Origin of the sequence: Nocardiopsis akebiae, assembly GCF_018316795.1 — a bacterium.
In the GTDB taxonomy this organism is placed as follows: domain Bacteria; phylum Actinomycetota; class Actinomycetes; order Streptosporangiales; family Streptosporangiaceae; genus Nocardiopsis; species Nocardiopsis dassonvillei.
In genome coordinates this window covers 2,809,151-2,866,821 of the sequence record NZ_CP074132.1, presented here as the reverse complement: position 1 = coordinate 2,866,821, position 57,671 = coordinate 2,809,151, and the positions used below count along the sequence as shown (strand labels likewise).

General features: G+C 67.2%; 37 protein-coding genes and 1 other annotated feature (2 of these 38 running past the window's edge). Of the genes, 23 read left to right on the top strand and 14 right to left on the bottom strand.

Annotated features, from left to right (window positions below; translation table 11 throughout):
• Positions 1-822, top strand: partial view of a helix-turn-helix domain-containing protein gene (locus tag KGD83_RS12290; RefSeq protein WP_212643889.1) — the 3' portion only. Its footprint begins 42 nt before the window's first position; the window shows 822 of its 864 coding nt (coding positions 43-864); the start codon falls outside the window, past its left edge; its stop codon occupies positions 820-822.
• Positions 819-1,064 carry a DUF397 domain-containing protein gene (locus KGD83_RS12285; RefSeq protein WP_212643888.1) on the top strand — a complete coding sequence of 82 codons (246 nt, stop codon included), beginning with the start codon at positions 819-821 and terminating at the stop codon, positions 1,062-1,064. The genes KGD83_RS12290 and KGD83_RS12285 overlap by 4 nt, the downstream gene beginning before the upstream one ends.
• Before the next feature lie 79 nt (positions 1,065-1,143).
• Here the strand turns inward: KGD83_RS12285 and KGD83_RS12280 are convergent, their stop codons facing one another.
• The 5 genes from KGD83_RS12280 to KGD83_RS12260 form a co-directional block, all read right to left on the bottom strand.
• Complete coding sequence (locus KGD83_RS12280; RefSeq protein WP_212643887.1) at positions 1,144-3,567, bottom strand: UvrD-helicase domain-containing protein; 2,424 nt, start codon at positions 3,565-3,567, stop codon at positions 1,144-1,146.
• The gene (locus KGD83_RS12275; RefSeq protein WP_249352300.1) at positions 3,564-10,262 is read right to left on the bottom strand and encodes a DEAD/DEAH box helicase; all 6,699 of its coding nucleotides are present in this window, start codon (positions 10,260-10,262) and stop codon (positions 3,564-3,566) included. The genes KGD83_RS12280 and KGD83_RS12275 overlap by 4 nt, the downstream gene beginning before the upstream one ends.
• A gap of 2 nt (positions 10,263-10,264) precedes the next feature.
• Positions 10,265-15,307: an Eco57I restriction-modification methylase domain-containing protein gene (locus KGD83_RS12270; RefSeq protein ID WP_212643886.1), complete on the bottom strand. Its 5,043-nt coding sequence runs from the start codon at positions 15,305-15,307 to the stop codon at positions 10,265-10,267.
• Between the two features lie 2 nt (positions 15,308-15,309).
• A complete protein-coding gene (locus tag KGD83_RS12265) occupies positions 15,310-18,138 on the bottom strand; it encodes a DEAD/DEAH box helicase (protein WP_249352298.1) in 2,829 nt (942 codons plus the stop codon).
• Positions 18,139-18,258: 120 nt separating this feature from the next.
• On the bottom strand, positions 18,259-19,308 hold the full coding sequence (locus KGD83_RS12260; protein WP_212643884.1) for a serine/threonine-protein kinase: 1,050 nt from the start codon (positions 19,306-19,308) through the stop codon (positions 18,259-18,261).
• Between the two features lie 331 nt (positions 19,309-19,639).
• Between KGD83_RS12260 and KGD83_RS12255 the strand changes: the two genes are divergently transcribed.
• The 7 genes from KGD83_RS12255 to KGD83_RS12225 all read left to right on the top strand — a co-directional run bounded on the left by KGD83_RS12255 (position 19,640) and on the right by KGD83_RS12225 (position 26,181).
• On the top strand, positions 19,640-20,023 hold the full coding sequence (locus KGD83_RS12255; RefSeq protein ID WP_212643883.1) for a restriction system modified-DNA reader domain-containing protein: 384 nt from the start codon (positions 19,640-19,642) through the stop codon (positions 20,021-20,023).
• Positions 20,024-20,114: 91 nt separating this feature from the next.
• Positions 20,115-20,543, top strand: a complete 429-nt coding sequence (locus tag KGD83_RS12250) for a restriction system modified-DNA reader domain-containing protein (RefSeq protein ID WP_212643882.1) — start codon at positions 20,115-20,117, stop codon at positions 20,541-20,543.
• Positions 20,544-20,996: 453 nt separating this feature from the next.
• Positions 20,997-22,283: a hypothetical protein gene (locus KGD83_RS12245; protein ID WP_212643881.1), complete on the top strand. Its 1,287-nt coding sequence runs from the start codon at positions 20,997-20,999 to the stop codon at positions 22,281-22,283.
• On the top strand, positions 22,280-22,852 hold the full coding sequence (locus tag KGD83_RS12240; RefSeq protein WP_212643880.1) for a hypothetical protein: 573 nt from the start codon (positions 22,280-22,282) through the stop codon (positions 22,850-22,852). The genes KGD83_RS12245 and KGD83_RS12240 overlap by 4 nt, the downstream gene beginning before the upstream one ends.
• Entirely contained in the window at positions 22,849-23,583 is a 735-nt protein-coding gene (locus KGD83_RS12235) for a helix-turn-helix domain-containing protein (protein WP_212643879.1), read from the top strand. Before KGD83_RS12240 ends, KGD83_RS12235 begins: the two co-directional genes overlap by 4 nt.
• Before the next feature lie 90 nt (positions 23,584-23,673).
• Positions 23,674-24,908 (top strand): IS3 family transposase gene (locus KGD83_RS12230; RefSeq protein WP_249351898.1). Its coding sequence is split into 2 segments (ribosomal slippage): positions 23,674-23,953 and positions 23,953-24,908, totalling 1,236 coding nucleotides; the frame shifts between segments, so codons are not numbered across the junction.
• Positions 23,952-24,065, top strand: a sequence feature (AL1L pseudoknot). (Overlaps the previous gene by 114 nt.)
• A 274-nt stretch (positions 24,909-25,182) precedes the next feature.
• Positions 25,183-26,181, top strand: a complete 999-nt coding sequence (locus KGD83_RS12225; RefSeq protein ID WP_212643878.1) for a hypothetical protein — start codon at positions 25,183-25,185, stop codon at positions 26,179-26,181.
• Here KGD83_RS12225 and KGD83_RS12220 read toward each other — a convergent pair.
• Genes KGD83_RS12220 through KGD83_RS12210 form a run of 3 tightly spaced genes read right to left on the bottom strand, consistent with a single transcriptional unit; the run spans position 26,155 to position 31,608 of the window.
• A complete protein-coding gene (locus KGD83_RS12220) occupies positions 26,155-27,552 on the bottom strand; it encodes a Wadjet anti-phage system protein JetD domain-containing protein (protein ID WP_212643877.1) in 1,398 nt (465 codons plus the stop codon). The two genes, KGD83_RS12225 and KGD83_RS12220, sit on opposite strands and share 27 nt — an antisense overlap.
• Positions 27,545-29,482, bottom strand: coding sequence for a UvrD-helicase domain-containing protein (locus KGD83_RS12215; protein ID WP_212643876.1), 1,938 nt, complete (start codon positions 29,480-29,482; stop codon positions 27,545-27,547). Before KGD83_RS12215 ends, KGD83_RS12220 begins: the two co-directional genes overlap by 8 nt.
• 5 nt (positions 29,483-29,487) lie before the next feature.
• A complete protein-coding gene (locus KGD83_RS12210; protein ID WP_212643875.1) occupies positions 29,488-31,608 on the bottom strand; it encodes an ATP-dependent nuclease in 2,121 nt (706 codons plus the stop codon).
• A 524-nt stretch (positions 31,609-32,132) separates the two neighbouring features.
• Here KGD83_RS12210 and KGD83_RS12205 point away from each other — a divergent pair.
• On the top strand, positions 32,133-32,432 hold the full coding sequence (locus tag KGD83_RS12205) for an NIPSNAP family protein (RefSeq protein ID WP_212643874.1): 300 nt from the start codon (positions 32,133-32,135) through the stop codon (positions 32,430-32,432).
• A gap of 264 nt (positions 32,433-32,696) precedes the next feature.
• Here the strand turns inward: KGD83_RS12205 and KGD83_RS12200 are convergent, their stop codons facing one another.
• On the bottom strand, positions 32,697-36,314 hold the full coding sequence (locus KGD83_RS12200; RefSeq protein ID WP_212643873.1) for a competence protein CoiA family protein: 3,618 nt from the start codon (positions 36,312-36,314) through the stop codon (positions 32,697-32,699).
• 444 nt (positions 36,315-36,758) lie between these two features.
• Here KGD83_RS12200 and KGD83_RS12195 point away from each other — a divergent pair, with 444 nt between their 5' ends.
• The 3 genes from KGD83_RS12195 to KGD83_RS12190 all read left to right on the top strand — a co-directional run bounded on the left by KGD83_RS12195 (position 36,759) and on the right by KGD83_RS12190 (position 40,087).
• Entirely contained in the window at positions 36,759-39,074 is a 2,316-nt protein-coding gene (locus tag KGD83_RS12195; protein ID WP_212643872.1) for an AAA family ATPase, read from the top strand.
• Complete coding sequence (locus KGD83_RS29235; protein WP_394358107.1) at positions 39,023-39,502, top strand: DUF7008 domain-containing protein; 480 nt, start codon at positions 39,023-39,025, stop codon at positions 39,500-39,502. Before KGD83_RS12195 ends, KGD83_RS29235 begins: the two co-directional genes overlap by 52 nt.
• 210 nt (positions 39,503-39,712) lie before the next feature.
• Positions 39,713-40,087, top strand: a complete 375-nt coding sequence (locus KGD83_RS12190; protein WP_212643871.1) for a hypothetical protein — start codon at positions 39,713-39,715, stop codon at positions 40,085-40,087.
• 127 nt (positions 40,088-40,214) lie between these two features.
• Here the strand turns inward: KGD83_RS12190 and KGD83_RS12185 are convergent, their stop codons facing one another.
• Positions 40,215-42,035 (bottom strand): BCCT family transporter, encoded by a 1,821-nt coding sequence (locus tag KGD83_RS12185; RefSeq protein ID WP_212643870.1) that lies wholly within the window; start codon positions 42,033-42,035, stop codon positions 40,215-40,217.
• Positions 42,036-42,488: 453 nt separating this feature from the next.
• On the bottom strand, positions 42,489-42,719 hold the full coding sequence (locus tag KGD83_RS12180; RefSeq protein WP_212644651.1) for a hypothetical protein: 231 nt from the start codon (positions 42,717-42,719) through the stop codon (positions 42,489-42,491).
• Positions 42,720-43,380: 661 nt separating this feature from the next.
• On the opposite strand from KGD83_RS12180, the gene KGD83_RS12175 reads away from it, so the two are divergent.
• The 10 genes from KGD83_RS12175 to KGD83_RS12130 all read left to right on the top strand — a co-directional run bounded on the left by KGD83_RS12175 (position 43,381) and on the right by KGD83_RS12130 (position 55,505).
• Complete coding sequence (locus tag KGD83_RS12175) at positions 43,381-43,734, top strand: DUF6507 family protein (RefSeq protein WP_212643869.1); 354 nt, start codon at positions 43,381-43,383, stop codon at positions 43,732-43,734.
• Between the two features lie 125 nt (positions 43,735-43,859).
• Positions 43,860-46,364, top strand: a complete 2,505-nt coding sequence (locus KGD83_RS12170) for a hypothetical protein (protein ID WP_212643868.1) — start codon at positions 43,860-43,862, stop codon at positions 46,362-46,364.
• A gap of 17 nt (positions 46,365-46,381) precedes the next feature.
• Positions 46,382-47,023 (top strand): hypothetical protein, encoded by a 642-nt coding sequence (locus KGD83_RS12165; protein WP_212643867.1) that lies wholly within the window; start codon positions 46,382-46,384, stop codon positions 47,021-47,023.
• 481 nt (positions 47,024-47,504) lie between these two features.
• Entirely contained in the window at positions 47,505-47,864 is a 360-nt protein-coding gene (locus tag KGD83_RS12160) for an immunity protein YezG family protein (protein ID WP_249352296.1), read from the top strand.
• Positions 47,865-47,908: 44 nt separating this feature from the next.
• On the top strand, positions 47,909-49,420 hold the full coding sequence (locus KGD83_RS12155; protein ID WP_212643865.1) for a DUF6177 family protein: 1,512 nt from the start codon (positions 47,909-47,911) through the stop codon (positions 49,418-49,420).
• Between the two features lie 59 nt (positions 49,421-49,479).
• Positions 49,480-50,502, top strand: coding sequence for a hypothetical protein (locus KGD83_RS12150; protein WP_212643864.1), 1,023 nt, complete (start codon positions 49,480-49,482; stop codon positions 50,500-50,502).
• A 375-nt stretch (positions 50,503-50,877) separates the two neighbouring features.
• A complete protein-coding gene (locus KGD83_RS12145; protein ID WP_212644391.1) occupies positions 50,878-51,147 on the top strand; it encodes a hypothetical protein in 270 nt (89 codons plus the stop codon).
• A complete protein-coding gene (locus KGD83_RS12140) occupies positions 51,140-51,751 on the top strand; it encodes a DUF6879 family protein (RefSeq protein ID WP_212643863.1) in 612 nt (203 codons plus the stop codon). The genes KGD83_RS12145 and KGD83_RS12140 overlap by 8 nt, the downstream gene beginning before the upstream one ends.
• Before the next feature lie 61 nt (positions 51,752-51,812).
• Positions 51,813-54,227 carry an ATP-binding protein gene (locus tag KGD83_RS12135; RefSeq protein WP_249352294.1) on the top strand — a complete coding sequence of 805 codons (2,415 nt, stop codon included), beginning with the start codon at positions 51,813-51,815 and terminating at the stop codon, positions 54,225-54,227.
• 216 nt (positions 54,228-54,443) lie between these two features.
• Positions 54,444-55,505: a hypothetical protein gene (locus KGD83_RS12130; protein WP_212643861.1), complete on the top strand. Its 1,062-nt coding sequence runs from the start codon at positions 54,444-54,446 to the stop codon at positions 55,503-55,505.
• Here the strand turns inward: KGD83_RS12130 and KGD83_RS12125 are convergent.
• The 3 genes from KGD83_RS12125 to KGD83_RS12115 all read right to left on the bottom strand — a co-directional run.
• On the bottom strand, positions 55,459-56,124 hold the full coding sequence (locus tag KGD83_RS12125) for a hypothetical protein (RefSeq protein WP_249352292.1): 666 nt from the start codon (positions 56,122-56,124) through the stop codon (positions 55,459-55,461). The genes KGD83_RS12130 and KGD83_RS12125 overlap by 47 nt on opposite strands.
• Before the next feature lie 271 nt (positions 56,125-56,395).
• A complete protein-coding gene (locus tag KGD83_RS12120; RefSeq protein ID WP_212643860.1) occupies positions 56,396-57,406 on the bottom strand; it encodes an SEC-C domain-containing protein in 1,011 nt (336 codons plus the stop codon).
• A 175-nt stretch (positions 57,407-57,581) separates the two neighbouring features.
• Positions 57,582-57,671, bottom strand: the final stretch of a protein-coding gene (locus tag KGD83_RS12115; RefSeq protein ID WP_212643859.1) for a HelD family protein. It continues 3,057 nt past the right edge of the window; only the last 90 of its 3,147 coding nucleotides appear in the window; its start codon lies beyond the right edge, outside the window; its stop codon occupies positions 57,582-57,584.

Sequence of the window (57,671 nt, the reverse complement as noted above, 5' to 3'; positions counted from 1 at the left end):
TCAGCTGAGCTCAAGCGAGCTCGCAATGAAGCGAATCTGACCACTACACAGGTGGTGAAGACGCTCAAGTGGGCAGCTGGCAAGCTGAGCAAGATCGAGACCGCCGAGACACAGACGATCAAGGCTGACGATCTCGACAAGATGCTGGATCTATACCAGGTCACCGAACCCGACAAGCGCGAGGCTCTTCACGCTCTCGCCAGGGACGCCAAGGTTCGGGGCTGGTGGTCGAAGTACCGAGAGGTGTTCGGGCCTCAGTCACTCCCGGACTTTGAAGCGGAGGCATCCGCCATCCGCACTTTCGAGGGGCTGGTGATCCCCGGCCTCCTCCAAACACCTGACTACGCCCGCGCCGTGTTCCAAGGTGGTCGCTACACCAGCACGGAGGAGAGCGAACGCCGGGTCAGAGCCCGAATGGGACGACGCGACATCCTGACGCAATTCAAACCTGCAAGCCTACGTGTCGTCCTGGATGAAGCGGCGCTACGCCGTGTGGTCGGTAGCCCTGAGGTCATGGCTGAACAGCTGCAACACCTGCTTCACATGGCCAAGCTTCCCAACATCGATCTTCAGGTAGTGCCCTTCGACTCAGGTGCGCATGCCGCATTTGTCGCCCCGTTCAGCATCTTGGACTTCCCGGACCCACTTGATGCCTCGATCGTGTTCGTGGACACCGCCTCAGGTGGCCTCTTTCTGGAAGAATCGGACGAAGTAGAGGCACACAGCGTCACCTTTGGTGACGTCCAAGGCTCCGCGATGAGCGCGGCACAGTCCGCCAGGGTCATTACAGAAGTTCTAGAAGCCCTAGAGAGCAAACCATGAACGACGAGCTGATTTTCAAGAAGAGCAGCTACAGCAGCGCGCAGAGCCAGAACTGTGTAGAGGTTGCCCACATCCCCACGGGTTTCCGGAAGAGCAGCTACAGCGGCCGCGATCAGAACTGCGTCGAGGTCGCCGACCTGCCCTGCGGCGCGGCCGTCCGGGACTCCAAGCACCCCACCAAGGGCCACCTCCCCTTCCCCGCAGCCGAGTGGGACGCTTTCCTCTCCATCGCCCGCAACTGACGGCTGGCCCCGCAAGGACACGTTGGCCCCGGCACCTGGAGTCTCACCAGGTGCCGGGGCCCACTCACATCCCATTCCCCTACAGCAGCGCGCCCGGGGGTTTGAACAGGCCCCCGTCCTCGAAAGCGTCGCCCTCGACCTTCTCCGCCGTCTCCGCCTTCTCGGCCTCGGCGGCCAGCTCCGCCGCGTTCGGGGGCAGGAACCGGCTCGGCTCCCCGTGCCAGGACACCACCAGGGAGTCCCGGGCCCGCGTGGCCGCCACGAACAGCAGCGACCGCGCCTGCTGCATCTCCTTGCGGTAGCGCGGCCCGTCGCTGTCCCTGTACCGCTCCAGGTGGGCGGCGGGCACCAGCCCGTCGGTGATACCGGCGATGAGCACGTGCTGGTACTCCAGCCCCTTGTACCGGTGCAGGGTGCCCACGTGCACCGACTGCTCCTTGCCGGGCGGCGGCCCCTCCGGCCCCAGGGAGGCGGCGCTGATCCCGGCCCGGACCAGTTCCCGCTCCACCTCTCCGACCATGTCGCGGGTGGGCACGGCCACCGCGATGGAGGACACCCTCTCCTCGGCCTCCGAGCGCTCCCGGATGGCCCGGATGCGGCCCACGAGGGCCCGCATCTCGGCCTCCCAGGTGTCGGCTCCGCGGAAGGCCGGCCGGGGACCGCGCAGCACCGACCGGTAGCCCCGCAGGGTGTCGGTACCCTCGTCCAGATCGTCCCAGGTCTCCTCCCCCAGCAGCCCCAGCGCCGAGCCCAGGATCTCCCGGGTGGTGCGGTAGCTCAGGGTCAGGCGGGAGGCGCGGCCCACGATGTTGATGCCCAGGCTGCCCAGGGACACCTGGTTGCCGTAGATGCGCTGGTGGGTGTCGCCGACCAGGAAGATGTCGTCGTCCTTGTGGTCGACCATCGCGCGCAGCAGCGTCCAGTGGGCGGGATTGAGGTCCTGGGCCTCGTCCACGACCACGTGTTCGTAGCGGAATCGCAGGCTGGCGAAGGACTGGTCCTGGCGGTGCAGCATCGGACCGCCGTGCTTGGCCTCCTGCTCGCGGTTGTGCCGGATCTTGGCGGCGCGGTCCACCTCCACCCGGGCGGCGGCCTCGGCCACCTGGCGGAAGGTCCACACGCCCCTCTCCTCCAGGCGCATGGTGAAGCGCTCCACGAGCTGCCAGATCTCGGCGCGCTGGGCGCGGCTGACGCGCTGCCCGCGCCCGGCGCGGCGGGCCCGGAAGTACTCGGAGCGGCTGCGCACGCTCTGGCCCAGGATCACCTGGCTCCACTCGGCGTTGAGGAAGTCGGCGTCCCAGTTCTGCTCGCCGAGCTCGACGAGCATGTCCTCCCACTCGCGGGCGGCCTGCTGGTCGTTGACGGTGCGGCGGCGCTGCCTGCCCTGGCCGCTCTCGCTGACGATCCTGGAGGCGAGCTGGTCGATGTTGACGATGTCGACCCGGTCCAGGAGTTCCTGCCCGCCCAGGTCCAGCATGCGGCGGCGCAGGTCGGCGGCGAGGTTCTTGTTGAAGGTGGTCAGCAGCACGGGCTTGGTGAAGCCCTTGGGCAGCCGCTCGACCAGGTACTTCACCCGGTGCAGGGCGACGATGGTCTTGCCGGTGCCGGGGCCGCCGCTCACGCGCGCCGGGCCCTTGTAGACGCGGTCGACGAGCTTGCGCTGGGTGGGGTGCAGGAACACCTTCCACGCGGCGAAGTCGTCCTCCAGCACCTGTTGGAGTTCGGTGTCGGAGGTGGTGACCCGGGTAGCGGGGCGCGCCAGGGCCGCGGCGTAGTCGGTGGTGTCGACGGGCTCGGGGGCGACGACCGGGCGGGTGACCTCCTCCATCACCTCGTCGAAGCCGCGTCCGTCGGCGAGGGCGAGCAGGACCTCCTCGGTGTGGCGGGGGGCGTACTCGACCAGGCCGAGGAGCCTGCTCTCGGAGGTGATCGTCAGCGCGAGGGAGACCAGCCCGTCGGCCACGCCCAGTTCGCGCAGCTGCTCCTCGCTGTAGTCGGCCAGGAGGGGGCGGGGGCCCGGGTCGGCCGGTTTCGCCGCCTCGATCGACTCGACCGGTTCGACCGGCTCGGCGGGGGCGGCCGGTTCCGGGGCCGGTGGCGCCGGGGCCTCCTGGGCGGGGGCGGGAGCCGGTTCCTCCTCCGGGGCGCTCGCCTCGGCCGAGGCCACCACGTCGAAGATCTCCAGGGCGCCGGTCACCGCGTTGATCTCGAAGCGGAACCGGTCCAGGTGCTCGTAGACCTCCCCGCGCGGGCGCAGGGCGACGAGGATGTAGTCCTGGTTGCCGACGTGGAACAGGATCACCCGGTAGTCCTGGATGAGCCTGGCGGAGAAGAGCCGGTCGTGTCCCTTGAGCGCCTTGAAGTGCAGTCCCGGGGCCGTGGGGTTCTCCCGGAACTTGTACTGGAAGTCGTAGAGCGCCCCCTTCACGTTCCGGGGGAGTTTGCGGATCTCCTTGTCGGCCTTGTCCAGCAGCCTCAGCGTGGCCTTGTCCTGCACGCTCATCCCTTCACCGTCGTCGCGTCGTCGTCGCCCCTGCCGGAGCCCGCGCCAGCGTCACCGTCGTCACCGGTCAGTATCCGGGCCAGCTCCGACACATCCCACTGGTTCGCCTCCCGCACGTGCCAGCCCGCCCGGGCGTAGGCCTCCTCGCCGCGGGCGCGGTCCTCGGCGTTGCCGATCAGTTCGGCGGACAGCAGCACGGCCACCTTCCGATCGGGCCAGGCCAGTTCGGCGGGCCACAGCCCCGGGCCTTCGAGTTCGTAACCCGCCTCCGGAGCGGGGACGCCCCGCCGGGCCAGTTCTCCCGCCAGGGTGACCAGGCCGGGTTCGTCGGGCTCCATCAGGTCCCTGACCTGGTCCCAGCCGGGGTCGACGGTGATCTCCACGGTGTGGGCGCCGTCGGCGGGGACCTCCGGCCCGGGCCCGGTGGCGGAGGGGACCGGGGTCGGCTCGGCGGCGGTGGCCGCCAGGGTGGCCAGTCCCAGTTCCAGACCGCTCTCCTGGAACCGGGTGCTGACGAGGGTGTCGCCGAACAGCTCCTCCGCTTCGGCCGGGTCCAAGGGCTGGCGGGCGAGGCTGTCGTCGAGCCCGTCGCCGCCCACGGCCGAGAGCACGGTGGCGTCGAGGGCGTCCAGGGCGCTGATCGCGAACTGGCCGGCGTCGCCGCCCTCGCGGGTGAGGAACTGCACGAGGTTGCCCCAGTACAGCCAGGACTTCCAGCGGCGCCGGTGCGCGTCGGGGTCGGCGGTCAGCGCCTCGTCGCGGTCGTCGAGGACCGTGAAGGCGCTGATGGTCTCCTCGGCCTTGTTGGCGACCAGGACCATCCGGCATCCGGCGTCGTCGGTGGCCCGGATGAGCACGCAGCCCTGGCCCGGGATCCGCTTCGGCAGGGGGGCGCCGCGCAGGGCCGGGACCACGTGCGGGGTGAGTTCGACCGCCCCTCCCCCGGCGTGCTCCACCCCGGTGGTGCGCATGGTCCCGGTGACGGCGGCCGTGGCCCGCTGGACCCAGGCCTTGGGGTCGGGGTCGCCGAGGTAGGAGAACAGCATCCGGGAGGGGCTGTCCCAGACCGTCTCGTCCAGGTTCCTGGGGTCGCCGCCCTGTGCTCGGTAGGCGTCCTGGGCCTGCCTGCGCCCGTTGGGCCCGTAGGGTTCCCAGGCCGGGTGCGGGACCTTCTTGCCGTCCAGGTGGTCCAGGTCGTCCCAGTTGAGCTGGAAGACCGTGATGCCGTGGGCGCGCAGGCGGGCGCGCTTGTCGGCGTCGTCGGCGATCCGGTTGTGCTCGGGCGAGGCGTGGTAGGTGTAGCCGTCCAGGTAGAGGGCGACCTGGTCGCCTCCGGTGTCCAGGCGGCGGAAGACCACGTCGGGGCGGGTGCCCTTGATCGTGTTCTGGAACAGCACCTCCCAGCCGATGACGCCGCCGTTGGGACCGATCAGGCGCAGGACCGCGCTGCGGCGGCCGTTGACCCTGCCGCCCAGCTCGAAGGAGCGCCCCGCGTCGGGGGCCTTGGCCCAGCGCTGGAGCGCCTGGAGGAAGCGGGCCTCCAGCTCGCTCTCGACCTGGTCCCACAGGGAGATGTCGTCGGTGCGGGCGATGCTGTCGGTCTGCCAGTCCTCCAGCAGGTCCTCCAGCATCTCCTGGGCGAGCAGCCGGTCGGCGTGCGGGAACTCGCGGTCGCTGACGTGGGCGAGCAGGCAGCGGTGGCAGGCGGCCCTGCCCTCCTGGTCCTTGCAGGAGCAGTCCGCGACGACGTGGTGGGCCGCGGTGAGGACCTCGCGGATGCCCTCGTCCCCGGAGCGGGGGTTGAGGTAGCCGCTGCCGCCGGGAAGGGTGTCGTGGATGACCAGGTAGCGGCGGCGGTGGCCGGTCTGCTCGTCGGGCATGGTGGCCACGGTCGCGGCCAGGTGGTCCAGGGCGCCGCCGTAGACGCGGGCGAACCCGGCCATGAGCGCGGCCTTGAAGCTGATGATGCGCTCGGCGGTGTGCACGGTGGCCACGGGCAGCAGGATGCGCAGCGCCTCGGTGCGCAGCGTGTGCGCGAGGATGATCCGCTCGTGTTCGACCTCGTCGCCGCGCCGCTGCGGGCACCAGGGGCGGTGGTAGCCGGGCCTGGCGTCGTAGGAGCTGCCGAGCAGGCTGCTGGTGGCGTTCACGGCCTCGTCGGCGGTGGCGCCGCCGCAGGCGCGGCAGACCTGGAACGGGGTCGGGGTGACCTCGTTTCCGGCGAAGGTGACCGTGGCGGGCCGGTTCATGCGCAGCGCGCCGAGGTTGAAGCGGCGGATGACCGCCTCGCGGGTGAACTCCACGCCGAACACCCGCCCGGAGTGGCGCCAGGCCCCGGGCTCGATCGCGTCCTCGGGGATGTCCACGGCCGTGGCGGTCTCGTAGAAGACCCGCTGGCGCTCGTCGTGCTCGTCGCGGATCAGGGCGTCCTCGCGGCGGTCGCGGGCGTACACCCGCGTGGGCTCCAGGACCCGGTACAGGCTGCTGCGGTCGGCGATGACGGTGTTGTCGCAGCGGGGGCAGGGGGAGGTGTCCGCGGCGGCGTTGTCGGTGCGCACGTACCCGCAGCCGGGGCAGACCCGCCAGTCCCGCCAGGCGGGGCGGGTCATGGAGCCGATGTCCAGGCCGTCCACGGTGTGCCGGTAACCGCGCACGTAGTAGTGGTTGCCGGGGGCGAACTCGGTGAGGGCGCGCGCGGCGGGGCGCTTGTACTCGCGCACCTCGGTGCGGAAGTCGCGGTCGCCCTCGGCGCTGCGCTCCTCCCAGGTGAGGGTGGCCTCCAGCTCGGTCGCTCCGTCCACGAGCGAGTAGTTGGGCAGCACGCCCAGGTCGACCAGGGCGCCGTGGGCGCTGGTGCGGCCGATCTCGCCGATGCGCTTGCGCACGGCGGTGCGCTCGGCCTGGAGGGCCCGCTTGCGGCGCTTCTGCTCCTTGTCGGAGTCGAGCAGGGCGTCGATGGAGCGGGTGACGGTCTCCACGCGTTCGCGCAGGTCGTTCAGGCGCGCGGCCCAGACCTCCTCGGTGCGGGCGACGGTCTCCTTCAGGCCCGCGGTGGCGTAGTGGCGCAGTTGGGCGGCGGCGTCGGGGTCCACCTCGGCCCCGGCGCCTTCGAACAGGTCGAGGAAGCCCGTGACCAGCCGGTCCCCGGAGGCCAGGGCGCTCTCGGTGAAGCCGCGCAGCCAGCCCAGGTCGCCGAACAGGTCGGCGGCGCGGCCGGGCAGCGCGGGCACGCCGGTCAGCTCGCCGCGCGCGGCCAGGTCGAGCAGGTGGGCGGCGTACTGGCGGCGCAGGATCTCCACCGCCGAGGGGAAGCTGCCGGGCGGGGCGATCTGCCCGGCGATCATGTCCAGGGGCTCCTCCAGGTAGTACCGCTCGCGGGCGCGGCGGCCGACCAGGGTGAGCAGGAAGGCGTTGCCCGATCGGCGTCCGGCCCGGCCGGCGCGCTGCACGTAGTTGGCCGGTCCGGTGGGCAGCGAGCCCAGCAGGACGGCGGACAGGGCGCCGATGTCGATGCCCAGTTCCAGGGTGGGGGTGGCCGACAGGACGTTGGGGTCGGTGTAGCGGGTGCCGCGCTTGAAGGAGTCCTCGACGCGTTCGCGCTGGGCGCGGGTGAGCTGGCCGGTGTGCTCGGCGGTGGTGATCCGGAAGGGCTGGGCCTCCCGGTAGAGGCGGCGGTAGTAGTCGTCGCTGAAGCGGCGGTCCTCGTCGACGGTGAGGCGGCCGGTGCACCGGTAGCGGGGGCAGGCCGCGGCCTCCCAGTCGGCGCTGTGGTCGGGGTGGACGGTCTGGCGCCAGTTGCACACGTGGCAGCGCAGGCCGCCGGTGACGACGGCGTCCCCCTCGGTCAGCGCCCGGACCTGGACGTGCCCGGGGGTGAGGCCGTAGATCCGGGTGGAGCCGTCGGCGGCGGTGGTGCGGGTGAGCAGGCCCTCGTCGTGCAGCACGTCCAGGAGCCGTCCCAGGTAGCGGGGCACGGTGTCGGCCTTGACCTGGAGGCAGCGCACGGTCCAGTCCTGGTACCAGGTGCCGCTTCCGGCGATGGAGTCGAACTCGCTGCGTTCCTTGCGCTGGTCAGTGACGAAGCGCGGCGCGGGCAGGCCGGAGCCGCCCCGGGGCTTGGGGAAGGCGGGCATGCCGTCGGGGCGCTGGCCCCAGATGGTGCCGAAGCGCTTGGTGCCCGCGTTGTGGACCCAGGGGTCGAGCCAGTGGTGGCCGATGCCGCCCCGGGTGCGCACGCGTTCCAGCAGGCCGCGCACGTACCCCCGGAAGACGGACAGGTCGAGGCGCTCGCCGAGCTGGTCGCCGCTGTGCTGGAGGATGTCGCGGGCCAGCGCGGCGATGCGGTCGGGCTCGTCCAGTCGGACTTGGGCGGCGGCCGTGCGGGTCAGCTCCAGGGTGCGGCCCTGGCGGGAGCGTAGCCCGAACTCCAGCACGGCGGTGAAGGCTAGGCGCTCACCGACCAGGTCCCACTCGCGGGTGCCTCCGCCGCTCTCCCCCGCCAGCAGCCGGTCGATGCCGGGCAGGTCGTGCATGTCCGGCGGGACCACGCACGCCAGGTAGGCGGGGTCCCCGGCGTGCTCGACGGTGTCGGCGATGAGGTCGTTGAGGTCGATGGGCGAGCCGTCGGCGGGCAGGCGCGAGGCCAGCAGGGCGCGCGCGGAGAAGGTGTAGGACCGGTTGGAGACGAACCCGGCCCGGTGGGCGGCGTCCTGCACCGAGTCGCTGAACATCAGCGTCTTGGGGACCTCGCCGTCGTGGGCGAGCTGCCCACCGGTGAACAGCTCGGTGACGGCCACCGAGGCGAGCGCGGCCAGGCCCGAACCGAGGAAGCGGGTGCCCTGGTCGGCGTCGCAGGCGGGGCAGCGGTCGTTCTCGGCGGCCCGGAAGGACTCCTTGGTGTGGCCGAGGTCGGCGAGGACGAACACCCCGTCGAGCTGTCCGGTCTCGTGCTTGGTGATGTCCGCGGCGTCCACGGGGCGCAGGTGCGTGCCCGCGGCGTTGAGCACCAGGGTTCCGGCCGGGCGCTCCTTGGCCTCGGCGCGGCTGGCCCGGATGAGGGGGCGCACGTACTTCTTGCTGGAGATGGCGCCCCGGTAGACCTTATCGGGGTCGGTGACCAGGTCGGAGGGCGAGGACTCCGGCGAGACGGCGGCCCAGCCCGAGCGTCCGCAGTGGCGGCAGTACACGGCGGGCAGGTTGGCTCGGCCGAGGTCGGCGTTGGTGGTCTCCGCGCCCAGGGCGGGCAGGGTCTCTCCGTGCCAGGCGAAGGAGGGCCTGTCGGCGACGGCGCGCAGCAGGCGGGAGACCGAGCGGACCCACAGGTGGGTCTCGACGGTGACCAGGGGGCGGTCGGGTCCGTCCTCGGGGGCGTCGGGATCGCGGGCGGTGGAGAGCAGGGCGACGTAGCGGGCCAGGGCCTCGGCGGCGTGCTCGGGGGCGCTGCTCAGCGCGCGGCCCCAGGCGTAGGCGCCGCGGTCCGGGATCTCCTCCAGGACCCTGTCCATCGGCGCAACCGTGCCGTCGAGGATGTGCAGGACGGCCTTGGTGAGGATGTGTGTGCGCAGGACCGCGCCGAGTTCGCGCGGGGTGAGGTCGTCGCGGTCGGTGAAGGCCGTCATGATCCGGCCCATGGCGCTGGGGTCGCTGTGCGGGTCCCGGATCTGGGCGACCACGACCGGGTCGGGGACCGGCAGTTTGTATTCGAGTTTGGGGATGAACTCGTCGACGGACAGGCGGTCCTCGCCCACCACGGAGTCCGGGCCGAACTCGGTGGCGAAGACGGTGGCGGCGACCTCGCGGATGCGGTCGGCCGGAGTGGGGGTGTCGCTGCCGGGGGTGCCAGGCGTGTGGGCTCCGGGGCCGCTGGCGCCGTCCCTGCCGTCCTGACCGAGGGTGGCGCTGGTGGCGACCGGGCAGATGTCGCCCAGCGGGCGGCCCGGTCGGGCGTTGCCGGTGGCGGCGGACAGGCGGCGCAGCAGCATGGCCACGTCGGTGCCCTGGGCGCCGTCGTAGGTGTGGAACTCGTCCACGACGACGTAGGTGAGGGCGGAGTCCTTCCAGAGGGGAAGGTCCTGCTCGCGCTGGAGGAGCAGGTCGAGCATCTTGTAGTTGGTGATGAGGATGTCGGGGCGCTGACGGCGGATCTGCGCGCGGGCGGTGGTCACGCGCGGGTAGCCGGTCTCGGGGGTGTCGCCGATGTAGAGGCCAGCGGTGACCTGGGACAGGGCCGGGTCGGAGAGGTACTCGTTGAGGCGCTGGGCTTGGTCGGTGGCCAGGGCGTTCATCGGGTAGAGCAGGACGGCCTTGATGCCGGTGTTCCCGGCGGCGCGCTCGCGGCGGCAGTGGTCCAGGAGGGGGATGAGGAAGGACTCGGTCTTGCCGGAACCGGTGCCGGTGGTGATGAGGGTGGGTTCGGCGGGGCCGTGGAGGGTGGACAGGCGTTGGAAGGCCTTGGCCTGGTGCAGGAAGGGCTTGAACCCGGCCGGACGCCATTCCAGGTGCTCGTGCCAGGAGTCGTCGGCGTGGCGGAAGGGCGTGCGGACTCGGAGGTAGGGGCCCCGGAAGATGCCCTGGCGGGGGTCGTTGAAGAAGGCTTCGAGTCCTTCACGGACGGGTTCGTCAGCGAGCGCGAAGGTCGTGGAGAGGTACTGGGTGATATTGCGCTTGACCTCGGCGGCGGCGAGCGTGGGCTGCATGGTCAGACCTCCCCGTCCCAGGTGCCGTCGCGCTTGGCACGCTCGACGATTTCCGTGAAGTGGGCGTGTGCCTCGCGGTACTCGCGCTCCCGGTCGGCCTTGTAGAAGGGCGCGGAGTAGCCCTCAGGGACTGGTCCACCCTCATCCTGGTATGCGAGGAACTGCTTGTAGCTCTGCTTGGTCTGGATCTGACCGTGGGTGCGGTGGATACCGGCCAACTTCCAACCATTCGCGTCAAACCATGTGGATTCCTCGTAACGGTTCAGAACCGGAAAGCGCGCACGATAAGCAGCAATCAGAGCGTCAACATCCATGCCAAGCCAGACCGCGACCAGCGCATCGATCTCCACGAGCGCCGAGCGGCGAGAGCGTTCGTCCCGGAGAGGGGTCTGATACTCCCATCCTGGGCCGACCTCCCCAAGAGGACTCAAACCTGGCCAAGCGCAAGCCCAGGCTTCCTGCCTCCAGGACGGTTCGTACAACTTCTCCCAGAGTTCGACGTAAGCATCAGTCAGGCAGTTGAGCCGCAGCGTCCGCAACAGGAGCGCGCCCTCCAAAGGGTGACCAACATTTCCAACGGGTGCCATTCGGGAATTTGAAACGCTAAAATGACCAACTCCAGTTACCCGAAGGTAATAGTCCACCGGAACCGAGGACCAAAACCCTGCCACCAAAGAAGTTTTTCGCGAATTTCCCATCATGGCACTATGGACAGCATGCACATGAGTCGACCCCGGAGGAATGATCGAAGCATAGAGACTGCGCTCAGTGTCTGGAGCAACCATCTCCCGCCAGGCAACACGATAGAATTCCGCATATCTACGCATCGACTTCGCAGCCAAATTTTCCCGGATCTGAATATCCGTGACGCTATCCTCTTCAATATCAAGCAAGTAGCCAATGCAAGCCCGAGCATCGTCCACTTGCCCTGAATCACTAAGTCGCTCATTAAGCAACTCATGATCAAGCCATCGATCCTGAGCATCCAAAAAAGCATCAATGCTGGCAGTACGTCTGTACTCAGTCTGAGGAACGGCATCCACTGGAAGATCAACAAGGTTCATTCCGAGAACATCGTTGCTACCAGCCGTCGGCGACTTGAACAACGAAGTTGCCAAGCCAATCTGAATACCCTTGAGAACTACCTCTGACCAATCTCTCGGACTGGAGAGATCGTAGTCGATCAGCCCAGAATTTTTTGCACCCTTTTCATGATACCCAGGAGATATCTGAGGCTCAAGAGATCCGAGACGCACCTTATAATCAGCCAATACTCGAATCGCTTCTTCCTCTGCGGTGCTAACCGGATTCAGCAACTTAACCTCGCCGACGGGCGCATCTCCCGCCCCCGAGAGCTCTCGCCAGCCCTCCAAGGTACTGTTAGTCACACGAATCACCCGCATACGGTGGGGACGTTCATCGAGCTTGCCCCTGTATCGAACACCGGGCGGGTCACCTGAACCATCATGCTCAAAGGAACCGACCAAGGCCTTAACAGAGAAAAGCCAACACAGATGTGCGAAATCCACATCACCCTCACGTCCGTAGATGTGGACACCGAAATGTGTGGACTCACCGACCGGATCAGGGAAGAACCGGTGCCCTGGATTAACGAAGTCTCCATGCACCCGGAGTCTCTGATAGGATTCTCTCCTGATTTTTCCCTCGCGGTCACCGTAGAAGTGCGTGTCCGGATGCAGAAGGCCGACGATTCCGTTCTGCGCCATGCCTGCCCATGCACGCGCCATGAACGCCCGGTACAGATCTGGCTGCGTACCCGAGATCAACGGATAGGTCGCCTCACTCGACAGGAATTGCCCTAGGGCTTCAGTACTGTTCTTCTCTGATAGAATGAACTCACGAGGACCGAAGGCATCAATCAAGGCTTTCTTACGTTCCTTCTTAACCTCAGCAGACACCTTCACCAATTTGAACCATGGGTCCAATTCAGCAAGAACTGAATCCTCATCCCAGATTGGCCGAACCCACGGTGGGTTCCCCACCTGGATATCGAAACCACCTTGGTTCTTGAAGAGGTGAGCAAACTTAAGCTCCCAGTGGAAGAAACCATGGCGCTCAGCGAGGTTCTCCACCTCATGGAGCCAGGGGAAGCTTTCTCCCAGCCGGAATTCATCCTTCATCGCCATGAGAGGGGCGAGAGAGTCCTCCGCAGCATCGAGATCAGCCAAAGTCTCGATCTCGCTGAACAGGGTCCCTTCCGGGATGTCCTGGGAACCCAGCAGCGCCTCGGCGAACTTGAGCCACTTCTCCAGATCCGCCAGGTCCAGGCTTTCCCGGGCTGAACCGAAGAGCGAGTCGTTACCGCCAGCGCTGCTCAACTCCAGAGTGTTCCCGAGCCGCTGGTACACCTCGTCGCTGCCGTCCAGCAGCCCGGCCTTCTGCACCGGCCAGAACCACAGCGCGCACCAGGCGTCCATCAGCGTCTTGAGCCGCCAGTACGGGGTGCCCTTCTCGGTGAGGTTCGCGAGCACCTCTTCCCTCGGGATGGCGTGCTCGGGCTGGTCGATCCAGTCAGCACCGTAGACATCAACCCGCCGACTGATCTCCCGCTCGGACAGCTCCAGCCGCCGGATCACCAGCCCCCACAGGAACTCAGCCCTTCGCGACAGCGCCTGCAAACGCCGGAACTGCGAGTTCTTACCGCTCGTCTTGGGCTTGCGGCGCATCGCGCGCCGCCAAGCACCCAGCTTCGCGGTGTCCTCCGGAGCGAGAGCCTTGGCCTCCTTCTCCGCCGCGACGCTCCCCCACCCCTGTGCGGGCAGCAGGAAGTGGTGGATGTACCCCTCCGAGATCTCCCCGTCCCGGAACGGCTGATCCACCGGCGCGCTCTTGAGCCACTCGCCCTTCTTCACCGTCTCCGGGTCGTACAACCTCCGCCCGGCACCGATCAGCGAGTTACCGCGCCGCAGGTGCAGGCCGAACCACGGCGCCTGCAACCCCGGGTACATCACGTTCAGCCACAGCGACACCTCCGCCAACTCCACGGCGGTGCCGTTGAGGTCCACCCCGTACGCCCGGTGCAGGGCGATGTAGGCCTTGACCTTCTGGAGTTCCACCGCGTAGCGCTCGGGGTCCAGCTCCTCCCCGCGCTCGGCCTGCGCACGCTTGAGGTACTCGGCCGCCACCTGGTTGATGGCCTCGTTCAGGAACGCACCCGAACCCAGCGCCGGCTCGCAGATGGTCCACTCCAGCAGTTCCCTCGCCGGGGTGGTGGTCCCGTCCTGGTCCAGCCTCTCCCGCAGCGTGAGCTGCACGGTCAGCTGGGTCAGCGACTCGGGGGTGTAGTAAGAAGCACTGGTCTCCCGGTCGCGCCCGGCCAGGCGGTACACGAACGACCCGGGCTTGTAGACCACCATGGGGCTTTCCTTGGTGGACTTGCCGTTCTCGTCCTTGACGCGCACCCACACGTCGTCGCTGTAGTCCTCGACCTTCGAGTGCGGCACCATCCACGACCCGCCGGACGGGTCGCCGTTCTTGGCCGCCTCGTACAGCTCCTCCTGGGCGATGAACCCGGTGTAGGACATCAGCCCCTCGTACACCGCGCCGAGCTGGTTGATGCCGAGCTGGGCGTAGGAGATGAACCCGCCGCGCCCCCTCCTGGTGCCGCGGGAGATCATCAGCCTACGCAGCACCTGGTGCAGGGCCTCGTTGCGCAGCCGGGTGTCCAGCGGCTCCATGACCGGCTCGTCGGGGTCGTCGTCCGGGTGCGGCAGGCGGGTGCCGATCAGCCGTGTCCGCTCGGGGTCGAACAGGTCGGCCCTCAGCGGTTCGAAGCGCAGCCCGTCGCCCTCCGAGAGCCCCTCGGCCTCCTCCTGTTCCAGGACGTGCCCGCGCGGGTTGTGGCCCTCGTTGACCATGCGGAACAGCAGGTCCAGCGACTGGTACAGGTGCGTGCTGCCCCGGGCCTCCTCCCCCACCAGGTCGTTGACGACCAGATCGCCCAGGCGCGCCATGCTGTACCCGCGCACGTACGCCTCGTCCTTGGCGGGTACCACGCCCAGTTCGGGGCGGGCCTCGGCGTAGAGCAGGAACAGGATCCGGTAGAGGTAGCGCAGCGACTGGCGGGCCAGCTCGTCGGCGAAGGTCCGGTTGGTACGGGTGTCGATCCGCTCGGGGTCCACGCCCTGGTCGCGCAACCGGGCCAGGACCTCGTTGGCGATGATCTCGACCGAGCGCTGCAAGCCCTCGCGCAGCTCCTTGGACACGCCCACGGCGTGCTGGCGGGAGGCGTCGACGAGGGTGGCTATGGCCTCGGCTCCGCCGTCCTCCGAGGGCAGGAGCGCCTGAGCGCCGAAGAGCGCGGCGATGGTGCCGAGTTCGTCGTTGTCGCCCCGGCCCAGGGCAGTGTCCAGGCTGACGGCCAGGTAGCGGCCCTCGCCCCACACCGAGCGGTCGGCGAGGACGACCACGCCGCCCGCGAGGACGAGGACGTAGCGCAGGTTCTCGTCGCGGGCGAAGAGCCAGGACACCAGCTTGGTGCCCAGGGTGATCCGCTCGCGTCCGCCGAGGTCGACCGGGTCCAGGAGCCATCCGGCGCCGTCGGGGTCCATGGCGGCGTCGGTGTCGGGGGCCCAGCCGCACTCGACGGCGGCCACGGTGGTCTCGTGCAGGGCCAGGCGGACGGGGACGGGCTGGTCGCCGTGCTCGAAGAGGCTCTCGGCGGGCGCGTCCTTGGGGGTGAAGCCGAGGGCGGTGAGCACGTCGCGGTGCAGGGCGTGCAGGCGTTCGGTCTGGGCGGCGACCGCGGCGGGGCCCGGCGTTCCGTCGCCCTCGCGCAGCCGCTCGGTGAAGTCGGCGAGGGCCTGGCGGTCGGCGAAGTAGCGCCCCTTGAGCTGGCGCAGTCCCTGGCGCGGGGTCACCGGCCAAGGCGAGCGCTCCTCCCTGGGCAGCTTGTTCTCGGCGCTCTCGCGCTCGGCCCACTCCTTGAAGGGGCCGTCCTTGCCCTTGAGGTGCTTGGGCAGCACCTCGGCCAGGTAGTGGGCGGAGAAGTACTCTCCCCGGTTGACCAGCGAGTCGTAGCCCATGCTCAGTTCTCCCCCTTCACCACGGCCAGCACGCGCAACAGCGGCTCGCCCGACGTGCGCATCCTGCGCATCAGCCGCTCCTGTTCGGCGACGGTGTCGTGCACCCGTCCCCGTTCCTTCTGTCGGCCCTCGCCCAGGCCGTCCAGGCTGAGCTGCCGCCACTCCTTCAGCCGCTGCTCGGGTGCGGCCAGGTCCTGTTCGATGCGGGCGTCGTATGCGGCACTGCGCTCGGCCAGGTGGACGCGGGCGGCCCGGACCGCGTCGGGCACCAGTTCCTGGAGGGCGGACAGGTCCTCGGCACGGCCGGTGTTGACCATGCCCGACCCGACGCCCGTGCGCTGGAGGGCCTCGAACATGTCCTCCACGCGCGGGGCTCCGGGCAGACCGGTGACGGCCATCCACTCCACGACGGTGGGCTGTCCCAGTTCGTTGGAGTAGGTGCCCTGGACGAGGAAGACGGGTTCGGTGGCCCGGGGCGCCCGGATGACCCAGGCCTGGTTGCGCTGGGTGCGCACCTGCACCTTGTCCACCAGCCACTCCACCAGCGGGTGTAGGTCGCTGACGTAGCCGGTGTCGGGCCAGGTGGTCTTGGTGGCGCGGGCCTCGTCGAGCCGCTTCAGGGCGTGGTCGCGGTCGAAGGTGACGCGCAGGCGCTCCTTCACCTTGAGCTTGCGCAGGTAGTCGGTGGGCAGTGCGCTGAGGCGGTCGGCCAGGTCGCGGGGCGGTTCGAAGGCGAGGATACGCCCGTCGTCGTCGACGGCCACGTCACCGGCGACGGTGTCCAGGGCAGCGCGGACGAACTGCTCGGTGGAGTCGAAGAGCTGGGGTTCGGGGGCGCGCTCGGGGGCGGCGGCCTCGTCGGGCACGCCCACGTCGCCGAAGAGGATGTCGCCGATCCAGCCGCCGTCGTCGCCGTCCGCGGAGGTCGCGTCGATGGACTCGTCCACGGTGCGTCCACGGAGCAGGTCCTGGACGAGGCGGTCCTCCTCCTTCTCGGCGTTGTGCAGACCGGTGACCGTCTCGGCGGTGCCCATGGCGCGGTGGGCCTCGGCTTCCCTGTGCAGCAGCTTCTCGGCCACCGAGGTGTCGTCCATCGCGCCCTCGGTCGCCGTCTCCAGGATGAGCGCGCGGAACTGGGGTTCGTGCTTCTGGCCGAAGCGGTCGATGCGGCCGTTGCGCTGTTCGATGCGGATGAGCGACCAGGGCAGGTCGTAGTGGACCAGGTGGTGGCACTGGCGGTGCAGGTTGACGCCCTCGGAGGCGACGTCGCCGGTGACGAAGACCCGGACCCTGCTGTCCTCCAGGGCGAAGTCGCTGATGAGGCGCTGCTGTTCGGTGTCGGAAAGGCCGCCGTGCATCAGCGCCACCTGGTCCTCCTTCAGGCCCAGCGCCTTGGGCAGGTTCTCGCCCAGCCACTCCAGGGTGGGCACGGACTCGGAGAAGACCACGGCGCGGGTGTCACTTCCCTTACCGACCCCGATCTCCTTGAGCTGTTGGACGAGGGTGGTGAACTTGGCCGAGCTGGATTCGTCGATCTCGGCGGCCAGGTCGCCCAGGGTGCGCAGGGCAGCGTGCTCGCGCTCGTCCTCGCCGTCCTTGAGGCGGCCGGTGTCCTTGTGCGTGATGGTCTTGAGCCGGTTGGCGACCGTGGTGGACAGGGCCACGTGCGAGGACAGGAAGGCCTTGAGCAGGGTGTAGGGAAACAGATGGTCTTTCCCGCGCACCACCGGTCCGCCCTCACGGGCGTCCCCGGCCATCCACACCCGGGCGAGTTCGGCGAAGACGGCCTCCTCGGCGGGGGTGGCGGCGCAGCGCACCGACAGGGAGGGACCGCGCTCGGGCCAGTCGTCGCCCATCTCCGCGCGCACCTCGGGGTGGATCTTGGTGCGGCGGATGTAGAGGTGTTCGATCTCCTCGGCGCCGTAGTTCTCGGGGTCGGCGATGGCGGCCGGGTCCAGCAGGCGGATGAGTTGGGCGAAGGATTTGGAATTGCCGTTGTGCGGGGTGGCCGAGGCCAGCAGCAGGGCGTCGGTCTGGGCGGCGAGCAGCCGGGCGAGCTGGTTGCGCAGGTTGCCCTCGTTGATGAGGTTGTGCGACTCGTCGATGACGACCGCGTCCCAGTGCATGTTGCGCAGGTGCTGGCCGTACTTGCCCTGGTTCTTGAGGGTGTCGACGGAGATGATGGCGCGCTTGAAGTACAGGAAGGGGTTGCGTCCGGCGGGGATGTCGCGCTGGATGCGCTCCAGGCCCACGGAGTCCAGGCGCACCAACGGGATGGCGAAGCGGGTCCACAGCTCCTGCTGGAACTGTTCGAGGACCTGCTGCGGGGTGACCACGAGGATGCGCTCGCCGCGTCCGCGCCGGATGAGCTCGGCCAGGGTCAGGCCGATCTCCAGGGTCTTACCCAGGCCCACCACGTCGGCGACGAGCACGCGCGGGCGCAGGGCCCGCAGGGCGAGTTCGGCGGGGCGCTGCTGGTAGACGAGGTCCTTGAGCAGGAACTTGCCGGGCATGGCCAGGCGGCGCTCGGACTGGGGCAGCGGGGTGCGGCGCAGCACCGACTCCAGGTACAGGCGGCTCTGCGCGTAGCCGGAGGAGTCGTCGTGGACCAGGCGTGTCTGTTCGGGGTCCAGGGGGTCGACGCTCTCGATGCCGGTGAAGAACACCGCGTCCTCGCCCCGGACGAACTCCGAGACCCCGACCGCGCGGACCATGTACCCGTCGGAGGCCGCGGGGGTGCAGGTGCGCACCATCCACTCGGCGTCGCGCACCTCCACACGCGCCCCGGGGGCGAAGGGGCTGGTGCGCGCGGTGTCTGCTTCTGCGGTCAAGGGGAGACCCTCACTGTCCACTGCGGTGTTCTCGTTGCTTTCGATTACACGCGCCGCCGCCGGCGGCGGTTGGCGTCGTTCTCAGATGGTGACCGGCCCGGCGGCGGTCCGGCGGGCCCCTCAGGCGGCGGGACGCGCGTAGGCCTTGCGCAGCCGGGCGGCCGTGCGGGCCGCGAGCCGGGGTCCGCTCCCGGTCCCGGTCCCGGTTCCGATGGGCAGCGGAGCCGTGGCGGGCCGGGTGACGGCCGCGGGGCGGGTGACGGCCGGGATCGCGTCGGCGATCCCGGTGCCCTCGACGTGGGTGCGCTCGGCCAGCCGGGCCCGGGCGGCGCCCGGGGAGAGCCCCGCGGCCGCGAGGAACTCGGTCAGCCGGGCGCGCACGTCGGCCAGCGCCGGTCGGCTCGCGGGGTCGACCGCCATCAGCTCGGTGACCAGCGGGAGCAGCCCGGCCGGGACCTTCGCCAGGTCGGGGTGGACGTCGGGGCTGACCGCCGCCATGCCCAGGGCCTCGGCGGTGGCGCCGTTGTAGGGGTAGCGTCCGGAGGTCGCGTAGGCCAGGATCACGCCCAAGGCGTAGAGGTCGGCCGCCGCGGTCACCCCGGTGGGGTCGGTGAACTGCTCGGGCGCCATGAAGCGGGGAGTGCCCAGCCGCATGTTGGTCATCGTCAGGTCGCCGCCAGCCCCGCCGATGGCCACCAGGCCGAAGTCGACGACGCGGGGGCCGTCGGAGCCGAGCATGACGTTGGCGGGCTTGAGGTCGCGGTGCAGCAGGCCGGCGGTGTGGATCTCGGTCAGGGCCGAGGCCAGGACCAGGCCCAGGGCCGCGCCGTCGACCTCGTCCAGAGGATTGTTGCGCTCCAGGTAGGTGGCCAGGTCCAGGCCGGAGACGTACTCCATGGCCAGCCACGGCGTCTCGTCGTCCCGCTCGGAGACCGCCACGAGCGCGGCGACGCCGGGTCCCTGGACCATGCCCAGGGCGGTGGACTCGCGGTCGAAGCGCTCGCGCAGGTCGTCGCGGTCCAGGTGCGCCGCGTGCAGGGTCTTGACCGCGACCGGGGCGTCCTCGGCGGTGCGGCCGACGTAGACCACGCCCATGCCGCCCTGCCCGAGTCGGCCGAGGAGTTCGATGCCGCCGAGGGCACGGGGGTCTGAGGGGGTCAGGGGTTTCACTGCGGACCTGCCAATGCCACCGGGGGCCGCGCGCGGTGGAGCGGGGGAACGCGCGGTCTGCGGACACAGGCTATCGCCGCTGACCTGCGTGCAGACCCGGGACCAAAGTCCCTTTCAGGACTCTGTCCACATGCGGCCATCCCTGCACCGAATCGCACCCCACAGAGGGGCGTTTCCGCACTGCGCGCCATCCCGACCTTTTTCGCGCAACGCCACGAACCCCCTGAAGCGGGTAGCGCCCTTCGGCGGAGTGGGCTATCTTCACTGGTAACAAAGATATAAGGTCAAGTTTTCAGCATCAGAAACCCATACCAACACAGGAGAGTCCACTATGATCGTGATCCTCGACCCCGGGACCAGCCGCGTGCGTGTCGACATCAGCTGGTCGCCGCCCTCGGCAGGCGCGTCCCTTGGACACCGGAGCGTCAGCGCACGCAGTCTTGAGGGGCGTGACCTCATCCTGGCCCTGTTCGAGCACGGGCTGCTCTCCCCTGGACAGGAGTTGGTCTGGCGGCGCCCTCGTAGTGGACGGACCTACCGTGCACACCCCACCTCGGAGGGTGCTCTGCGCGTGGAGGGGCACCCCACTCCCTTCCCTTCTGCTTCCGCAGCGGCCACCTACCTCTCCGGCAGCAACCAGAACGGTCTCCTCGCGTGGCGTCTGGCCGTTGACGGCAGGACGCTGCAGGAACTGCGCTCCCTCCTCCGCCAGTAATGCCGAGCCACGACCCTTCCGCCCCACAGGAGCACTGGGATACTGAGATAGTGTTACAGAAAGAGTTGACCGCTCCGAGAGAGGATCGTCGATGTCCAACGTCATCCGTGTCGACGCCGAGGTGTACGCCGCCCTTCAGGAACGCGCCCAGCCCTTCGTCGACACCCCGAACGATGTGCTTCGCCGCGTTCTGGGCCTGGACACCCTCGCGTCCAACACCGTTCCCGACCCCGGAGCCCCGGAGCAAGACGCAACCGAGGTCGCCAAGGGGGCTCTGGCCGACATGATCCGCAAAGGAACCCTCCGTGCCGGGGAGGGACTCGTCTGGGAACGGGGTCGGCTCGGTGTCACACATACCGCCACCGTGACGGCGGGCGGGCGGGTACGACTCGACGAGGGCGGTGCCGCACCGTTCAAGACCCCCTCCGGAGCCGCCCGCGCCCTGTGCGGCCACGAGATCAACGGATGGCGGCAGTGGCGACGCGCAAGCGACGGCGCCCTGCTCCAGGACCTGCGCTGAGACATCGCCGCACCGCTCGAAGGCCGAAGGGTCGCTCAGCGCCCATACGCCGGGGACTTTCCGGGGCCGCTGGCGCACCACATGTCCAGCGGCTCCTCCTCTTCTCAGCGCCCCTGCACGGACACAGGCACGGGCACGGGCACCGACCTCTACCAGGCGCGGCCGTCCGGGACTCCGAGAACCCCGCCAAAGGCTGCCTTCCCTTCCCCGCCGTCGCCGCCGCCGCCGAGTGGGACGTCTTCCTCCGCTCCTCACGTGAACAGTGCTGATACAACAACTCCTCTGAACCGGTGCCGGGACACGTGTGCAGATAGGCACCTCCCCCGCCCCCGGCAGCACCTCATGGCGAATCTCTCGATTGTCCTGAAATGATCTTGTGACCTCTGGTTGACTGCCCCCATCTCCGAGCCCCTCTCAGAGGCGCACCCCCATGGACAGGGCAGTCCGCCAACCATGCGATCAACAGAATCATCCCCGCCTGAAGACAGCCGCCCTCAGGGCCTGCTCCCCGCGCAGTTGAAGGCACTCGCCGCACCGATCGCCAAGCACAGCGACTCGGTCATCGAGGACCCGAAACTGCTGGACGTGGCCATGGCGGTCTTCCGCGTCTACACCACCGGATCCCCGAGGAGCGGCGGCTTCACACGGGGCGAGCTTCGGGACGCCTGCGCAGGGGTGGCCGAGGTTCAGGACTTCGAGCAGCGCATCAACACCTTTCTCGCCCTGGGGATGCTGCTCCCTGCCAGTCCGCGGCCCCGCGAGGACCGGTACATACTCGAACCCATCAGCATGGCCCTGTTGCTGTTCCTGGAGCGCATCAACCGCCACGGCGGGATCGGCGAGCTCCTGGCTCTCCTGGACAGCACACGCTCCGCCATCGAGCGCGACCAGGCCAGCAGGGCAGACGTCCACAATGCCCTTCTACGCACCCGGCAGACGTTGATCGTCTTCACCGATCACCTGCTTTCGATGCTGCGGACACGCCCCCTGAAAGAGCTCATCGCCGAGCAACACCGCTACCGCGACCCGGGGCTCGTGAAGCGGGTCGAGGAGCTCCAGAAACTGGTGATCGCGCACTTCCGGGACCTGGAGCGCCCGGCACGGGAGGCCCTGGAATGTGCCCAGGCCTATGCCGCCGCCACGTCGGATCTCATCGATCGGCTCATCAAAGCCGGAGCCCTCAACCGGAACTTCAGCCTCTTCCACCCTGAGCAGTACAAGGACGCGGCGAAGACGAGCAGCCTGAAAGAACTGGCGGCCGTCTTCTCCCACGTGGTCGTGGGCCCGCCCGACCTCGGGATCTCTCCCACCGCGCTCATCGAGACGATCGAAGAGCTCAGCCCCAGGCGCCCGGCCCCAGGAGCCCCGCCGCCGCGACCCGACCGGGATGCTCCCCAGGACAATCCGCTCCACGACATCGCCCGCAAGGAGCAGGGACGCCACCGCCACATGCTGGAACAGGCCGAACTACTCCTCGGCGGGCACGACGGTATCGACCTCACCGACCGTGTGCGGGCCCTCGGCTGGCCGGAAGGTATGCGGCTCCTGGTCGACATGATCAGGGTGTCCGGGCTGGGCGCCCCCTACGAGGTCGAGATGACGGACGGGTTCTTCGTCCACCCAGCGGAAGAGATGACCTACCTGTCCCAGGTGAGGCTGCACCGCAACCCCAAGTGGGATCCCGACACCTTCGAGTACCACCCGCCGCCCGAGCCGGACGAGGGAAACGACACTCCATGACCGAGACCAGGACCGTCACCGAATCCGGGCCTCTTGCCCTGGCCCGCATGCACGCCCTGGGCACCGCGCCGATCCGTGCCGACCTCCCTGATGCGATCATCGTCGACGAAGCCCTCAGGGCGGGCCGCTCCGTTCTGGATGTCGTCCGATGGGACGAACCCGCGCGGATCCTGGGGTGGGTGGAGGGCCATGAACCCTCCCACGAGGAGAAGACCGGGCTGGACCACCCGCAACACAGCCGCACCGACTTGGAGGTCTTCGCCGCATGCCTCGGTTGCTGTTGGCGTGATCGCCATGCGGAGCCCTGGCCCGGGGTTCCGTGTGAGCAGCAGGAAGTGCTGGACGCCCTGGCCTGGGTGAAGGAGGACGACAGCTCGCGGGCTCTCGGGCGCTCCCGCAGAGCACTCGCGCGGCTGGACCGTTCCCTGTGGGTCGAACTCTCGGGCACCGGGGTCAGGCTGGGGCCGCGCGTCGCGACCTGGTCCCGCAGCCAGACCATAGACCTGCGTGAGGTGTTCGATCTCCTTCCCCGGCACCCCGAGAGCCCGCCCCTGGAGGAGCCCCGATGACCGAATCCGCGATGGGCGAGAGGTGGCCCGAACTGAACGACCTCACCCCCGAGCAGCGGACCGAGGTACTGGACGCCATCGCGGCGCTTGAGTCCTCCCGTTCCCCGGTCCTCGCCGCCCACTTCCAGGCTCTCCTCGATCCTGGTCTTCGCAACTGCGTCAAGAGATGTCTCAGCAAGTCGGGACGGGTCCTGCTCCAGGCCGGACACGGATACACCGCCGGCTACGCCGACCACATCACGGACGCGCTGGTGGCGGAGGGCTCCGGGGTCCTGCCGGCCGAGGAACGGGCGGTGCTCGCCCTGGTCCTGCTGCACTGCGTGGCGATCCCCCAGGCCGAGGGCAGAGTTCAGGGGGACACATGGCTGGACGCCGTTCCCGTGCGCCGAGACCTGCTGGAGGAGTCCATGGTCCCGAGGGGGGTCGTGCGTGAGTCCCTGCGGCGCTTGGCGGCGCGGGGGCTGGTCTGTTTCACCGGTCACGGGGGCGGCATGGCCAAACCCGGACCACAGCTCAACCGGCTCACGGAAGCCGCCTCCCAACGTGTGCGAGAGCAGATCGCCCTGGTTACCACCACCGACGAAGGCCTTGCCGACAAGCTCCGCCAGTCACACCAGCTCGGCCTGGCCGCGGTGAACTCCGATCCTCGGCCACTGGCTCCGAGTGAAGACGCGGGCCCCCTTGCCGCCACCCGCGGCAGCCACACGGAACCAGAAGAGGGCACACCATGAGCCTCCTGCCCGAGCAGACGACCGAGCACCTCCAGGACTGTTTCGTGCCGGGTGTGATGGAGGCTCTCAAACCTGGGAAGGATGAGAGTCATGCCAGCACCGAGGAAGTACCCGCCTGAGCTGCGCGAACGAGCGATCCGGATGGCCGTGGACGCCCGCCGCAACCCGACCACCCGCGACGGGGCCATCGCCCGAGTGGCCGACCAGTTGGGCATCAACCGCGAAACGCTGCGCAACTGGGTCACCCAGGCCGAGATCGACCAGGGGACCCGGCCCGGCACCACCACCGACCAGGCCCACAAGATCGCCGAGCTCGAACGCGAGGTGCGGGAACTGCGCCGGGCGAACGCGATCCTGAAGTCAGCGTCGGCTTTCTTCGCGGCGGAGCTCGACCGCCCACACACCAGGTAGTCGCCTACATCGACCTGTACCGGCAGGAGTTCGGGGTCGAGCCGATCTGTCAGGTGTTGCAGATCGCCCCGTCCACCTACTACGCGGCCAAGAGCCGAGCCCCGTCGCTGCGTTCGCGCACCGATGAGACCACCACCGCCAAGATCCGGCAGGTGCACACCGACAACTACGCCGTCTACGGGGTGCGCAAGGTCCACGCCGAACTCAACCGCCAAGGCCACCGGGTGGCCCGCTGCACCGTTCACCGGCTGATGCGCCAAGCCGGTTTGCGGGGCATCACCCGCGGCAAGAGCCCGCGCACCACCACCCCGGCCCCGGGCCCGGACACCAGGCCGGACCTGGTCGAGAGGGCGTTCACCGCGGACGCTCCGAACCGGTTGTGGGTCGCCGACATCACCTACATCCGCACCTTCGCCGGGTGGGTCTACGCCGCGTTCGTGATCGATGTGTTCTCCCGCCGCGTCGTGGGCTGGCAGGTGTCGAAGTCCTTGCGCACCGACCTGGCCCTGGACGCGTTGGAGATGGCGGTGTGGAACCGGTCCCATGTCGGCCGACGCATCGACGGCTTGGTTCACCACTCCGACCGCGGAGTGCAGTATCTGGCGGTGCGCTACACCCAGCGCCTGGCCGAGGCGGGAGCGGTGGCCTCGGTCGGCACCACCGGCGACTCCTATGACAACGCTCTGGCCGAGGCGTTCCACTCGTTGTTCAAGGCCGAGCTGATCCGCAACCGGGGCCCGTGGAGGAACCTGGACGAAGTGGAGATCGCGGTGGCCGAGTACGTGGACTGGTTCAACCACCGCCGTCTGCACGGCGAGATCGGCTTGGTCCCGCCGGCCGAGTTCGAAGACGGCTTCTACGGGCAGCGGGCCGGGTCAACAGAGGACGAAGCGTTGGTTCCGAGCCTCCAATAAACCAGGCACGAAACACCTGGAGATCGCGACAGCGGCTGAACGGCTGGAAGCCTGCCGGGAGGAGCTGCGAACCGCCGAAGCCGAGCACGCCGAGGCAGTCGCAGCGGCAGACGAGCTCCGGACGCTCTGGACGCGAGCGGACCAGCGGCACACGGAGGCGCAGATCACGCTGAGCAACCACGAGCTTCTCGTCGAATCCGCTCAGCGGGAGCTACGGAGCGCGGAGGACAAGCTCGGTCGGCTGCGCCGGGACCTTCAGAGCGCTCACGAGAAGGTGGAAAGGGTCGAGCACGACAAGTGGCGCCTGGCCTGGGGCCGTGGCTCGGACTCCGCGAAGAAGCACATCGCCCAGATCGAGGACCGTACCCAGCGCAAGCGCACGGCCCAGGACTGGTGGAACCACGCCTCGGCCTCCTTCCTGGAGGCGCTGGCGGTGATTCGCCAGGACCGGGACACCTTTCCCAGCGCCCTGGTCGACCTCATCGACACCGCCGCGCAGAGTGTCCCCGAACCCGGCCAGGCCAGGAAAGCGTTCGACACCGCCCTACAGCCGATCGCCGAGCTGCTGGAGGAATGCGAGGTACAGGACTCACTCAACAAGACGCTCATCGCCAACGAACAGGAGGAGCGCGGGCGCAACCTCACAGCCGCCCAGCAGGAGGTGGACCAGCAGATCGGGTCGTTGGAGATCATCCGTGCGGCCGTGGCCAGGTCCATCAAACTGATCCTGGCCAGGATCAGCGACCAGTTCGACGAACTGGACAAGGACAGGGACGGCGGTTACGGCGCCCGCCTCGACTACGAGGTACTGGACCCCTCCGCGACCGGCTCCAAGTGGAAGGTCAACGTCATTCCCCGGTGGCGACGCTCTCCGCAAGGGACCTACGTCTCCTACCAGAAGATCGCGAACGGGGCTCAGGTCAAGGTGTTCGCGATCCAGCTGGTGTTGGCCTCGCTCCTAGCCGACAGCGATGTGCCCGGCCGAGTCCTTGTGCTGGACGAACTCGGCAACAGTCTGGGCCACGAGAACCGGCGGGACGTGTTGCGGGAACTGCAGAAGGTCGCGATCTCACAACAGGTGACCATCCTCGGCACCTGTCAGGACAGTGTCATCCACGACGCCGTGCGGCACTGCGGTCAGGTCCTGTGGTTCAACCACGTGTCCAACAATGAGGTCTACAACCGCCCCACCCGGTCGTGGGGATCCGACGAAAACGGTCGGCACGTCGAGCGGCTGGCCTTCTGGCTACGCTCCGGACGGGCCCCGGAGTGAGTCGAGCACCCCGGCGAGCAGGTCGGCCAGAGCCGGCAACACCTCTCCGTGCTGGGCCTCCTGTTCCACCCCCAGCCCGGCCAACTCCGGGTGGTCGGCGATGAGTGCGGCCACGGGTCGCAGCACGTCAGGGGCCAGGGCGCGGAGCCCTGCCGCTTTCTTCGCGTCCTGGCCACGACGTTCCGGAGGTTGCGGCCGGTGCGGCCCCCGGAGCCAGGCCTCCTCGGTCATCGCGACCGGGTACACGTCCCGCCCTACCCGGTCGCGCAGGTTGGCGATGATCGCGATGCCGTGCGCGTCGAGGTCCCCCCACACCGCGATCGGCAGGGGAGCCAGCATCTTCAGGAACCCGACGAGTCCGTCGCTCGCATACCCGGCTCCCCAGACACAGACCCAACCCTCGGTAATGGCGGAAATCTGGCAGGAGCGGTAGAAGGTGTCCTGGTTCTCCAGGACGAGAACGCCGCGAATCCCCTCGACCCGCTCCAGAGAACCGCTCTCGCGCACACCGTTGGAAGGCAGACCGGCCCAGGGGGCGGCTGTGACGGCGTCCACTGCCAGGTCGTCGTCCTTGTACCAACGCAGGGGCCCCTTGACCCGGATCTCGTGGTCGGGGAAGTCGAACGCTTCGGAGATGTACTTCTTCAGCAGGTTCTCCACCGCGTGGATGCGGGCTTCGGTCCAGCGTGTCTTCGTGCCGGCGGTGTGCGCATGCGAGCGGGAGGAGACCTCACGCCGGGTGGGGTTCCGCTCGTTCCTGTGTCGGTACCACCGGCACGCGACACGCACCGCGAAATCGTAGGTGTCCCAATGCCCCGCCCTGGTCGCGGAGCCCGCGGGGACCGCACCGGGTTCGGACTTCAGCAGCAGTCCGTGCTCGGTTTCGAGTTCACCGATACCTCTCATCAGGTCGAGGAGTTCCGTACGCGCCAGACCTGGATCGACCCGGCCGAGGATGTTCCATCGTCGTTCGTCGGCCCGTTCCGACCACAATGGGGTCCGGATGATCTGGACCAGCCGTTTGATCCGCAGATCCCTCATGTTGACGCGGGCCTTCACCATGACCGCGCCGCAGCGAATCAGCTCATCGAGTACGTGGTTCGCCCGGTCTCCCCAGCGATCCTGAAAAGTCTTCACCTTGCGCGAGGATTTCTCCAGTACCCAGGCCAGGTCCTTGGGCTCAAGACCTTCCGGGGTGAGAAATTCATCCGGAGGGCTCTCGGAGACCAGGAACACCGTGGAAACGTCCAGGACCCCATGCTTCATGGGCGGTTCCCCGGCCTCGGGGCAGCGGACCACGACACGGACCCCTTCAGGCAGGGGGCTGTTGACGAGGTCCTTCACCTCGATCATGCGCTCTTCGTCAGGCATGCCCGGGATAGCCCTCCAGGTCTTCGATGCCGTGCACCCTGTCAGCGGGGAAGGGGCAGTCGGTATCTTCCCGGAGTGCCTGCAATGCCCTGTCCGGGTCGTTGGTGAAGAGCACCACCGCGAGCGAACGAGTCGCGCGAGAGCAACTGACATAGAAGAGACGGCGTGTGCGTTCCGGCGTATGGTCCCTTTCAGCGCGGATGTTGCTGATGTCAGAAGTACTCAGGTCCTTGATACCGAGCAGCTTCTCGTAGGAGTACTGGTTCCAATTGCTGCGGTCGTCCTCCAGCAGCACCAGCACCCGCTCGAATTCGGCGCCCTTGACCCCGTGCTGGGTCTGGTACGGCAACCGTCCCGAAACGCAGTCGTGGTAGATCCGCATCTGCGCCGCGGGGCAGGCCAGGTAGGCGGTCATGGCCTTCTGAAGAATCTTCTGCTCTTCCTGGCGTGTTTCCTCGGGCTGCTCTCCTGTGTCTTCCGCGGCCTCGCCTTGCTCCACCGGCAGCCCCTCCACGAAAGAGAAGCCCTCGTGCTTGAGAAGCTGTGCCTTCAGGCGAGGGTCCAGTCGGATGAGTTTCGAGTGGAGAGCGTGTCGCAGCACGCCCGCGACCGAATCCGTGCTGTCCCTGGCGAGGATCCTGGCCAGGTGATCGCCATCGTCCTTCAGCCGCGGAAGTAGTTCCGCGGTGGCCTGACCATCACGGAAGGAACCGAGCCGTGGGGAGAGCCTGCTCAGCATCCCCAGGGCTGTGATCCCGTCCTTCTGCTCGATCGCCTCCACGAGTGGGATGAGCCGGTCGAGAAGGGGCCGCAGACTCCAGTGCGTCCCTGCGATGTACTCCTCCCTCAACTGCCTGGCATATCGGCGCCCAGATTGGTGGAAGGCGCTGTCCACGTCCGTGAAGCCCAGGCGTCGGGCCGCCAATCGATGCTCCAGCACCAGGATCTTGAGGTTCTTCCCCTCCACTCCCTGACTCCACAGCAGGTCGTTCTGCCGGACCGACAGGTGGTCGCGTACTCGGTCCAACCAGATGCCGCTGTCGTCTTCCGACGAGAGCACGAAGAGGTCCGCGTCACCTCTGTTCGGTTCTTCCTCCCCCTCGCGTTCGCCCCGGACCTGAGTCAGGTCTCCGTCGTGTGGTGACATCCTCCTGATTTTGTTGATGACATCGAGCACCCGCTCAGGGCAACGCCAGTTCTCCTTCTTACGGATGGTTGTCCAACTGGTGTCCGCTTCGATGAGACCGACTCCGGTCGGGAAGATCCGCTGCATCGGATCCCCGAAAAATCCCAAACAGAACTCTCCGCGTTCCTGTTCTTCGACAGCCTGTAGCGCTTCGACCACCTTCGGATCCGTGTCCTGGCTCTCGTCGACCATGACGTAGGGGAAACGCTGGGCAACGATAGCGGCAAGGCGCTTTTCCCTCTTTATCAACTCGGGTACCATACGCAGGACATCGTCATGACCGAGGAACCCTTGTTGGTAGTTTCGACCGGACTGGTAGTTGAAGCGCAGAGCCGGGTCGTTCAGGCACTCCAGCGCCTCGACGTACTTCGCACCCCTGGTTTCGTCACGCGCCGCGATAAGACGATGAATGTCCGCGCGCACCCATTCACGGATCATGTACTGGAAGGGTTGAACCACACTCCAGAGGAAGCTGTGGATCGTGGAGATATGAAAAAGCGGGTTGGCGGCGAGCCGCTCCTTGATCTCCTCCACCGCGACATTCGTATATGTGATGCAGGCGACCTGGCGCCGCTGGCCCAGCAGGGTCGGGCCCTCGGTCCGACCGATGTGTCGCAGAGCCTTCACCAGCGATGTCGTCTTACCTGATCCCGCCCCGGCGATCACGACAAAACCCTGCTTCTCAGTGGCTTCGAGGACCTCGCGGATCTGCTTGTCCGCCTCGGTCGACTGGCGCACAGACACAGAGCTCACAATTCCACTTCCCGGTCAAGCTCGCCGTTAAGCCAGACCAACCCCTCCTGGATGTAATACGGGGTCTTCCAGGGTTTCTCATCATACAGATCGAAAAGGGTCAGCGCGAGGTTGGTCTTCCCACCCGGCGGCCGGGTAACGAACTCGAAAACCTCCCGCTCGACCTGCCCAGCAGAGATGTCATCACCCAACTGAAAGCCGATCTTTTCTCCGCAGTCACGCAACCATTCTAGATTGTCGAGAATCATGGCTTCTTCGAATGTGCGCCCAGCTGCTTCGTGATGTTGGTCATTCCACTCGATCACACGTCGACCCTGGTAAGCAACACGCACCTTTGCTGGATCGACACCGCCCTCGTGATTTCCGATTTTCTCTCCCACCGGAGTGTCCAGCAGCTCCTTGATCCCTACTTTTCTCGGCAGCCAGGTCTTGAGCGTCGAATTAGCGCTTCGGGCATTCGGCGTGGAGGCCGGAACTGCGGCGTCCTTCTTCTTTCCTTCAACCGGACCGACACTGTCAATATCCGCGATGATCAGTGTGGGGAGCCCGAGGAAGCTCACCAGAGGCCTGAATCGATGGGCATGTGATCCACCCACCTCGAGAAGTGAGATGTGCGAGCTAGCCAGCTGGGACAGCCTGCTCGGCTCCTTGTCAATCATCAACGGCAACAGGATGCGCTCGGCATCTCCTTCAACGATGATTACCGCGTCCGCGAAGAAGAGGTGACAGTTGGTGATCTTGAGAAACCTACGCAGAAACTTGGAGTCGACTGTCTGGAGCTTGGACAGATCCCTGACCTCACAGACCGGAGCACCGTCCGAGGCAGTCCGGCGCCGGAAGTACCTGATCGGATCGAAAGAGGTGTCATAGATGATGTGAGGAGAGTGCGTGGTCACCATGAGTTGGGTATGGAAGACCTCGGACTCGTCCTCGTCGACGAACTGGCGCACGATCTTCAGGAATGCCTGTTGGAGTTGAGGATGCATGTGGGCCTCGGGCTCCTCGATCACCACGAGGTGGATGAGCGGCCGTATTCCCACACCCGAGGCCCACCGGCGGTGCATCTCGTGGATCTCGATGAGCATGAAGAGGAAGTTCTTGTAACCGAGGCCGTTGTAACGTTCGGGAAGCTGCCTCTTCGCGTCCTCCTCCCCCGGAGCGAACTGGTAGTACACCCATGCGCTCTCAGCGATCAGGGAATCGCTGTTCTGGCGACTCCTGACGCTCAGCCTCGGGTTGCGGATTCCTGGTCCGGCGACTTTGTTCAGTCGGGTAAAGGTTTCGGCGAACTTGTCCGACAGATAGGACTGCGCCTGCTTTTCCGAAGCCTTCACAGCCTGATGAGCGGCATGATCGATATCATCCGAAGCAGAGTAGTCGAGGAACCTACGGACATGACGGGACAGATCCCGCCCCTTGGATGTCTCATCATCAGAGAGAAATCGCTGAGCATCGACCATGTCCACATGGATGAGACTGTCAACGAACTCCTTGGCGGCAGCCGGAGAGTCAGCCATCCTCCCAGCGACATCTGCCCCTTCGCAGCCCGCACCTTCCCGGTCGAACGTGTCGGGTCCGAGCACGTAATAGCGGAACCCGTAAGCAGAGTTAAGCTCACGATCCAGGTAGTCGCGCAGGTCCTCCGGCCAGGGGGCGAAGACCCTCCTCTCTTCTTCGGTTTGCTGTTCCTTGGCCTGTCTCGCCTTCTTCCGAGCCGCCATGAAACGCTCGGCAAGATCCTCCCTGGGCGCGAACTCCAGTCGCAGCGCCACCCGTCCGATATCTTCGGAAAGATCGTGGAAGGACATCAACTCGACGACCCGGTACCAGTCCTCCCTACGGACCTCCAAGAGAAGGTCGAGGCGTATCTTCGGCAACTTCTCAGCTTCGTCCTGGGTCAGTTCCGTCACGCCCTGAAACTGATCCCAGCAACCGGAGTTGAAGTCGTAGAACGTGAAGTCGCTCTTCCGTCGCTCGAAGAAGAATCGAAAAACGTGGGTCATTGATGTTTTCCCACTGTTGTTCGCCCCGACGAAGACCGTCGAGTTGGGGTCAAGGTCCACCTTGACCGAACGCAGCCTCCGGAAGTTTTCTACGCGAACTGACTTGATTCGCATGCACACCTCTTGACAGGAAACACGAAGACACGTAAGGCAGGTAGCGCAGCCGCGCGAGTGGGGAACGGGGGGAACGGCCGAAGAGCCATCATCAAGGATGGTACCCCGACCCTCATCATCACACGACCACTTTCAGCGATCCCGAACCCAGGATTTCGCAGAACCCCCCGTAAACCAATGGGATACCCAAAGCGTCGACTCGAAGCGAATGCTGGCCCGTTATGGAGGTCGCCGCTCGAGCGACCAGCAGGCTCAGGAAGTAACAGATCAAAACTTCATGCCGATCTGGTCGCTGAAGCGCGCTCCTTGGGCCACGGTGGCATCTGTGCTGTGACTCGCACAGCAGAGGTGAGCGAGGTAGCCGCCTCGGGTAGGTACGTGAACTCGCCAAGCATCTCAGTGACGCAGCGTCGGCGCCGATACCATGGCCGCGCTGCTCAAACAGGAAGGGCCCAGCTTTCAGGGGCTGAACCTTCCCTCAGGGGAAACTAGAGAAGACACAGACCTCAAGGAAAGGCAGCACCGTGGCCGTCACCACCCAGGTACGCACCTACACCGTCCGCGAAGGCCTGCTCGACGAATGGGTCCGGCGCTGGAAGGAGGAGATCGTTCCCCTGCGCCTGGAGTTCGGCTTCTCCCTCGGCGGCGCCTGGGTCGACCGGGAACGCCACCACTTCATCTGGGAGATCTCCTACGACGGCCCGGAGTCCTTCGATGAGCGCAACCGCCAGTACTGGGTCTCCCCCAAGCGCGAGGCGATGAGCCTGGACCCCGAGGACTACCTGGTCTCCACCGACGTCCGCGAGGTCACCCGGGCCTACTGACCCGGCGTCTCCTCCTCAGCGATGGCGAGCAGGTGCGCGCGGCGCTTCCCTACGGTACCGCGTCGGGTGCCTCGTGCAGTAGCAGCGGACGGTGGCCGGGAATCTGGTCGTCTCTCGGAAATCAGCGGACCACACGCACGAGAGCGTCAGCCCTCTGTTTGACCTCAGCTGCCCCTTTGTACCTGTCTCCGCTGGCACCGGAGCCCGTCCAACAGCGGTCGGCGCCCCTCCCTGAGGGCACCGACCGCTGTCCGCCAACAACCCCTACGTGATCTCGGCGAGAACGTTGCGGACCTCGCGCCACCCCTCCGAGTCGAAGGGCGCCCGAGTGCGGTAGGCCCCGGCCTTCCAGGCCAGCAGACGCTCCAGCCTGTTCGCCAACCACCCCATCTGCGCGACCGGGTACCCGGACACCTGCCAGGCGTCCACCCCGAGCTGGGCCAAGCCGCCGCGAAGGAGTCCGGGGGCGACCTTCGCCATGCGTTTGCTGGCGCTCACGTCCAGCCGGAGAGAGGGCACCAAGTCCAACACCATGTCGATCATGGCCCGTGAAGGAGCCCGGAAGCGGTCGGGCACCCTGGTCATGGTGACCCTCGTCCCGCCAGGCTCCTGTCGGATGTCGATCCCAGCGGGACGGCCGTCCTCCGACCTGCCCAGGGCCCACACGAGGAAGGCGAGCCCCTGGGCTTCACGCAGGGCGACGGTCACCTCGGGCTTGCCGTACCCGCTCGGACGAGCGGGCGGACCGAAGCGCACCCACGTCTCGGACACCCCTGGAAGCCGCTGCGCCACATCCAGGACCCCGGAGTACGCCTTCATCTCCTTGATGCTCCGGAGGATCCTGGCGATCTGAACGAGACCCTCGACCAGCTCACCCGTGTCGTTCGGCAGAACCTTGGACTCCGGCGTCATGGCGGCCTGGTCCAAGCCGAGAGCCAACCGAGCACACACCCTGCTCAGAGCCCGGGGTGTTGCGGCCTCTTCCTTCCGCGCAGCCTCTCTGTAGTAGGCCGCCAGAGCCCCGAGCCGCCTCTCATCGGGCTCCCCGCAAAGCTGTTCCGCCTGCCGCGCCCAGACGCGGAACCCTTCGGTGTTTCCAGTGCGCAGCAGGCCCGCGCCCAGGTATCCCTGTTCCAGGCAGTCAGCACGCTCCTGACCGGATGTCAGGGGAACGACCCCGAACTGTAGACCGAGCAGCAACCGAGCGGGTGGAATCTGGTCAGGGGTGAGGTCCCACTCCACCGGCTCTCCGATCCGGTCCAGGATCTCCGTCACACCGGTGATAGCGCTGTCGACATCAGTACTTGACGCACCAGGGACTCGCGGCCCCTCCGCCTCACCCAGCACCGGGTGTCGAAGCAGCAAGTAGGTCTGCCAGTTCTGGGGGGTGCCACTCATGCGCGTGGCCTTGACGCTGTACGTGAGACCGAGCATGGCGCACAACTGGGAGAAGTCGGTTTCGGTCGTCGTCCTCGTACCCGGGCGCTCTCGGGAGGGTTCGTCCGGCCGCAACGGCACGGGCTTCGAGCTCTCCGCAACGACGTTGACGACCTCCATCCTGCCCTGGCGACCGGTCTCCACCCAGGAGTCCACCAGACGCGCCGTGAGCAGGGGTTTTATCTGCCGGAGATTTCCAGCGGACAGGCCTTTCCCAAAGCATTCACGCACCATGGCGTGCCACGTCCTCTTCTCCAGGGGGTCAGGCGCACGGTCCTCCTCCCGGCTGAGGGCTGTGGTCCGCCCGAAGACCTCAACGGCGTGGGTGTGCGTACGCAGCAATTCCCCCAGCACAACCGCGTAGTGGAAGCAGGTGTCCGTCTGGAACACCCCGTCCGACCGTGTCAGGCTGTCCAGCTTGTCGCCGATCCCCTGGAGGACCCGTTCCGCACCGCGTTCCGGCAGGCCCAGGGATCGGAGCCTCTCCAGTGCCTGACTCTGGTGGTGGTCCGGAACCTCACCTGGAGTTGGGGATGGCGCGTCGGCTTCCTCCGGCCTGTGTGCGGCGCCGGTCGGCGGCCACCAGTCATAGCTGTGCAGCAGATGTTCCTTGGCGAAGTTCTGGGCGGCCACGGTGATCGCGCTCTTCTTCGTCTGCGCCTGCCCCTCCGCCGCACGACCCCGGTCGTCCCTGACCACTGCCCGGAACACCAGTGGCTTGTCACGGAACTTGCCGCAACTGATCGTGTGGTGGTCCTTCCCCAACCGTTCGGAGACGAAATCCTTCCACCCGATCTGTTGCCACCGCAGCGCGTCGAGAAGTTCACCGCAGGCACGCTCCACCAGGGAACGCAGTTCTGTCTCCTGCCCCCGCAGGGCGAGCACCCCCAGAGCACACAGGAGCAGACGTGCGGTCTCCCGGTCATCGCTCCGTGCGGGCTGTTGCCGTACCTCCGGCCGGGCGACCATCGTGGCGAGCACCCGTTTACGGGCCTCGGCGCTCCACTTACGCTCGGCTTTCTCGCTCGCGGGGAAGTAACGGCGCGTGAACACGTCCGCGAGGCACACGGCGAGCCATCGCTCCCCGAGGCTCTCAAGAAGCTCCAAGGCGTAGACCAGACCATCGTGCGTCTCCGAGGAATCGGACGCGGATCCCACCTCGGCCAAGGCGAGGAGCGGCCACTGCCGAGGAGAGTCTTCGCTCTCCGCGGTCCGCTTCTCCGGAGTCAACCGGTCGACGAGGTCGGAGAGCGACGCCAGCAGGTTCCGAAGCGTTTCCGGGTCGGGCTGCGATGGTTGATCATCAAGCTTTTTCTGCGGTTTCTCCAGCGGTTGTGAATCTTGGTACTCGGCAGCGTCGGGCTGCTTGACGCTCGCTTTGGGAGGTCTGGCGGGTTCCCGTTTCGGTGGGTCGGGCTCTTCCAGCCGGGTGAGCCCTTGCCCACACAGGTGCCACCGGGCGTCCGTCTTCTTGTCCACCTCGATCCACGCGGGAGGTACGAGCCGGTGAGGGGCGCCCTTCTTCAGCGTGCCCACCCGGTCGGGAAACCACAGGGCCGCTTCGCGGGTGCCCCCCTCCAAAGGGACCTCGACGTCGACGGGAAGGAGAAAGGAATGGCCGGGTGGAGCGGTCGTCTTCTCCACGATGGTGCCCCTGGATCGGGGACGCACGATGATCTGTTCCACGTCCAGGGGCAACCGGGTGAGCGGCGGTGCCTCGGGTGCGGGTTCGGGTTTGAGTTCCGGATCGGGCGCGGACTTCCTCACTCCGGCCTTGGGCATGTCCGGTGTGGTGAGCCCCCATTTGGTGAGAACACACTTCTCGAGGTTGACCCATGTCGTCCTCTTGCCTCGGAGGGTGCCGACCTCCGTGCGGTATCTGCTCCCACCGCTCCCGCTGGCGCTGAGTCTGAGGACCAGACCGTATCCCCGGTCCTGGACCACCACCCGGTCACCTGAGACCTTGGATCCGTACAACCGGGTGTGCCAGGTCAGGTGGTTCGGTGTGTGGGGCTTCGACTTGCCCGGAGTCTGAAAGTGGACCGTGATACGGCCTTCTCCGGAAACGGTGTCGATCACCGCCTCCCGACAGGTTCCGCCCGCCTCGAAGTCACCGGTCAGCACGGCCTTGCGCGCGGCCACACCCTGTTGCGTGGACAGCCAGCGCCTCAGGTCACGCACGATGTAGAGGTGGTCGGCGCTGTCACCGTCGGTGTGCTGGCGATGGCACCTGTGTGGTTTGACGGCGTCGGGGATGTGCGCGAAGTGGGGGATGCGCTCCTGGCCGACCCGTGTGGTCAACCGCTTGCCGCATCCACCGAGCCAGTAGCCGCACCAGAAGCTGTTTCCGACGTACCTACTCTGGTAGCGCAGCGCCTCCTGCCGTCCTTCCGGCATCTGCGTGGCCTCCTGGGAGCGCGCCCCTCCCACCACAGCGGTCTGCACCTTGCGTGTGTCGCTCTGGCCTGCCCGCACCGCGCCCCTGCCCCTCCTCCACCCCACCGCTCCCGATGCCACCCAGAAAGTCAGCACCCGAGCCGCAGGAATCGCAACAAGGTGACTATCCTTACCGCCCTGGAGCCAGAATGGAAAAGCCCCCGTAGGGAACATCATGGCAACGAAACGTACTCCATCCAGGGATCGCTCTGGCTCTCCGCAGCACGGGCTCGCCCTTCGGTGCCGGGGCACGCGCACCCAGCGATAAGAAACTGACCCCAGAGCAGAAATTCGATCGCCTGTTCGACAGCATTCAGCGACATGAACATCACTCACTCCTTGCTCTCACGGGTCCGCGCATTGATGTCATTCACTACGAAAAACGCACGCACCACAACGGAATCTCTGGCATGGTGGGACTCCCCGGCAACCGCGCCTTGCTAGGACACCTCATTGATCAAGCGCATCACCCATGTCAAGGACTTCCGCTGCTACCAGAACTGGAGGCCGCACGACAACGTCAACGTCTTCGCGAGGCTCAACCTGATCTACGCCCCCAACGGCACGGGAAAGAGCACCTTCGCGGAACTACTCAGCGGTGTCCCCAAAGATAAGCAATGGTCACACGGCATGAAGGCCGTGATCCAGCCGGGTGACGACCCGAAGGAGACCGACACAATCGACGGCCCCGGGCACTGGATCTGGGACAACGTGCGGCTCTTCAACGCCGAGTACGTTCGGCGTAATCTGCGCTTCGACGCCAATGACGACGAGACAACTGGCCCGGACGCACCCGCACTGCTGTACCTGGGTGAGCTCAAAGTCGAGCAGAAGGAGCGCAGGGACGCGGCCCAGGCCGAGATCGAGCGCCTGACACCCGAACTGAAATCCCTGAGGAAGAAGCGGCGTTCGGTCGAGAGCAAGCGGGAGAAGCTCTGCACCGACCTGGGAGGCCGGGTCGCCAAACAGCTCAGCGCTGTGAGCAGCCGCTTCCCGCGGCACTTCAACAAGAGCCACGTCAAGAAGGCCCTGGAGCAGCCGCTGACCCCCTGGCGAGACCTTGAGGACACCTTCGGTCAGGACCGGACCCTGCTCGGTGGTGCCTCCCAGGAGCGGATCAGCCCGGTCAGCTCCACCGAACTGTCCCTCGACGGTCTCTGCTCCGAAGTCGGTGCCCTGGTGACACGCACCGTGACTTCCGAGGTGATCGGAACGCTCAGGGACCGTTCCCGGCACGAATTCTGGGTTCGTGAGGGCCTGGAACTGCATGAGGGACTCGACACCTGCCTGTTCTGCGAGGGCGAGCTCGACGATGATCGCCGGAGGCGGCTGGCGCACCACTTCGACGAAGGGTACACACGGCTTCTGGCGGACCTCGATCGCGCTCTCGCGAAGACAAGCCTGCTCCGGGAGCAGGCCTCACGGTTCTCCCACGACCTGCCTCGGCGGACGGAGTTCTTCGAGGACCTGCGCGGGGACTACGAGCAGACAGCCAAGAGGGTCGCGAGCTCGATCGATACGTTTCAGAACGGTCTGGAAGGTCTCGCCGACCTACTGCGGCGAAAGAAGGGAGCGATGTTCACCCCGCTTGATCCACCGCCCTCCACCATCGAACGCGTGGCCGTCGACACCGCCGAGATGAACCAGATCATCGAAGAGCACAACCAGCGCACGCAGACACTGGAGGCCGACCGTGAACAGGCCGCGGAGCGCGAGTTCCAGCGCATGCTGCGCGACCTCGTGGGCCCGTACCGGGACTACCAGAACGAGGAGGGCTCACTGGCGAAGGAGATCAGCGACCTCTCGGAGGAACTGAAGGGACATCAGGCCGTTCTACGCGAAGGACCCCAGAAGGAACGTGATCCCGAGTATTTCCTCAGCAAGCTGAACGGGGACATCCGTAGTCTGCTGCGACGTTCGGATCTGACCTTCGAGTACCGCGACGATCGCTACCAGGTTCTGCGTCACGATCAGCCCGCGCGCCACCTCAGCGAGGGCGAGAAGACCGCGATCGCGCTGATCTACTTCCTCCAGAGCCTGAGGGAGAAGGAGGGGGACCTGAGCCGTTCCATCGTCGTGGTGGATGACCCCGTCTCCAGCCTGGACGAACAGCTCATGTTCGGTATCTACTCCATGCTGATCGGCAACCTGGACCCGGAGGGAGGGATGTGCCGACAGCTCTTCGTCCTCACCCACAACACCTCCTTCCTGCGGCACTGGAACAAGGATCTCAAGAGCAACAACCACTCGGTCACCTTCCACCTGATGCGGTCCGTCGGTGACTCCAGTGGGACTGGACGCTCACCGAGCCTGATTCCGGTGGATCCCAAGAACAGCCGCGAATCCGTCATTCTGGAGACCGAGTACCTGCTGGTCTTCCACAACGTCGCGCACAACCTCTTGGACGCCCTCGACGACACGTCCGTGGGCGCCGACCTCCGACTGCTCACGTCGGCCGCCAACGACGCCCGCAAAGTGCTGGAGCACTTTCTCCAGTTCAAGGCACCCAAGCAGGCCACCGACCTCACGGGAGCCATCAGGCACGTGCTCAAGAGCAATCCCGTACTGGCCAAGCGGCTGACCAGCTTCGTCCACGGCAGCTCCCATCGCGACGCGGACATGGCGAGCAAGCCCATCCTCGACCTGGCTGCCCGGGACACGCTCTCCGACGTGCTCACCCTGATCCGCGACGTCGACAGAGACCATTTCGAGGGCATGTGCCACCGATTGGACATCACCGACCGGATGGATCGGCTCACCTCACCGTAGGACCCCGCTCAGGAGAACCCGGCAGAGCGGACCCGGCCCTGGATCTGCTCGGGGATCACCCCCGGCCAGCCCAGGTAGCCGATGACCTGCGTGATGCGCGGGCCCCCACCAGCATGCTCGGGTGGGCCGGGTGGGACGCGCGTGACCGTGCCTGGGCGTTGGTGGACATCGTCGAACGGAACCTGGCACCGCCCCAAGCCCCCACGGAGACCGTGGTCCCGCTACTCGCGGGCCTGGCCGAGGTACTGCCGTGGGTCGACCGTGTGGGGGCGGGGATCGGCCCGCGCCGTGCGCACGGAGACGGTGCCGAGCTGGGGAGGAGGTTCGCGGACTACCTGAACCGGCTGGGGCTCACCGAGGGCGATGTCACCGATTGGAGGCCGGCTCCCCCTCGCCGTGGGCGTCCGCCCAAGCGGACCGGGAGCTGATCGTCCCCGTGCGCGCCGTCGCCTGTCCGGTGGCGGCGCAGCCGGTACACCCGGCCCGATGACGGTTCTCGGCCGGGCCGGCGGCTCGGGTGGGGCTGGTTCCCGCCCACTCCGAGGCCGCCCCGGGCTTCGCCCTACGGCCCCGCCCGACCCGGGCCGGGTGGGGGAAGAGCACTACTGTGCTGGGGAGCCGAAACCGACGATCGCCGGGTGTCGGCGACGGACCTGGCCACCGGCGAGCCGGTCCCCGGGATGACCTACGAGCACTACCGATACCGGGAGATCAGCGAGCGCCTCACCCTACGCCACGGCTACCTGGCATGGCCCACCACCGAGGAGGTCGTCGAAGTCCATCCCGACGAACTCACCGTCGTCGACAAGTCCTTCATCTACGTACAACAGGCGGATGACGGCTCCTGGGTGGGGAAGACCCGCCTCCACAGCGGGGTCCCCGAGGACCGGGACGTCGAGATCACTCACGCGGCCGGGCACACCTACCTCGCCGAGGCCGGAGACATCATCACCCTGCCCGACCTGGAGCCGGGCTCTTCCCGGAGGACCCGTGGACGAGGATGTCGCGGATGACCGAGTGGGACGGCCGTCCGGTCGCCGTCCTCGTCCAGGAGCGAAGCTACTCGCAGGGCCGACTCGTCGTCCACCAACTCGGTACGCATGTGCTCGGCCACCGCAGCGCCCCTACCGCCGACCGCTCTCAATCAGAGTCCTTCCGGTCCTGGCCTCCGGCCTGCGGCGGCCGATCCGGTCGGTTCAGCTGCTGGCCGGGGCGCCTTGTCGAACCGGTCCGTGCCGAGAGTGTGCCGGGGGCTCCGGTCGCCCGGCCCCGGTCGACGTAGGGGTCACGCATCACGGGCGGTTCGTCGATGGCTTCGGGCTGAACGACGACTTCTGAGACGTCGTGTTCATCCTCGTCCTGGCGGCGTTCGTACTCTTCCGGGGGCAGGACCTTCTTCCACTTGCGTGTCCGCATCGCCGGCAGTTCTCCGGCGTCTTCCCGAAGAGCTCGATACACCGCGTACATCTGGAAGTATCCCATCACGAAGAACGGCAGGCCGACGAGGACGACGATCTTCTCGAGCGCTCCCAGACCGCCGGTTCCGGAGAACACCAGCAGAGTGGCGGTTACCACGGCGATGGCGACGGCCCAGAAGATGCGCTGCCCCAACGGGTTGAAGTCCTCATGGCCGTTGGCCATCGTGTCGGTCACCAGAGCCGCGGAATCCACCGAGGTGATGAAGAAGACCACCACCAGGATGATGACGAGCACCGAGGTGAAGGGAGTGGCGGGGTAGTGCTCCAAGAACGTGAACAGCGCCCCGGGGATGTCCTGCTGCTCCACGACACTTTCGACCAGGCCGCCCTCACCGTTGAGCTCGATGTCGAAAGCGGAGAACCCGAAGATGCCGAACCACAGCACCGAGAAACCGGACGGAATGAGGAGTACTCCGGTGATGAACTGACGGATGGTTCGGCCTTTGGAGATCCGGGCGATGAAGATGCCCACGAACGGTGACCAGCTGATCGTCCAGGCCCAATAGAACACCGTCCAGTTGGACTGCCAACCGGTGTCGGCGAAGGTGTCGTTCCACAAGGCCAGTTCCGGCAGATTCACTATGTAACGGCCCAGCGCTTCGATGGTGCCCTGGAGCACGAAGAGAGTGGAACCGGTCAGCAGGATGAACACCAGCAGACCCACGGCCATCCAAATGTTTATATTGGACAGGCGTTTGATGCCGCGGTCCAGACCCAACGCGACGGAGATCATCGCGGCCCCGCCGACGACGCCGATGATGACCAGTTGCCACACGGCGTTCTCCGGGATGCCGAACACACGGTTGACTCCGCTGTTGATCTGCAGAGCACCCAGTCCGAGGGAGACCGCGACGCCAAAGACCGTGCCGACGATGGCGACGATGTCGATGAACTTACCGATCGGCCCGTGGATCCCCTCACCGAGAATCGGCTGGAAGATTGAGCTGACACGCGGAGGAAGGTTCCGCTTGTGGATGAAGTAGGCGAAGCACAGCGCTGGCAGGGTGAAGATCGCCCAGGTGTGCAGGGTGAAATGATAGAGCGTGAAGTTCATCGCGTCCGCGGCAGCAGCCGCTGTCTCCGGATCCACGCCCAGTGATGGTCCCCGCGGCGGATCACCGAAATGACTGATGGGTTCGGCCACGCCCCAGAACATCAGGATGCTACCGATGCCAGCGGCGAAGAGCATGGCGAACCAAGCCGGACCGGAGTGCTCGGGCTCTTCGTCGTCGGGGCCCAGCTTCACCCGCCCGAATCGGCTGGCGGCAACATAAACCAGAAAAACCAGAAACAAGGTGAGGCCGAGAATGTAGAACCAGCCCAGGTTGGCGTACAGCCAGTCCGAGGCGACGGTGACGGCTGTATCCAGCGGCTCGGTGAAGATGATGGTGACAAGCACGAACACGATGACCACCGCGGCCGCGCCGAAGAATACCGGCGGCGAGGTACGCAGCCGCAGGGCGTCGTGTAGACGGATCAGCACGTAATCGACTCCTCGAACTGGACGCTGGCTTACCGGGGCCGTGGCCAGGCGACCCTGTGAGCGTACTGTTCACGCCCACGTCTTGCTTCTATCCGGGAAGTCATGTCGCCACCCTCGTCCGGAGAAGGACTGCCTGACTTCACTCCCCATCGCCTCTCGTTCCCCGGGCTACCCTCGACCACGGGCAGCACACCTTCACACCGAGCCGCACCAGGGCCTACGAACCCGCGTTGGCCCACGTCGACCCCGCCCGGCTTTCCGGACGGCGTGACTCCGGGCAGGACGGAGAGGGAGACCGGGACGCCACCCTCGTCACCGCCCACTCCGACAAGGAGATGGCGGCCCCAACCTGGAAGAAGACCTACGGCCTCCATCCGTTGTGCGCGTTCATCGACCACGGCGAACGCCGCCCCGCGCGAGGGCACGCCCGGCCGCCCGTCAGGAGCGACACGATCAACCCGTCGTACGGCCGATCCGCTCGTACACGGGCGCCAGCCGGGAGGCGACGCCCGGGGTGGAACCCTCCCAGTGCGCGAGCGGGTCGAAGGAACGGGGCGGGGCCAGACGCACGGGCTCTCCCACGGTCCAGAAGTCAGCGACGTGATCGGCCAACGGCGCCACCTCCACTCCCAGTTCTCCGCCCGGCCCGCTCCCGCTCCCCGAGGCGTCCAGGGCGGCGATCACCTCGTCCTCGGCCCTTCCCAGCCACGCGAAGAGCAGCAGCGGGGCGTCGTCGAGCGCCGAAGCCCACGTGTACAGGACCGCGGCGCCGTGTTTGCAGGGATGCCCCGGTCCGGCCAGGTGCAGTGGATGTCGAGGTCGTCGACGGAGTCGGGGAAGAGCCGCACCCCGTGGCGGGCGAACACCTCCTCGACGTCCCCGGGAAGTTCGTCGGCGATTCCCTGGAGCACCAGGGGTGTCGGTCTCCGGCCCGGACTGGAACAGACACCGGCAAGTGTGTTCAGCCCTACGGGGCGGCCTGGGACACCGATGCCGCCCTCGGGCCCCGGAGCCCAGGACCTCGATGACCGCATCCGGCCATATCCCCATCGCCAATGCGCACATGCGTGACCTGCGCTTACTCCCGGGAGAAGCTCCTCCACCACGCACCCTGGAAAGTGACGTGCGCCACCCGGGGCCCACACCCCTCCTCGTGCTTCCCTGGTCATTCTTCGTCTTCACCTGCACATACACGCATATCCACGCCACACCGACCTGGCCTTCCGAAACCACGCAGAAGGTGGGGAAACGTCCCACCCCTGTGGAACTCTCGGTGAGTGCGCGGCCACCAGACATGCGGTCCGCCATCGCCCTCCACCGCCCCCGACGGAGAAGGAGCCCCCACATGTCCGCGTGGAACATCCAGGTGTCCGAGGTCAACGGAGTCCTGAGCAACGTCTCCGGTCTCATCGGTGACGAGGAGGGCACCACCGGGCTGTCCGGCGAGTACACCGACCTCGGCACGCGCCTGGAGGAGGTGAACTCCGCGGCTTCGAGCATCCCCATCAGCATCGCGCTCGGGGAGTTCGGCACGCACTTCCTCGGCGTCGTCGGGGAGATGATCACCCTGAGCGCGAGCGCCACCGGGGGCGCGGGCGAGGCCACGATGCACTACGCGAACGGCAACCTGGAGATGGCCGAGAACGCCCAGGCCAACGCCGGAACGGTGCCCGAGCCTCCCGAGATCCAGCCGCACTGACCCTCGCGTACGGATGCTCCCCGGGCCCACCGGTGCGCCGGGCAAGGCGCCGTGGTCAACGTGCCCCTTTCCTCCCCCCTGATGCCCCCTCCGGCTCTCTGCCCTGCCCCATCCCCGAAGGCCCCATGGAATTCACCTCCTTCTCCACAGAGTCGTGCGCACCCGCCGGCGACGGCGGGATCGTCCCCGGCCTGGTCCCCATCCCCAACGTCGACCCCGACGCACTCGAAGAGGCCGTCGGCCGACTGCGCGCCGTCGGCGAGGCCATCGAGGAGTCCGGTGAGGGCATCACCTCCACCTGGGCCTCCCTCACCGGCGTCTACGTGGCGCCGGAGGCCGACACCCTGCTCAGCATCCTGGACCCGGTCTCCTCCGACGGATCCGCCGTCGCGACCGGCGTCAGGGACGCCGCCAGCGCGCTGGAGACCTTCGCCGAGACCGCACGCGAACTCAAGTCACGCCTGACCGGCCTCAAGGCGGAGGCCGAGGCCTTTCGGGCCGACGTGGGCTGGGACAGGGAGTGGCTGGAGGACGAGGACGAGCGCGAGCGCAACAACGACCTGAACAACCGGGTCGCCGCGGCCGTCCACGAGTACCAGGAGGCCGAACGCGCCTGCGCCAACGCAATCGGCCAGCACTACGGCGGTACCTTCTTCACCGGCCACAGCGACAAGGCCGGGCACGACCAGACCTCCACCGGTGGTGACCGCACCTGGCAGGTGTACGGGACGGCCTCGGCCCCCGTGGACCAGGCCAACCCGTGGGGTTCCGCGGTGGACGAGCCACCCGGCGCATTGGAGAACGTGTTCTGGAGTGTGGGCGACATCGCCATCGGTATGGCGGTCGGACTGGGGGTCACCACCGGGCTGTACCGGGACGGCCAGTTCGTCTACCCCTTCGGTACCGAGCACGGCCAGAACCTCCTCACCAATTGGGAGGAGGCTAAGAACAGTTTCTGGGCGCTGGCGGGCTCGGACGGACAGGGCGAGTGGATCGCGCCGGACAGCCTGGACGCGCAGTACGACAACGCGAAGGAGGCGTGGCAGGCGTACGGCGACGCCATCGTTCCGGTGAGTGAGTGGGACCACCGGCCCGAGTACACCATCGTGAACGGAGCCGGGAACATCGCGCTCATGGCTTCTCCCCTGGGCTGGGGGAGGGTGTTCCTCGACGGCCCCGACCTGGGGTCGGGGTCCGGGTCGGGATCGGGGCCCGACGGTAACGACTCCCCTGACGGCGGCCGCGGCACCCACAGTGTGGACGGCACTGGTAACGGACTCCGCGGCACCGACACCGTGGGCATGGCCACCAGCGCTCCCACCGGGGGCCAGTCCGACCCGGGCAGCGCTATCGGCGGGATGCACGAGTCCCTGTCCGGTCTGGAGAGCCAGTCCGGCGGAGCTCCGAGTCCTGAAGGGACACCGTCAGGTCCACCCGCTCCGGCACCGTCCCCGGCACCGGAGGCCCCCGCCGCTCCTGTGGGAGACGTTTCTTCCCCGAGCGGGAACGGAACGGCCCCGAGTAGCGAGGGTTCTCCGGTAGGGGGCGAAGCCGATGTGCCAAGGGAGACCAACGATCCGACCGCCCGGGAACTGCATGACGGCACCGCGAACAGCGGCGCCGACACCTCCCATGATCCCTGGGCTACCTCCCCGGTCGACGACGGTTCCTCCTCGGGGCAGGAGAGTCCCACGGCTCCGGTCTCCGGCCCCATCAGCGGGGACGGTTTCACCGTCGATGACTCCGGTGCGACGGACAGCGCCAACGGCGGTTCTAACCACAGTGAAGATGGGCAGAATGAGCGAGGTCCCCAGGAAAACGGCACTGGTGAGGAGCAAGCGCCCCCGACGCCCGACGGTGGTGGCTCAGGAAGCAGCGACGAACCGCCCCGAGACGGCACAGGTACCGGCGGAGGCGACGGTGAAGAGTCCGATGTCCCTGAGGACTATGCGGTCATGGAACCTGGGAGAGAGGCGGGTTTCCCCACACGTGAGGAGACCGGCCGAAACATGGAACCAGGAGATCAGGACGTCAGAGACCAGCTTTCCGAGGTCCGCGTGAACAGCCATGTCGCGGACCGCATCATGGAGCGCCTCGCCGACCAGGAGGACTCGATGGGTGGTCAAGTCGGTGACATCATCGCGTCCGGTCGACTGAACAACGCTCAAGGCTACAGGGAATTCCTGTCTGTTTTCGGCAACAACAACCACCAGAACGTGAGAACAGCAGGAGCCGAGATCAGGTTCGCGGACGACCTAATAACCCGCGACCACATACCATCCGAAAGGATCCTCTTTCCAGAGAAAGAAAACACAAGCAAATTCAACGACGTTGACGTTCAGATCACAGCCGATAAAAGGAATGACTACTACTCTTACCAGATCAAGCAGGTAAGTGGACCAAATGCAGTGAGGAACAACATCAAGCGCGTCAGTCAGCAGCTGACGGGAGACATGGCGCGGGGTACGAACAAAATCGGCATCATTGAATCCCCAGGGTCCGTGGAATATCTCCCCAGCGAAACCCTGAGATCAATGAAAAGCTGGCATCGGGACCATGGAATCTCCTATCGAATATACTTCGAGGATGGCGTAGTGACGTATCCACCAGGTGCCCAGATATATCCATAGTAGGAAAAATGACAATATTGCTCAGCATCCCGGGAACATCAGCCTCATGGTCGTGGGAACTCGGAATGGATGATGATCTCCACCTCGGCCGAGTTGCCGAAACGGCGATCCTCATCTCTGAGGTCCTTCAGGAACACAAGATGATGGACCTGAAACAAATCGATGTCCATTGGCTTCGCAAGGGGCACGGATTCATCGGAATCCGGTCGGTAATCAGCAACAGCGAAGGGGACAAGGCCGACGCCGCAGAACTTGTCAACCGGATCCTGGCAAGCCAACCCATCAGGTACACGGATGCCGAACCCAAAAAATTGGTGCTCTCTGGACCAGGGTACTGGGTTGACACAGAAGGAGAGGAGCATCGGGACCACGGGCTCATCGAAGTCACCTTGTTCGTGACGCCCGAGGACATTGATGTGAGCCTCGGCGTACGACACGACATCTGGTCCTGGTATGACTTCTCTGGAAACGCCCATCCGGAGATCTACCGCAGGAACGCACCCCGGCTTTCAGCAGTTCTGAAGGAGATTGAAGAACGTTTGGGAACCGAAACCATCCCGGACGAGCCTACATACTTCGCAACTCCTGAACAATACGGAATTAGGATAGACCCACCGAACGAGAACGGTAAAGGGTTCGACGCAGTCGGACAACTCTGACCTAGGAACAGAAAAACCCGGAAAGCAGTGAGAATAGTACACCTCTTCTTCTCAGCGTGCTTCTCCAGGATACCCCCGCCCCGAGGTCCATACAAAGAACTCCCCACACCTGTCCTACGCTCTTAAGGAAACCGAGGAGATCATGGGCGCGGAGATCAAATCCGGCGGATCCACGTTCTTCGGTACTTCCGAGAGATACAGCACCGGAAAACCGAGAATCAGGGACGAGGGCGCCTATTTCGACGCGATAATTCGCCTTTGACTCTAGAAGGGGTGCCCTCAGACACATTGACACCCCCCAGCCTGCTGCCACAGAGAAATTCACCCTGCCCTAAACTCCCACCTCTCCAAAATTTAAACAGAACCAAGCAAGTTGGTCAGTAGATTTTTTAAGCGCGGACACCTGAACCACGAACGACAGCAGGATATCCTCAAGGAGGCTGGAACAGAAATCCTCAAAGAAGCCCCCGAAGGGTGGGAAATGATCATCTACTCCAGGGCATCAGTAATCGACCACTCAAGCAGCTTGTCCGTCATCGAACTCGCGAGCGGAGAAAGTGTTCGAAAATGGCCTCCTGTTACAGTGGAAACCCTGTTCGATGACCTCCGTTCCGGGATGTACAAGGACGGCAAGGGAACCTGGTTCTCCCTTGAGTACGTCATCACCCGCCCAGGTAAATTCAAGGTCCGCTACAACTACGACGAGGACCCCCACATCCTCTTCCCGACGGCCTGGGGCTTCACCAACGACCTGAAGTACTTCCCTCGCGACGAGGAAAACATCCCCGGCTGGCTCCACGAGAAACTGCGCGAAGAAGCCGAAGGCAGAGCCACCGGGTAGGACCAGTCACGCCCCTGCACCCGTTCTTCAAGGAGTCCCTTTCCGTGAGCCGTACTCTGGTCGCCCTCCTGGAGCACCCGCCGGGCATCCCCGGGCTGACACGCGCCCTTGCCGCGGCAGGGCCGTCACTACGTGTGCGCCTGGTTGCCGACGGGGCGCTCGTCCAGCTGCGCGACGAGGCGGGGCAGCTGGTCGCGGCGATGCACGCCGCCCAGCGGCTCACGGTGTCGGCCGAGGCCGAACGACTCCTGGACACCGCGCTTCCCGACACCCTGCCCGCGCAGCCCTGGTGGGTGGAGGCCCGTACCACCGAGGCGGGTCTGGCGGACCCGACCACCCGGCAGGCGATGCGCCGCTTCGCCGACACCCTGGTCGAGTGGTACGGCGGGCTGGTGTGGCAGCCGGAGCAACACCTGCCGCAGCTCGACGGGCTGCCCGTCCGGGACACCGGGCATCCGGTGGTCGCCGCGCTCACCGAGGAGGCCGCCGTCGTGGTCGAGGACCGGCCCGTCGTTCCGGTCTCGGTCTGGCTGGCCGACGCCCTGGCCGCGCAAGCGCGCCAGGGCCGCGCCCTTCAGCTAGTCACGCCCCCGGACTCGCGCCTCACCGAACCGCTGGCGACCCTGCTGACCGCGCCCCTGGCCCGCTGGGCGGTGGCCGTCGGCGACGGGTTCCGCGACGGGTTCTCCGGCCGCCCGCTGCACTGGGACGAGCGCTACGGTCTGATCGCCGACCCGCCCGGCACCCCGGTGGCCGACTCCCCGCTGCGGACCGAACCGGCCCCGGAGGAGACCGACCACCAACTCCAGGTCACCCTCAAAGCCGACCACCCGGCCGATCCGAACCTGGTCCTGGGCCAGACGGTCGAGCTTCTCACCGAGACCCTGGCCGGAGCCGTGCCCTCCCTGTTCGGCCCCACCGAACCCGCCACCCTGGCATGGGAGACCAGCTCCCTCACAGGTCTGTGCCGGGACCGGTCTCCCCGTCCCTCGTGGCTGGTGTTCGCCGGCCCGCCCGCGTCAGTGCGCCCGGAGGGCGCACGCGCCTTCTGCGGCACTCTGCGGGTACGCCGGACCCGGGAAGGCGTCCGCGAGACCGTCACGCTCACGGTGAACCATCCGCCGGAGCAGGAGCCGGACCTGTCAGCCCTGGTACCGATCGTGCGGGAGCTGACCGAGTGGGGCGTACTGCACGTGATGGAGGTGCGCCGCCGCCGAGGCCGCGCGGACCTGGCCCGGGGCCCCTACCGGGCGGGCGGGCTGACACCGGTGGGCCTGGCCCTGGGGGTGGAGACCGTCGCTTCCCTGGGAGCCGACCGCGCCCTGGACGCACCCGTGCGCGCCGTCCCGGTCGGTCCGCCGATGACTCCGGCCGTCTGGTACGACCTCACCGGTGGCGGTGACCACGACGGCGGGGGCTGGGCTGGCTTCGGCGCACTCCTGGCCCATGTGAACCCCGACAGGGACGCCGGACGACAGTCACCGGGACAAGGCGAGGAAGCGGACACGGACACCGTCCCGGTAGTCAGGTTCCGGATGCCCGCGGCCGCCGACTGACCGGAGCCCCTCAGAGAGCTCTACGATGCCGGGGAACCGGAACCGACGGAGGAGACCCGATGCGAGAGACACTTCTGCTGGGCGAGGACTGGCACGGGGCACGCCTTCAACTGGTCCGGGACACCTTGCTGGTCGTTGTGGACGACGACTCCGACCCCGGCCTCCCGCACGACAGCTTCCTCGCGGCCGCCTTCGACCTGCCGAGCCGCCGCCCCCTGGGACCCGTACACTCCTTCCGCTCTCCCGTCCAACTGGTCGACCTTCCCAGGCTCGGACCCGAACCGGTCCTGGCGTTCGTCGCTCCCAAGGTCCTGACGATCGCCGACGTACGCGACGGGTCCGTGCTGAAGACCTTCGCTCTGCCTCGCACCTACACGGACGAACGCTTCTATGAGGTGTGTGCCCTGGCTCTGGGCCGCTGCGGAGGCCGTGACCTGCTCTTCCTACACGAGGACGATGAGGGGCTCTACCACCGTTCGGTGACGGCGGTGGACCTGGGCACCAGCGAACCGATCCTCGGCATGGCCTGCGAACACTACCGCTACCGGGAGATCAGTGAGCGGCTCACTCTTCGGCACGGCTACCTGGCTTGGGCCACCACAGAGGAGGTCGTCGAGTTCGGGGCCGAGGACTTCAGCGTCGTCGACAAGTGCTTCGTCTACGTGCAGCGGGCGGACGACGGCTCCTGGGTGGGAAAGGTGTGTCTGCACAGCGGGGTTCCCGATGGCCGGGACGTCGAGATCGCTCACGCGGCCGGGCGCACCTACCTCGCCGAGTCCGGGAACATCGTCACCCTGCCCGACCTGGAACCGGTGTTCCCGAACGACCCGTGGGTCCTGGTGTCGCGGGTGACCGAATGGGGCGGCCGTCCGGTCGCCGTCCTCGTCCAGGGCCGGGGCTACTCACAGGAGCCTCCAGGACGGTTGTGTCATCTGTTCCTGGACACGGACACCCCGGAGAAGGCCGTCATCCCCTGGTCGGTGCCGCCACAGGTACACGACCTCCTGGTCACCTCCGACGGCACGATCGTGGTCTCCTCAGCCGAGGGAGTCCACGTGCTCGACGTCGACCCCGCGCCGTGACGGGACCGTGCGCACCTCGTATGCGAATCCGCCATAGGTTACCCGCGAACGGGAAATTCAGGGACCAAATACCCTTGTCTCCCTCCCGCCCCATGACCGGATGCGGACAATCCACATTCCACTTCAGCAAAAGCTGAGAAACAGTCTCACCGCTACATCAGAAGACGAAAAACCACCCTCGGCACCACACATCCCCTGACCTGCCCTTCAGGCGACACGGCAATCCGGGATGGATTCGAAGGAACACGGCACACCTGGCGAGGAAAGACGATAGTGTCCGTGGGCGACACGATCATCACCCAGGGAATACGTGCTTTCGTGTTATTTTCGTCAGGCGCACGTACACCCCCCGAACAGTGCGTGGAAGGGCTCACGATGACACGCCCCTGGGAAGCGGATCCCGCTGCGGACATGGCACGGAGACTGGGCAGATCACCGGCGGAGCTGGGCAACACCGACCACGTCGACGGCTGCCCCGACATCTGGGAACTCTCCAACGGCGACATCGCGGTGATCGGCCGTGACCTGACGCGGACCTATGCCCATCGGCTCCCGAACGGGGCCGCTATCGCGGAGGACGAGCGACTCATCGTCATCCCCCGTTCCACACTGATCTCAGCGAAATCGGATATTCCCGATGCTTGACACCATCGACTCCCTTACCGGAGATCACCTGGCGCTCACCGACTACTCCAGTGACTTCAGGAACCGTTTCGGGTCGCTCAGGAACACCGACGTCTACAAGCTCGAACGGCAACAGGAGTTCCATCAACCGGAAAGCAGGAGTTGGCTGGCCTTTATCGACGGGCGCCGGGACGAGTCCCTGCGCCTGTTGGAGGACAACCGCCCCGCTCTTCGGAAGGAATTCACCCGTCTCGCCCAGGCGGGGTGCGGTGTCCGCCGGGTCCGGGTCGTGGAGAAGCCCTTCCCCGTCTACCTGCTCTGGGAACTGCACTCCCTGCGGGTCCGGGCCCAGTGCGGCGAGGACATCCGCGTCGTTTCTCCCGAACGGCTCGCGTCCTTCGAGCGGGACCGTCCCGTTCCGGAGATCGTCACCCTCGGCGACGAGGTGACCTACAAGATCCTCTACGACGAGCAGGGCGTGCTCCGAGGGGCGGTCCGATTCGCCGACCCCGACGTCACCGCGCGGTGCAGGTCGGAGATAGCGGCCCTCCACGCGGCCGCCGAGGCCCTGGAGGACTACTTCGTCCGCGAGGTGGGCGGGGCGGACATCGCCGGTGTCCGATAAAGGCACGCCCCGACAGGGCGGGGAACCGGAGAAGGAACCGTCCGAGAGCACACGGTCGCGGATGGCGGACGTCTCCGGCCGCGCGGTCCAGGCACGCGACGTCCGCGGCGGGGTCCACTTCCACGGACACGGGTCGGGCCACTCCCCCACCCCGGTGCCCCGGCAGCTCCCCGGCGACGTACGCGGGTTCGTGAACCGTGCCGGCGAACTCGAGATCCTCAGCACGCCGGTGCGGGGAGCGGAACAAGGCGGGGACGGCCCCTCCGAGACCACGGTCCACGTCATCGCCGGGACCGCCGGAGTGGGCAAGACGGCCCTCGCGCTGCGCTGGGCGCACCGGGTCCGGAACCGCTTTCCCGACGGACAGCTCTACGTCGACCTTCAGGGGTACGGCCCCGGGCTGCCCATGGCGCCCGATCAGGTGTTGGACCGGTTCCTGCGTGCGTTCGGGGTCCCCACCAGCTCGATTCCCCCCGACACCGACAGCCGCTCCGCCCTCTACCGCTCCCTTCTGGCCGAGAAACGCGTCCTGATCCTGCTGGACAACGCCTCGACCGCGGCGCAGGTCCGCCCGCTGCTGCCGGGTTCCTCCGAATGCGCGGTCGTGGTCACGAGCAGGGACCGGCTGTCCGGCCTGGTCGTCAGGGACGGCGCGCAGCGCCTCACCCTGCGCACCCTGGACCCCGCCGAGGCGGTGGAACTCCTGGAGCACGTCACGGTCCGCCACCGGCCGCAGGACGACCCGCAGGAGGTGGCCGAACTCGCCCGGCTGTGCGGACAGCTCCCGCTGGCCCTGCGCATCGCCGCCGAGCGCGCGGCGAGCCGTCCCCACATGCCGCTGGCCGACCTCATCCAGGACCTTCGCGACGAGTCCTCGCTGTGGGACGCCCTGGCCACCGATGACGAGGAGGAGGCCGGCACGATCCGTTCCGTCTTCGCCTGGTCCTACCGGGCCCTGCCAGAGGGCGCCGCACGCCTGTTCCGGCTGCTCGGCCTGCACCCCGGCCGGGACTTCAGCACCGGAGCCGCAGCGGCCCTGGCGGACCTGCCCGCCCGTCGGGCCCGGCGCACCCTGGACACCCTGGTGGGCGCCCACCTTCTGGAGCAGACCGGCCCGGACCGCTACCGGTTCCACGACCTGATCCGCTCCTACGCGATGGACCAGGTGCGCGACGGGGAGGAGCCGGGGCCGCGGAACGAAGCCCTGGAGCGGCTCCTGACCTGGTACCTGCGCACCGCGTACGCCGCGCTCGGGGTGGTCGACTCCAACCTGCGGCGTCCCGGACCGGACGAGCTGCTGCGCGATGGGGCGCACGAGAGTCCCGTCTTCACCGGCAACGGCGACGCGGTCCGGTGGTTCGAACTGGAGGGGAAGAACCTGATGGCCGCGGCGGCGACGGCCGCTGCCTATGATCTGGACGGCCTCGTCTGGCGGTTTCCCCTGGTCCTGCGGCACTTCCCCGCCTTCCACAGCCTCGGTGCGGAGTGGACCGCCGCTGTCCGCCGCGGTCTGGAGACGGTGCGACGCGAACACCGCCCCTCGGTCGAGGCCGACCTGGAGGAGGGCCTGGGCATCGCGTGCCTGCAGTCCCAGCTGCCCGATGACGCGATCACCCACCACGGGCGTGCTCTGGAGCTCCGGCGCGAGCTGGACGACGACCTCGGTGCGGCCATGTCGTTGAACGCCATCGGCCTGGTCCACCTGCGCGAGCACCGGCTCGGTGAGGCCCGCGACCATCTGGAGCGTTCCCTTGAGTCCGCCAGGGCCCTCGGGGACGGGCTCTGGGAGGGGATCGTCCAGGGAAACCTGGTCCGCTGCCTCCTCGACCTGGGCAGGCCGGAGGAGGCGGCGCTCCTGGCCGAGCAGGCCATCGACGTCCACCGGCGGACCGGCAACCGGATGAGCGAGTTCGCCTGCCTGACCTCGTTGAGCGCGGCCTGGCGGGAACTCGGCCGGGCCGACCGATCACTGGGCTTCATTCAGAAGGCCTTGGAGCTTGCCCAGGAACTCGAACACACCGTCCGGGAGGGGTACGCGCTCCTCGAACTCGGCAGGACCCACGTCCTGCTCGGGCAGACGGAGGACGCTCTGTCCTGCTTCCACGAGGCGGCGGTCCTGCACCGCGCGATCGCCGACCACGTGCGCGAGGCCGAGGCCTTCGAGGGAGTGGGCGAGGCCTACGGGGCGCTGGAGCGCCCCGAGGAAGCGGCGAAGTTCTACCGGCAGGCGGTCAGCACGTACCGCAGGTACCGGGACCGGTGGAGGCTGGCGGTCTGTCTGGACCGGCTGGCCTCCGCGCTGGCCGCCTCCGGGGAGGCCGAGACGGCCAGGGGGCACTGGCGTGAGGCGCTGCAGGCCCTGGAGGGGTTCACCGATCCCAGGGCCGCGCACCTGCGCAGGGAGGTCACGACGGCCTCGGCGCAGGCGGGTGATGTACCGGAGCCTGGTCCGGATGGCGGGGCGGACGGCGGCTGAGGCCCGTCCGGACACGCGGCGCCCGGGCGCGGATGCGTGGCCGGAAGCGGACAGCCGGGTGCCCCGGAGTACGCGCACGGGAACGCTACGTGCAGTCGCCCACGCGGACCCCGAGGTGAAGCGGTGCCCCCTTCCCCAGGACCGAGCCCCTCCCCAGCCCTCGACCACGCTCCCACCGATCCACTGGCCGCCGTACGCGGCCGTGTCCTACTCCATGTGAAGAGCCCCGAGCACGCCCCTCTGGTGCAGGTGTCCTCGTCCACCGGTGGTGTGGTCTTCTCCGGACGAAGAGCGGCCTCCCACGTGCGGGACTTCGTCAGAGCCCGCGAACGCCCCTGCCCCGTGGTCCTGGACCCCTCCGCGTACGAGTCCCACGTGGCCACCCCCGAAGCACCCTTCCTCCTCCGGGAATCCAGTCTCTTCGAGGAGGACCAGCTCAGGGAGACACTGCACCAGCTCACCATGAGCGGCGCCGACCTGGTCCTGACACCGACCGGTTTCCTGACGGCGGACGAGAACGGAGCAGAGGCCCTACGACGGGCGGCGAGGCGGGTCGACGCCCTCGACACCGCCGATGTGGTGTTGGCTGTTCCCCTGGATGCCCTCTGGCTGAGCCGTCGTGAACAGCTGGCGTCCCTCCTACAGCGGATACGCACCCCCAAGGCGCTGATCCTGGGTGCCCGCGGCAATCCCGTCGAGTCCACGTCCCGAGCACAGGCGTTGAGGGAGACCGTCTTCGAGGCGGGAGAAACCGCTCTCCTGCGCACCGACCTGGCGGGGTTGGACGCGATGCTCCACGGTGCCCCGTTCACGTCCATCGGCGACACCTCCTCCACCCGGCACACCGTGCCGCCCTGGGAGGACCCACGGGTGTTCACCAGGAACAGGAGCCCGAACGTCCTGGACCCGAACCTGATGGCCTACGTACGGGGGATGCGGCTCGCCGAGCAGCCCGTGGGCGAACTCCTGCGCTGCACCTGCGTTCCCTGCGTCGAGGCGGGAGAGGCGAGGGGCAGCGGCGCAGTCGGCCGACTGCTGAACACCCTGCACGATCACTCGGACACGGCGCAGGCCCACGCACACAACATGGCTGTCTGGTCGCGGTGGTGGAGTGACCTGAGCCGTGAGACCACCCGCGAGCGGGCCGGGGCCCGGTGGAGAGCCCTGTGCGCGGGCGCTCTGCACCGCTATGGCGAGTACAACGGGCGATTTCTGCGCGCGAACGGTCCGTTCACCCCGTCGGGTGCGCTGAGGTACTGGGCTGGAGAGGGGGGCTGAGGCCTTTCCGCGCGTCCAGGGCCCGGTGGACGCGCTCAGCGAAACGCCAGCGCAGGGCGGCCTCCGCTTCGGAGGCCCTCACCCGGGGTTCCACCAGGACTCGGGCCTCTTCACCCCGCGCCACGGCAAGACCGATGCCGTGGTAGTCGGCCTCCAGCACCGCCCGTTCGAAATCGTCCCCGGGAGTCTCGCACACCGCCATGCGCGGCGCTCCCGGGCCGAGACGGCAGGCCTGATCAAGGGCTTCGAAGGGCTCTTCGCCCCACACGGCGGCCACATCCACGTGCACAGGTATGTCGGCCAGCCTCAGGATGCTCCGGTCGCTCCTCCTCAGTGCCCAACCGGGCACCGCTGGGAGGATGGCTCTCTCCCTGCTGGTGAGGGAATCGAGGGGTAGCCGCTCCTCCAGGGGGAGCGCCTGCAGGACCTCGAACACCCCGAGCCTGTCTCCCAGGGTTCGGCCTGCTCTTCGTCGCAGCGCCTCCTGGGCGGCCACCGGGCGGCAGACGACCGTCGTTTCCACTCCCCGGGAACTGAGATCGACCACCGCGGACGGCCCCTGAACCGAACCCACGCACTTCGCGGCGAGAGTGGAGCGTAGGCGTCGTCGGAGGTCCATGTCCCGAGTCTGCCAAAGAGACCATGGTGCAAGGTGCCTTTCCACAGCAGGACCGTTGTTGGTCCACCCGAGTCACCGGCTTTCCTCCCGTGCCCCCCAGATGGGGGATGCGGTGTTCTCCCCGGTGAAGCGGGAGGAGGGGCCCGGAGGTTGGTGGAAGGGTTCTCGCACGGCCTCTGGCATCGGCGGGCAAGGACCCGGGGCCGGGGTGCCCCGCTCTCCTCAGGCTCCGAGGAGAGCGGGCGCATACGGCGTGTGGAGCCGTGTGCGGTCAGCGGTTCGAGGGAGAACCGCAGCACTTCTTGTACTTGCGCCCCGAGTCACACCAGCAGGGCTCGTTACGGCCGGGAGGCCACGCCCGCAACCTCGGGTCGTCCGCGGAGAGCTCCAGGTACACCCAGTCAAGGGCGGTGTCGATGTTCACCGGGTCCTGGCCGGAGCGCTCGGCGAACTCCACGATCTCCTTCACCCCGTGCAGCGCCACGCTCCGCCGCGCCTCCGGGTGTTCGCGGTCCTGCTCCCGGAGGGTTCGTTCGATGGAGCGGTAGTAGACGTCGGCGCCGTGCTCGACGTACTCCCCCGTGAGCAGTCCCCGGGCGCAGGCCTCGTCGAAGACCTCGCGGGAGTAGACCGGTTCCACCTTCTCCTGCGGGCCCTCGTCCTCCCGGACCCCGCCCTCGTCGCCGGGGAAGCCCGCCAGGCCCTCCACCTGCCGCTGGGCCACGGCCAGGGCCACGTCGTCGTGCGCGTCGCGCGTCAGACCCAGATTCATCCGTGCCAGCAAACGGCTGACGAGCGGTGCCAGGGAGAGATCGTCCTCGTCCTGGAGGTCCTCCGGTGACGCGGCGAGCAACTGGCGGGCGGCGACGTTGTGGCAGCGCAGCGCCTCCTCCCACCGTCCCAGCTCCTGGAGGTCCTCGCCGAGCAGTTGGGCGGGCCCCTCGCCCAGGTGGCCGGGGCGGAGCAGATCGGAGGTGATCCGCTCCGCCTCGGCGGTGTCCCCCGCGTCCCGGCTCTCCCGCAGGAGTTTGACCAGTTCGACGGAGGCGTACTGGCGGTCCTCGGAGGTGGGGAGGTGATCGCGCACGGCCCCCAGCAGGCGACGGGCCCGGTCTCCGCGTCCCGCGCGGTTCAGGTCCTCGGCGAACTCCATGACGAGCTCGCCCGTGCGGTCGGGTTCGGCGGCCAGGTCGTCCAGGAGTCGGCCGGGAAGGTCCAGTTTCCGAAGCGCGGCCGTCAGGGGCGCGTCAACGCTGGTGGTGGCGGGATCGTGGTCGGTCATAGCCACCAGCCTAGGGTTCGAGGGAACCCCGGGCGGTTCGTTATCCGGAAGGCGCCGTCCTCCTACCCGTCCAGCCCACGGCGGGTCTGCCCGGTGATGCTCGCGTCCTCGACCGGCCGCACGGCCCCGTTCTCGGCACGGGAACGGGGCCGTCGTGTGGGTGCGGCGTGTGGGCTCAGGCCCGGTCGGCGTGCGTGCGCTCCCCGGCGATCAGGGCCGCGTTCTCGCCGCGCCACGTGTCCGCCTCCCGCCAGATCACCGACAC

Excerpts from the sequence above, each read along its gene's own strand:
- KGD83_RS12285 (WP_212643888.1), top strand. The coding sequence starts at position 819 with ATGAACGACGAGCTGATTTTCAAGAAGAGCAGCTACAGCAGCGCGCAG.
- KGD83_RS12280 (WP_212643887.1), bottom strand. The coding sequence starts at position 3,567 with ATGAGCGTGCAGGACAAGGCCACGCTGAGGCTGCTGGACAAGGCCGAC.
- KGD83_RS12275 (WP_249352300.1), bottom strand. The coding sequence starts at position 10,262 with ATGCAGCCCACGCTCGCCGCCGCCGAGGTCAAGCGCAATATCACCCAG.
- KGD83_RS12270 (WP_212643886.1), bottom strand. The coding sequence starts at position 15,307 with ATGGGCTACGACTCGCTGGTCAACCGGGGAGAGTACTTCTCCGCCCAC.
- KGD83_RS12255 (WP_212643883.1), top strand. The coding sequence starts at position 19,640 with ATGATCGTGATCCTCGACCCCGGGACCAGCCGCGTGCGTGTCGACATC.
- KGD83_RS12250 (WP_212643882.1), top strand. The coding sequence starts at position 20,115 with ATGTCCAACGTCATCCGTGTCGACGCCGAGGTGTACGCCGCCCTTCAG.
- KGD83_RS12245 (WP_212643881.1), top strand. The coding sequence starts at position 20,997 with ATGCGATCAACAGAATCATCCCCGCCTGAAGACAGCCGCCCTCAGGGC.
- KGD83_RS12240 (WP_212643880.1), top strand. The coding sequence starts at position 22,280 with ATGACCGAGACCAGGACCGTCACCGAATCCGGGCCTCTTGCCCTGGCC.
- KGD83_RS12235 (WP_212643879.1), top strand. The coding sequence starts at position 22,849 with ATGACCGAATCCGCGATGGGCGAGAGGTGGCCCGAACTGAACGACCTC.
- KGD83_RS12220 (WP_212643877.1), bottom strand. The coding sequence starts at position 27,552 with ATGCCTGACGAAGAGCGCATGATCGAGGTGAAGGACCTCGTCAACAGC.
- KGD83_RS12210 (WP_212643875.1), bottom strand. The coding sequence starts at position 31,608 with ATGCGAATCAAGTCAGTTCGCGTAGAAAACTTCCGGAGGCTGCGTTCG.
- KGD83_RS12175 (WP_212643869.1), top strand. The coding sequence starts at position 43,381 with ATGTCCGCGTGGAACATCCAGGTGTCCGAGGTCAACGGAGTCCTGAGC.
- KGD83_RS12170 (WP_212643868.1), top strand. The coding sequence starts at position 43,860 with ATGGAATTCACCTCCTTCTCCACAGAGTCGTGCGCACCCGCCGGCGAC.
- KGD83_RS12160 (WP_249352296.1), top strand. The coding sequence starts at position 47,505 with ATGATCATCTACTCCAGGGCATCAGTAATCGACCACTCAAGCAGCTTG.
- KGD83_RS12150 (WP_212643864.1), top strand. The coding sequence starts at position 49,480 with ATGCGAGAGACACTTCTGCTGGGCGAGGACTGGCACGGGGCACGCCTT.
- KGD83_RS12145 (WP_212644391.1), top strand. The coding sequence starts at position 50,878 with ATGACACGCCCCTGGGAAGCGGATCCCGCTGCGGACATGGCACGGAGA.
- KGD83_RS12140 (WP_212643863.1), top strand. The coding sequence starts at position 51,140 with ATGCTTGACACCATCGACTCCCTTACCGGAGATCACCTGGCGCTCACC.
- KGD83_RS12135 (WP_249352294.1), top strand. The coding sequence starts at position 51,813 with ATGGCGGACGTCTCCGGCCGCGCGGTCCAGGCACGCGACGTCCGCGGC.
- KGD83_RS12125 (WP_249352292.1), bottom strand. The coding sequence starts at position 56,124 with ATGGACCTCCGACGACGCCTACGCTCCACTCTCGCCGCGAAGTGCGTG.
- KGD83_RS12120 (WP_212643860.1), bottom strand. The coding sequence starts at position 57,406 with ATGACCGACCACGATCCCGCCACCACCAGCGTTGACGCGCCCCTGACG.